Below are 57,259 nucleotides of genomic sequence, written 5' to 3'. Positions count from 1 at the left end.
CGCCGTCACGGCTGCCCCCTGGGCGGGTGACGAACTGCCGCCGGGGAGCGCACGGAACTGGGCGTGGGTGACGCCGCTGGGGCTGTCGAGCAGGTCGCGGGGGTAGTCCCGCAGTTCCTTGGAGACCGAACTGCTCGGGACGTCGGCGTCCTGGACCGTCGCCCCGTCGCCCCGGACGGTGATCTCGTTCCATCCGACCCGGCCCGGGTCGCTGCCGCCGGCGACGCGCACGGTGGTTCCGTCGGCCGGGAGGCGCAGTTCGGCGCGCAGCAGGCACTCCAGGCGGCTGGTGCGCAGCCCTGCGGAGCCCTCCTCGTACTGGAACCGCGCGGAGTCCGTTCGCCAGGTGAGCGCCGCGGTCGCCCGGTCGGTCGTCACCCGGAGGTCCCGTGCGCTCCGGTCGCACTGCTCGGACGCCCAGGCGGTGCGCTCGGCGTCGTCGACGGTGCCGTCGCCGTTGCGGTCGACCTTCGGTTGCTCCTGGAGGGTGGGAATCTCGGCGGCGTCGGTGACGGCGAGGACCTCGATGTCGTCGGCATGGACGGTGAGGCCGAGGTAGTGGTTGAGGGAGAAGTTCCCCAGTGGGTGGGCGCCGGCGGCGGGCGCCGCAAGGGTGAGCAGGCAGAGGGCGCCTGACACCGCCGCACCTGTCCGGGCGAGAAATCGTGGGACCGCCACGCTGGGCCTCCGGGGAAGGGGCCGGCTGCCGTGGCGAAGCCCGGCCCGGCAGGAAGAGAGGAAGAGGGAAGGGGCCGAGGGGGCCCACATCACCTTCGGGGCTGCCGGGCAGCTCGGAGTGGTCACCGTTCCGGGCCGTCCACGGGGACCACTCGCACGGAGCACCGCTCCCGGACACGGGTTCCCATCGCTCGAACATTCGATCCTCACCGCACAATTGCGGTGCAACCTGCGCCACGACTCCCTCTTGCATATGGCTTGCAACTACTGCCTGTTCGCACCAAAAGCGGCAGGTCAGGGGCGTCTGCACCTGCGCGAGTGACATCGCTGACCCATCGGGGTGAGGCGACCGAACCACGCCTGCACCGCTGACGAAGCCCTGACGGGATCCGGTCCACAGTGCCGAGTGCGGCTGTCCAGCCGAATCCCGCCGCTCCGCCGCCGCGTTCGGCCCGGAGCGGCCACCGCCCCCTCACGGAAGCGAGCACCCCACCCGCATGAACGTCACGCTCCGCCCTGCCCGTAGAAGCTCCGTCGCCCGCACCGCGGCGATCCTCACCGCCATGGGCCTCGCGCTCGCCGGCACCGCGGTCCTCGGGTCCGGCGCCGGTGTCAGCACCGCCTCCAGCCACCGCGAGGCGCCGCTGATCGCCGCCGACCCGCAGGTCGACAACACCGACGTCTACGCCTTCACCAGCCCCGACAAGCCGGACACCGTCACCCTGGTCGCCAACTGGCTGCCGTTCCAGGAGCCCAACGGCGGCCCCAACTTCTACCCCTGGGCCGACGGCGCGCACTACGACATCAACATCGACTCCCAGGGCACCGGCAAGCCCGACCTCACCTACCGCTGGACCTTCCACACCGAGGACCGGCGCGGCACCAACACCTTCCTCTACAACAACGGCGTGGTGAACAACCTCACCGACCCCACCCTGCTGTTCCGCCAGTACTACACGCTCCAGGAGCTGCGCCCCGGCTGCGACCCGGTCACCCTGGTCGAGCACGGCACCGCGGCGCCGTCCGACACCGGCCGCGCGTCGATGCCGAAGTACGGGCAGCTGCGGCAGCAGGCGACCGTCCAACTGCCGGGCGGCGGGCAGACGGTGGCCACCCAGGCGGCCGATCCGTTCTTCCTGGACCTGCGGGTCTTCGACCTCCTCTACGGCGCCAACCTCTCCGAGGTCGGCCAGAACACCCTCGCCGGGTACAACGTCAACTCCCTGTCCATCCAGGTGCCCAAGAGCCGCCTCGCCTTCAAGGGCGACTCCGGCCGCAACCCCGTCATCGGGGTGTGGTCCAGCACCGAGAAGCAGACCCTCAAGCTCAGCCCCGGGAAGGCCGAACCGACCGGCAAGTTCGTCCAGGTCTCCCGCCTCGGCAACCCGCTCGTCAACGAGGTCGTCCTGCCCGCCGGACTGAAGGACGCCTTCAACTCCCTGCCGCCGTCCGAGGACCACAACCAGCCCGCCGTGGTCGCCAAGGTCCTCAACCCCGAGGTGCCGCAGCTGATCCAGGCCATCTACGGCCTCCCGGCCCCGGCCACCCCGCGCACCGACCTCCAGGAGATCTTCCTGACCGGGATCGCCAAGGCCGCCAACGGCCCCCTCGCCGTCGACCTCAACTCCCAGCTGATGAACCAGGACATCGACCCGAAGAACTTCGTGCCCGCCGAAGAGCTGCGGCTGAACATGTCCACCCCGGTCACCGCCAAGCCCGACCGGCTCGGCGTCCTCAACGGCGACTTCCAGGGCTTCCCCAACGGCCGCCGCCTCACCGACGACGTCGTCGACATCGCCCTCCAGGTCATGGAGGGCGCCACCCCGGGCCACCTGATCGGCGCCCTCGCCGCCGGCGACAAGGTCAACACCGCCGACAAGCCCTTCGGCACCGCCTTCCCCTACATCGCGCTGCCGTACGACAAGGCCGTCAACCAGGCCCACTGACCCACCCCGCCGTGCGGGTGGCCGGCGCCACCGTCGGCCACCCGCACGGCCCCCACCCGCCGCACCGCCGAAGAACCCGCCGAAGAACCCGCCGAAGGGCCCCCATGCGCCGCCTGCCCCTGCTGCTCACCACCATCGCCCTGTGCGGCGGCCTGGCCGCGTTCGGGGCACTCGACCGCACCGGGCCCGGCGCCACCCGCCCGGCCGCGGACACCGCCGGGCCTCCGGACAGCCGTTCCGCCCACGACAGTTCACTGAGCCACGCGATCACCGCCGACCAGCAGCGCCTGCGGCAACTGCCCACCGACGCGGCCCTGTGGGCACGCCTGGGTGCCGAGTACGTCGAACAGGCCCGCCTCACCGCCGACCCGGCCTACTACCCCAAGGCCGACGAGGCGCTGCACCGCTCCCTCGCCCTGGCCCCGCAGGCGAACGCCGACGCCCTCACCGGCCTCGGCGCCCTCGCCAACGCCCGCCACCTCTTCGACCGGGCCCGCGAGTTCGCCGAGCAGGCCGTCACCGCCTCCCCCGCGCACTGGCCCGCCTACGCCGTCCTCGCCGACGCCCGCACCCAGCTCGGCGACGACACGGGCGCCACCGAGGCCGTCCAGCAACTCCTGGACCGCCGCCCGGGCACCGCCTCCTTCACCCGCGCCGCCTACGACCTCGAACAGCACGGCCGCACCGACGACGCCCGGGCCGCGCTCCGGCAGGCCCTCGACGGCGCCTACGACCCGGCCGGCAAGGCCTTCTGCCACTACCAGATCGCCGAACTCGACAGGAACTCCGGCCGCGCCGACGACGCCCTCACCGGCTACCGGCAGGCCCTGCGCACCGACCCCGACCACACCCCCGCCCTCGCCGGCCAGGCCCGCGCCGAAGCCGCCCTCGGCCGCACCGACGACGCCCTGCGCGACTACGCAGCGGCCGTCGCCCGCGTCCCGCTCTCCCAGTACCTCCTCGAACTCGGCGAGCTCCAGGAATCCCTCGGTCACCCCGAACAGGCCCAGGAGCAGTACCGGCTGCTGGCCGCCGAACAGCGGCTCGCCGCCGCCAACGGCGTCGTCGACGACCTCACCCTCGGCCAGTTCCAGGCCGACCACGGCGACCCGGCCGAAGCCGTCCGCCTGCTTCGGGCCGAATGGGACCGCCGGCAGAACGTCCTCGTCGCCGACGCCCTCGCCTGGGCCCTGCACCGAACCGGCGCCGACGCCGAGGCCCTCGACCTCGCCCGGCGGGCCCAGGCCCACGGCTGGCACAACGCCCTCTTCCTCTACCACCTCGGCACTATCGAACTCGCCCTCGGCCGCACCGACGACGCCCGCACCCACCTCAGCGAAGCCCTCACCACCGACCCCGCCTTCAATCCCCTCCAGGCACCGCTCGCCCGAACGGCACTCGCCGGCCTCCGCTGAGCGGGGCCGAGCCTCGCTGCTCGGACCCGGATGTCCGCAGCAAAGCCCTGCTGAGGCTGTCGCACCGGCGGTGACCCGGCCGACAGCAGGGGTGGAACCTCGTCCGTGCCCCGGCCTCGTGGAGCCGGGGCACGGGGACCGGGCGGTCACCCATGCCGGTGCGGGCCTCACGCACCGCGCGGCTCCCCTCGCGTCACGGCTCCAGGGGCGGCGGCACGCCGTGCCCGCTCCGGCCGTCGCCGGGCCACCGGGCCAGGAAGTCCTCGATCCGGGGAGCCAGGGGCCACGGCACGTCGGTCCACTCCAGTACGATCGACCGCACCTCTTGCCCGAGCCCGGGGATCCTGGGCCAGACCTCCGCACTCCTGCTGAGCACGGCGGCCAAGAGGTCCCCCTCGTACAGGTCACCCTCCGCAAGCGGGTTGCCCCGCAGGATGTCGACCGCCAGGGGCAGGAGGTGGACGAGGCCCTCGCCCTGGCCGATCAGCAGCCGCAGGTCCTCGGCAGTCAGGTCACCGACCGGCTTGCGCCGAAGCGCCGGCTCGGTCGCCACCAGCCGGGTCTCGTCACCCGACGGACGCGCCCGTTGGCCGAAACCTCCCCGCACTGTCGACCAGCCGAACGGGTGATTTCGGCGATGGCTCCGCGCTCCGCGGCCGCTCACCCTCGAGGCGTCCACGGTCGCCTCGGCCCCGGCCGGAGCGGCGGTACTCGAACGGGTTGTCGCCGCCCGGGTACTGGGCTCCGCCCCTGCCGGACGCTCTCCCCGGTCGCGTGGAGGAGGCCCCGGAGCCCGCGCCGGGGTGATCGAAAAGTCCCTGTTCGACCCGGGCTCGCCCGGCGGAAAACCGCTTGAACGTCAGAATCGAACAGCACCATCATCAGCCGCCAGCGACAACTCGAGGACATCCAACTTCACTACGTCAAAGCACACTTGCCGCGCACCACGCCGATGCCCGGCACGGTGCGCTCGAACACCACCCGTTGACGAAGGTCTTCGCCCGAACCCCACCGAGCCTCCTGACCGACCGACCCACCACGGCCACGGCCACGGCCGCCCGACACCGAGGAGCCCCTTCATTGATCGACTTCGAGGTACTCACCGAACTCGCCGCCGGCGAAGGCGTCGAACGCATCGACGTCGGCATCGTGGTCCGCGACGCATCGGACCGGATCCTGATGATCCGCCGGGCCCCGCACACCGTCCGACCGACCCTCTGGGAGTACCCGGGCGGCGGCCGGGAGGAGGGCGAGACGGTGCCTGCCGGCGCGGCCCGTGAGCTGGCCGAGGGGACCGGGCTCACCGGTTTGCCCCTGCAGTACGCCCGGCACCTGGACTTCACCGACCAGCACGGCTGTCGCGTCCGCCAGTTCGTCTTCACCGGCGTCGTGCCGGACGGCACCCCCATCACGCTCTCCCACGACCACGACGACCACCGGTGGGCGGCTGCCGACGCCCTGCCACCGACCGGCGACGGCCGACGAACGGTGATCGAGTGGCTCGGCCGGCAGCTGGGCGTCCCCGGCTGGCGGCCGATCGGCGCCCACCTCACCACCGTCGCCCGGCCCACCACCTACGGCAGCCTCCTGATCACCGATCCTCGGGGCCGCGTCCTCGCATTGCGCTCGACCACCGACCCGGCCGTGTGGGACCTCCCCGGCGGCGACGTCGAGAACGGCCGGACACCGTTCGCCACCGCGCTGATCGAGGCGGAGGAGCAGACCGGGCTCGATCTCGCCGCCGAGAATCCCGAGGTGATCGCCCGCCGGCGCCTGGTCGCCGTCATCCACGAGCAGGCCGGTACGCGGTACCCCGTGCCGGTCTGCGGATACGTCTTCGACGGCGGCGTCCTCACCCCCGACCAGCAGGCGCGGATCCGCCTCGACCCCGCCGAGCACACCGAGTTCCGGTTCGAGACGGCCCACGACTGGCGGTCGCACTTGGAGCCGGACCACTACCACCGGCTCCGGCAGGTGCTGCGCGCCCACCGCTCCGGCGTGCCGCTCCACCTCGAGCGACCAGCCCCCGAGGGCGACGACTTTGAGGGCGTCCTGGTCTTCGTCACCGACTCCGAGGGTCGACTGTTGATGCACCTGCGCGAGGACCGACCGGGCATGCCCTGGCCCGGCTACTGGACGCCGATCGGCGGCTGGCGCGAGGGCGACGAGAGCGCCCGGGAGAGCGCGGTGCGCGAGGTCCGCGAGGAGGCCGGCATCGAGATCACCGACCTGCGGCTCCTCCCCGACCCCCACCACGGCCTCGGCCTCCCGCTCACCCGCGTCCTGCACGCTGTCCGTACCGACCCCGGGACGGAACCGCGCCTCGGCGACGAGGGCCTGGCCGTGCGCATGGTCCCCCTCGACAAGGTGCCGCAGCTCAAAGTCCCGCCCTACCTGTGGCACTACCTGCCGCTCCTCGTCACCACTGCCGGCCCGACCTCCGGGAGGACCGTATGAACCCCGAGGACACCCGCCCCGCCACGCCCCCGGCTTCCGCATCGGATCCGCTCACACTGGTCGTCGGCGTCCACCTCGTGCTGACCGAGGCCGACCGCGTGCTGCTCGGCCGGCGCAGCAACACCCGGTACGCCGCCGGGATGTGGCACCTGCCGGCCGGGCACATGGAACGCGGCGAACCGGTGACCCGCTCCATGACCCGCGAGGCCGAGGAGGAACTCGGCATCACCGTCGCCGAGGAGGACCTCCTGCTCGTCCACACCCTGCACCTCCTCGATGCCGACGACGGCCGCAGCCGCCTCCAGCTGTTCTTCCGCCCCACCCGGTACGAAGGCCGGCTCCGGAACGCCGAGCCGCACAAGTGCAGCGAGCTCCGCTGGTGGCGGCTGGACGGACTGCCGGAGGACACTGTGCCCTACACCGCCCACGCGCTCGCCGGGATCGTCCGCGGCAGCACCCTGTCCACCGTCGGGTGGGCCGGATGAGCGCCCCCGAGGTCCCCGTCGACGTCGACTCACGTGAACACCCCTTTCCCCACTACCGGTTGGAGTCCCCCATGCAGTCCCTGCGGCAGGCCGTGTGCGTCATCGTCCACGACGAGGAGGCGGACAAGGTCGCCTGCATCCACTACGCCAACGACACCTGGTCCACGGTGCCCGCTTGGACGATCCCGGGCGGCAAGGTCGAGGAGGGCGAGCGGCTGGACGAAGCCGCCGCCCGCGAACTGCACGAGGAGACGGGCCTGGTCGTCGGCCGCGAGGAGCTGCGGCTGGTCCACACCGTCCAGGTCAGGGCCGGGTGGGACGGCAAGGGTCCCTTCCTGCTCTCCGTGTTCGCCACGACGTCCTGGAGCGGCGAACTGACGAACACCGAGCCCGACAAGCACCTCGCCGTCCTCTGGGTGGACGCCAAAACGCTGCCCACCCCGATGTTCCCCACCTCGCACGCCGCCCTCACCACCTACCTCGCCGGTGGCGGACGGGGGTTCTCCACCTACGGCTGGGACAGCCCGGCAGACCCGCGCGCCCTGGTCGGGGCCTGAGTTGCCCGGCCGCCACCTCCCGCCGACCACCCGCCTCGCACCGGAGAGGACCCGCCGATGAACCCCAGCACCGCCACCCGGCCCGCCGTCCCCGAGGACGCCGACGAACTGCTGCGCCTGCGCGTCGCCGTCCTGGACGGCGGCCCGCTCACCGACGAATGGCGCACCACCTTCCGCGACGACATGCGGGAGCGCCTGGGCACCGACCCGAACCTGCTCTGCTACGTCGTGCCCACCCCCGACGGCCTCGCCGCGTGCGCCATCGGCATCGTCTACCACGGCTACCTCGGCCCCGTGTTCCCCACCGGCCTGTGGGGCCGCATCCACACCGTGGCCACCGACCCCGCCCACCAGCGGCGCGAACACGGCCGTGCTGTCACCACCGCCCTCGTCGAAGCCCTCAAGGACCGCGGCTGCGGATCCGTCGAACTACGGGCCACCGCCGCCGGAGCACGCCTGTACCGCACCCTCGGCTTCGAGCCCCTCGACGGCTTCATGACGCTGCGCCCCGGCCCCGGCGGGTGGACGCGGTGACCGCCTTCGGCCTCGATGCGGAGGAAAGCCCGCCCACGCCACGCCCTCCGCCGACCGTCCGCCGAACCGCGGTGTCGGAGCCCGGTGGCATGCTCACCAGCCATGGACACCCAACGGTTCTGGAAGCTGATCGAGGAAGCCCGCTCACAGGTGCCCTCGCCGGACGACGGCGACGCCGTCGTCGAGCGGGCGACCGCACTGCTCGCACTGCGCCCGCCCCAGGAGATCGTCGCCGCTCAACAGATCCTCCAGGACCTGATGGCCGCCTCGTACCGAGCGCCCCTGTGGGGAGCCGCCTACGTGATCAACGACGGCTGCTCCGACGACGGCTTCGACTACTTCCGCGGCTGGCTGATCACCCAGGGCCGTGGGACGTTCGAGCGCGTCATCGCCGATCCCGACGCACTCGCCGAACTCCCCGCAGTCCGCACCTCCGCCGCGGAGGGACTCGACATCGAGTGCGAGACTGCCCTGAACGTGGCCTGGTACGCCCACCGGACAGCAACCGGAGCGGACCTCCCCGACGACTCGTTCACCTCCCACTGTCCGGAGCTGGACCCGGACTGGGACTTCGACTTCGGGGACGGCGAGGAGCTGAGCCGTCGGCTGCCCCGCTTGGCGGAGCTCTACGCGGAGCCGGACGAGGTCGAAGCGTCGGCCCGCCCCTGAACACCTTCGACGAACACCGTCGAGCGCGTCTCCCGAAGCGGCGGGACGAGAGCTTCGGAACGCCCGCACCACCCGGCCGGCTCCGTGGTGGTCTCCGTGGTCGGTACGGATGTGGGCCCGGCGCCGGTGCGCGAAGCTGTGGTCGTGGCCGACACCGGCCGCACCGATCATCAAGGAGTGTCCCGTGAAGTTCCACACCCTCGTCGAACCGCCCGAGCCCATGCGGGGACTGGAAGTCCCGCCCGAGGTGGTGGCAGCGCTCGGCGGCGGCGCGCGGCCGCCGGTGACGATCACCATCAACGGGCATTCCTGGCGGAGCCGGGTCGCCATCCTGCGCGGCCGCCATCTGCTCGGCCTCAGCAACGCCAACCGGCAGGCCGCCGAGGTCGAGATCGGCGAGGAGGTCGAGGTCGAGCTTGAGCTCGACACCGAGCCGCGCGTCGTCGTCGAGCCTGCGGACTTCGCCCAGGCCCTGGACGACGACCCGGCCGCGCGCGCCGCCTACGACCACCTCTCGTTCAACCGGAAGCGCGAGCACGTCCGCGCCGTCGAGAGCGCGAAGAAGCCGGAGACACGCCAACGGCGCATCGAGAAGGCCATCGCCTCCCTGCGCGGCTGATCCGAGACGGGACGTGTGCCGCTGTCAGTCCTGCTCCAGCCCCGGGTAGTAGCCGCGTTGGTACGTCGAGAGATGGAAGATCGCCAACTGGCCCGCACCCCGGCAGATGGGGCAGAACTTCCTCGCTGCGCATTCGCCGCACCGGCTCCTGCTCTCGGACGGACCGGGCGTCCGCAGTACCCACCCGCGGCCACCGCACCCCGGACAGCGCCCCGCGCCGTCGCACTCGTAGCACAGGACATAACCGGGCGTGAGGGTCTCCGGCGTTCGCTCCGGCTCCGGCTCTTGCAGCGGCTCCGGCGCAGTCGCCGACTGCCCGACCGGCTGCGGCGGGCGCAGCACCAGGGCCGGTGTCTGCCCCCGGAACACCACAGCGGGCGTGTCGTCGCTCGTCAGGACCCGGACGGTGCTGCCGTCGCGGTGGGCGAGCACCACCGTCCACAGCCTCCCGTCGTCGTCCTCCTGCGACACCGTGACCTCCCAACCCGCCGCGCGAAGAAGAGAGACCGCGCGGGAGGCCGTTCCGGCAGCGGTGGCGCTCGCCGGCCGGTTGCCCTGGTACATCGCCGAACAGTGGTAGCGGGACGGATCACTCCCGTCGGCGACCTTCGGCTCGCCGAAGGCCAGTCGGCGACGGTGGACACGAACGGTCAGATCGGTGATCAGCACGACCATCTGCTCGCGCAGCGACCGGCCCAGCCGGTCCAGTTCCTCACGCGCCGCACTCGACGTCCCGTCCATGTCGACCCCCTGTCCCGGAACGTAACACAGCGCCGGCCCTCGCAGCCGGGATCGGCTCCGACGGCCACCTGCCGACGGAGCCACCTCCACGATTCCCTCCCTCCCGGAGTAGTCGCGCTCGAAACCACACCGATGAAATGGGCGTCCGCTGACACGAGTTACTGGAGGGCATCCACGAGCCACAGGATCGGCTGTGGAACGATCTCCGCATGACGTTCGATCCTCAGCCGCCGACCGGTACCCACATACGTCTTCTGGCCGGGCACATCGGCTCCGGGCAGCCGGTGTTCGAGGTGCTGCCGGCCCGCCCTGTGCGGTCGGGCCTTGTCGAGTTGACCGGAAGTCCCGGTCTGGTCCTCGGATGCGCGGCCGGTGATGTGCTGCGGGTCGCCGACGACGGCCGGTTCGAGGTTGTCGGACAGGGCGAGAACTGCTGCATCCAGGTGGCGGGACTCGGGCGCTTGAACTCCGAGTCGTTCGCGGCGCTCAGAGACGCGGTCGTGGACCTCCCCGGCCTGGCCGAGGCGCCGCCGGATCTCCGCTTCGCCGTCGTCACTGTCGGCCGCGCGGTGGGCGTGCCCACGATCGAGCGGGTCATGGACATCTGGGCCGCAGGCATCAACGGGGCCGAGTGGTGGTTCGGCAACGCAGATCAGGCGGTCTCCTCCGCCTGAGCGGGTGCGCTCGGACGGACGGTCCAGCGGCGGCGAACGCCGGTCGGCGCCCGCCACCAGCACCGGCCGCGTAGCCCCGTTGCGGTCGTTCACGCGTTCACGGTCGGCGCGCGTCGTAGTACCTGCGCAGCTGCGGGGTACGGATGGCCGGCAGTCTGACCAGGGTGTCGTTGTAGGCGCGGTAGTGGGATGTCAGCGGGCTCCGGGGGCGCGGTGGCAGGGGGTAGTCGTCCCGCAGAACGCCCGGGGGAAGGACCCCGGTGGCGGGCATCGGTGAGGTCTCGCCCGGGTACGCGAGGTACGACCAGACTCCGCTGTCGAGCGGCACCACGACCGCTGCCTCGTCGTCGGGCGGGCGCCAGGGCTCGCCCGTGAGCGGGTGGCGCGGGACGAGAAGCACATCCGGGCGAGGCCGGATCTCACGGATTCCCGGACCCGCCAGCCCCACGGTGCGGGCATCGGGCCCGGCCCCGGCGCGGCGGTGGCCGCCGACGGCATGACCGAGCAGTTCCGCGACGGGGCCGGCCGGGAGAATCACCGGGCGGCCCTCGGCGGCGACCACGAGGTGGGCCAGCGCGACCCCGACCGCGGCCTCCCAGCGGCGGCTCCACGACCCGTCGGGTTCGACCGGTGGGACACGGTGCTCGGGGTGCTGCACGTCGTCCCAATCGGGTTTCGGACCGGCCGGGAGTCCCGAGGGACTGCGGACGACCGCTGCGGGCTCCAGCCACACCGTCTGCCACATTCCGCAGTCGTCCATCCGGGTTGCCACGGCCCGCCCGCACCCCTCGCACGCCAGATTGGGGCCGGCCCGGCCGTCCACGCCCCGGCAGTAACCCTCGCACTTGTCGAGTATCAGGGTCATCGACCGGGCGTCGCCTGGAGCGATGACGATCCTGTTCCGCGCGCCGAAGGACACGGAGTACACCGGCGCGTACACACCCTGCCGGGCGGCCTCTTCCGGTCCGACGTCCTCCCACAACCGCCAGGGTGGTCCGCCGGGCAGCGGGTCGACGGCGTACGTCGCGGGCGCCATCAGCGGAGGATGGAGTTCCTCCCAGGCCCCGTGGTGGGCGTGGACGGGGAGCGCGACCCGGGACACCGGCGCCGTCAACTCGATCCGGCACCCGGCACACACGAACACATCCAAACAGGCCCCTCCTCAGTGCGGTTCCGGGGATTGTGCCTCGCCCGCGGTGGAAGATCCACTGAATTCCGGAGCGGCTCCAGGGCTTCCGAGGGGGTGTTCCCGCATGCCGGACCACGCCCGCGAGGCCGACCGCCGAACGCGCCGCCGGGCACACCGCCGGGCACGACCGTCCTGCCGGTCGTGCCCGCGTTCCGAGGCCGTTCGGGTTCCGGCGGTCGGTTGCCGGTCGCGTCGTGGGCCGGGCGTGGGGCGTCGGCGTGGCTTCGGGGGCAGGCTGCTTCCGTCGCCGGGTCAGCACGGGCCCGGCACGATCGGAAGGACGAGTATGACGAGCATGCGGGGGCGCGTCGCCGCCCTTTTGGGCGCCGTGGCGGTGGTCGCCGGGAGCGCCCTGACCGGCCCTTCGACCGGGTCCGCCGCTGCGGCCGGTGCGGCCGGAGTCGGGGACGGGATCACCGGGCAGGCGCCCTGCCCGCAGGCTCCCGCGTTCATCTGCGGGACCCTCACCGTACCGTTCGACCACAGCGGCGCCACGCCCGGCACCCTCGGCCTCCGGGTGGCCGTCACCGGCAACACCAGGGCGCCCAGGGGCGATCTGGTGTTCCTCACCGGCGGGCCCGGCCAGCCCGGCGTCCCGATGATCGAGCGGATGGCGGGCAAACTGGAGCCCGTCCTCAAGGACTACCGCCTGGTGATGTTCGACCAGCGCGGTACCGGCCAAGGCGCGCTCCAGTGCCCCGGCCTCCAGGAGGACATGGGGTCCTCCGACCTCGCCGCGCCCCGTCGGCAGTCGATCGCCGACTGCGCTGCCGCCCTCGGCCCGGACGCCCGCCACTACAGCACGGCGGACACCGTCGCCGACATCGACCTGCTGCGCCGCGCCCTCGGCGCCCGGCGCCTGACCTTGGACGGGGTCTCGTACGGCAGCTTCGTCGCCGAGCGGTACGCGCTCGCGCACCCGACGCGGGTGGCGCGGCTGGTGCTCGACTCGGTGGTGCCGCGGCAGGGCTTCGACCCCCTCGACCTGGCCGCGCTGCCCGCCACCGCCCGGGTGCTGCGCGCCGCCTGCCGGGCCACCGGCTGCACCACCGACCCCGCCGCCGACCTCGCCGCCACCGTCCGGCGCTACGGCAACGGGGCGCGGATCCTCGCAGCCCTCACCGGCTACGAGTTCGTCGACCCGGACTACGGCGGGGTCCCGGAGATCCTGCACGAGGCCGCCGCCGGGCGGCCCGAAAAGCTCCTGGAATTCTTCGAATTCGTCCACCGGCAGGTCGACGCCGCCCCGGCCGAGGAACTCAGCCAGGGGCTGCACTCCGCCGCCCTGTGCGCCGACTCGCGCTTCCCCTGGGGCACCACCGACACCCCCGTCGCGGACCGCGCGGCGGCGTTGGAGCACACCCGCAGGCGGCTCACGGCCGAACAGACCTGGCCGTACGACCCCGAGACCGCGACCGGGCTCGGCAGCATGCTGGTCTGCCTCCGCTGGCCGCGCGAGCAGGTGCCGCCGGCCCCGCCCGAGCATCAACGACTGCCGGACGTTCCGGTGTTGCTGCTCGGCGGCGACCGGGACCTCGCCACGCCGTACGAATTGATGGACGAGCAGGCCGAGTTGGCGCACAACCCGCAGATCGTGATCGTCCCCGGCGCGGCCCACTCGGTGCAGAACCGGGCCGAGAACCCGGCCGGCCGGCAGGCGGTCCACGACTTCCTGCTGCGGTAGTGGGGGGCGGCCGGCGGACGCATCACCCTCATGACCGCCGTATCCCCCGCCTACCTCTACGCCGTCCGCCGCCCCGTCGTCCGGCTACAGGAGCGCGACCCGCACCCCTGCCTCGGTAAGGACGTCGAGGGTGGCGGCGAACAGGTCGCGGGGCTGCCCTGCGGGTCCGAGGGTGTGGGACAGATGTGTGCGGGCGACGTCGGCATTCCGCCAGAGGAGGGTCGCGGGGGTGGTACAGCCGAAGCCTCCGCGCAGGCAGTCGACGAGGGCGTCCAGGCACCCGCCGAAGTAGCCGCCCGGTCCGTTCACCGCCTCGCCGAGGGCCAGGTAGAGGCCGGGGCGGTCGGTGATGTGCCGGCCGTCGAGCTCGTAGGTGCGACCGGCCGGCCAGTCGCGGTGGGTGCGCCGGCAGGCCCGGTCGCGGGCGAGGCCGAGCCAGACGTCCCGGTGGCGGGTGTCGAGGCGGGCCCATCCTCCGGGGGCGTCCGGCGGTCCGGCGAGCCATTGTTCCCAGACGGGCCGTGCGTGGGCGGGGACGGGTGTGCCGAGGTCGCCGTCGAGTTCCAGGTCGATCAGGCCCGTGCCGCGGGAGGACGGGTGCCAGGCAGCGATCCTGGCCCTCATCGGCAGGTCGGTGAGCAGTTCTCCGCGAGCGTCCCGGATCTCCAGGACGGTGTGGTCCAGGTCCCGCGCGGATCGTGTGCCCTGGGCGAGGCGCGCGCGGAGCCCCTCGCTCGGTGCAAGCCCCCTGAGCACGAGCCGGTCCACCGGGTGCGGGGCCGGCAGGATCCGGGTGAATTCGCGGCAGGCCCCCAGCCATCGGCGCCCGTCGTGGAGGCGGACGCGGCCCCGGTGACCCTCGGGCGGGCCCTCGTGGTCGTCCAGGCCAGTGACCAGCAAGCCACCCGCGCCCGGGTCGTGGTCGAGCGTCCGGGCGTCGTCCAGCAGCCAGGGACCGAGTGCCTCGTCGTCCGGCACCAGCCACACGCTGCGGCCGGCCCAGCCGCGCGGCCCACTGCCCTCCGGAGTCCAGCCGAGCAGCTCGTACGTCCCGTGCCGCGGCTCGCCGAACAGGCCGTCCGCTTCGGCGCAGGCGCCCCAGGAACGGCCACCGCCGCTCTCGACCAAGGTGAACCGCGTCCGCCCCCGACACTCCTCTTCCTTCTGCACGGTGCGCATCATGCCCCGTCAGCGGCCGCCCCGACGACGGAGTTCTCCGGGCGGCTGTCGGCAGCGCACGACGACGGCCACGCCGTCCGCAGCGCCGCGTCGTCCGGGAGCCCGGGCCAGAAGGCAACTCCGGCCTGGGGTCCGGTCCTCCGACGTGCGGCTGTCAGTCGCGTGCGGTCGCCGGGATCCGGGCGAGGACGGCCGCCGACCGTACCGGGTCTTCGCGGAGCCAGGTGGCCAGGTGTTCCCGGACGGCCTCGGTGACGCAGGCGCGGACGGGCGGGTTGCCGAGTCGGTCGCGGAGGGCGCCCTCGAACTCGGGGCGGTCGAGCTTCACGGACACGACGGCCGTCAGGCCCGCGCCGAGCCGAGTGGGGGTGAGGTCGGGGTCCGAGGGGGTGAGCAGGTGCTGCTCCCGGCCGTAGGCGGTGAGGGCGGCGGCCAGGCCGTCCCGGAAGCCGAGTTCGTGGGTGCCGCCGCCGGGGGTGGGCCTGCTGTTGGCGTAGCTGGTGACCCGTTCCTCACCGGAGTCGCCCCAGCTCAGGGCGACCTCCACGGTGCCCTCCATCGCGGCGTACTCGCGCTCGAAGCCGATCACGTCCGGGTGGGGCGCGGCGCTGCGTTGCGCGATCCACTCCCTTGCTCCGCCCGGGAAGCCGAAGCGGACGGTCCTGGGCGCCCCGGGGTCGCGGTCGTCGGTCAGGGTGATGTGCAAGTCACGGTTCAGGAAGGCCAGTTCCCTGAAGTGATCGGCCAGTGTGTCGAACGAGAACGTCAGCGTCTCGAAGATCGCGGCGTCGGGCCAGAAGGTGATCACGGTCCCGTTGTCGTCGGCCGGGCCGGTGCGGGTGGGCACCGCTACCCGCACGCCCCGCTCGTACTCCAGCGTCCGGTGGGTTCCGTCGCGCCGAACCTCTGCCGTCAGACGGCTCGACAGGGCGTTGACGACGGCGATTCCCACGCCGGCGAAACCGCCGCCCAGCGAGCGCCGGTCGGCGCGCGGTACCCCGCACCCGAGCACCGTCAAGCGGTCGTCCAGCGTCGGGCTGTCCTCGCGGCCCGGGTGTCCGGCCGGGCGACGCCCGCCGTCGTCGGTGATGCGGACGCCGCCGTCGGCGGTGAGGGTGATCCCGACCCGGTCGGCGGTGCCGTCGAGGACCTTGTTCAAGGCCGACTCGGCCGCCTCGAACACCAGGTGGTGGAGCCCTCGTTCGCCGACCGATCCGATGTACATCCCGGGCCGTTTGCGGACGGCGTCCAGGCCCTCCAGAACCACGATCTTGCTGGCGTCGTACGGGTTCGATCCCTCGCTCATGATGTCCCCTCCGAGGTGTCCGACAGAGCTCCCACAGCCTAGGAGATTTCCAGGAAAACACCAGGTCAGAGGCGGTTCGGCGAGGCCGCGCACGGGCGCCTGACGGGCCTTCGGGAGCGGTCGGGCCAAACGGGTTCGGGCCGCTGCGGCAGGGCTGCCGCGACCCCTCGTGGGCCCCGCAAGGCACTGTTCCGGGCGGCCGCGGAGCCACGAATTCAAGGAGTTTCGACGAAACCCGGGGCCGGTTGCGACGATCACCGGAACCCGGTCCCAGGAGAGGGTCGGCGGCCGGGCCCGCCGCGACCGGGTGGCCCTCAGAAGGGGCTTTCGCTCCAGGCCTCGGCGACCCTCCGCGCCTGCGCGGCGAGCGCCTCGCACACGGTGTGCACGCAGTCGGAGCATGGCCGCGCTGATCCGCCGGGCCAGGGGCAGGCAGTCGCCGCAGCGGACGGCGATGCCGAGTTCGGACTCGTGACCGAGCCCAGCGGCATCACGCTCCGGGGGACGGCGAACGGGTGTACTCCTCCGGCATGAAGCAGCCGTGGTCCTGCAGTGGTTGCGGATCGTTCAGCACGATCCGCCTGCGCTCGCCCGCAGGAGTCCGGTGGAATACTGTGCTCGCGCCCCGGTCAGCCGCCCGCCCAGCGGTGGAGGGACCGCGGCCGGGCCTCACCACTCACGGAGAATAGCGTCCAGTGCCAGGACGTGCCCCGGTGGAGCGTGTCGAATTCGCTCACCTCGACCCACCCCGCCTTCCAACGCCCCTTCCCGTGGAACTTCGCCAGGCACGAGCACTGGCATTCCAGCCCGATCGCGTGCCGGCAGGAGCCGTTGCACCTCTCGTACGGATTGAACTCGCGACCCAGCATGATCGTCGGATGGAACCTCAACAGGTGCGACGCGAGCTCTCGGAAATGACGGGTAGGGACGCTCCAGCAGCCCCGCGCAGTGTTCCACCGCAGGCCGTGGGCACTGGGAAGGTAGCGTCCGATGTACCGCCGCTGGTCACCCCGAGTCATGTCCGGCAGCCATACGTCCGCCGGACCCGTTCCCGGCAGCATGACGGCCACGTACCAGCGGCCTTCGTACTTCGGCAGAACGGTCGGGGCCGGCACCGGATCGAGATCGCGCGGGTCCATCGCGAGCCGGGCGGCCTCGTACACCGCGCGCAGACGCTTGCGCCGCTGAGCACGGGTGGCAATCCGCAGTTCCTGCCTCTTGATGTCGGCGGGGGTCGGCCGACGGGCACGGCTCGCAGGGCCGTAGGAGGCAGGACACAGCGTGGGTGGCTCACTGTCGCGCCAATGGCGGACGAGGATGCCGTCGCGGAGCTCGACGTCCTCAAGGCAGCACCTGCAAATCAGCTGAATTCTCAGCGCAGTTGACCTTCCGTGAGTGGCTGGGGGCGGGTCGACCCCGTTCGCCCTACACGGATACCGACCAGAACCACCCCCGGTCTCAGAAGCAACCGAACCGAGACACAACGATTCGGCCGCAGCGGAGTCCGCCACCCGGCCTCCTGAGGTCTCCGTCGACCGGGAGCACGGGGTGGGCGAGGTCGACTCGTCTTCCTTGCCGAGCGCGACCATAGTGCGCCGCGAAGGGGCGGTGGCCGGTGGTCCGTCGCCGATCGGCACCCGCGATGCGAGCGCGCCGTGAACGAGCGCCCCGAGGTGGAGCGCGGCAGGGGGCCCGGATCAGTCGACGGTGGGACTGCGGCGTTCGAGCAGAACGATGTCGCGCCGGCACCCGCGGTGCCGGCCACTCCGAACCCGGCCCGCCGGTGGAGGGCGAGGATGGCGGTTTTCTCCGGGAAGATCCCTGACTGGATCGTCCGGATCCCCGCCCTGTTCGGTGGAAGCGATCAGCGCGTCCAGCAGCAGGGTGCCGACGCCCGGCCGTGGGCGTCGGGACGGACCTAGACGGAGTGTTCTATTACTCCGGCATACGCGCACCGGTCGGAGACCTGGCTGACGGTGGCCCAGCCGACCACCCGGTCAGCGCGGTCGACGGCAACCAGGCGGTGCTCGGCGAGGCGGGCGGCGTCGAAGGCCTCCCAGCTCGGGGCGGCTTCCTCGAACGTCGCGTCACCGCCGTCGATGCCGGAGCGGTAGATCTCCAGGACCTGATCGGCGTGTTCGGGCAGCATGTCCGTCGCCCGCACCGGCCCCCGTCGGCGGCGACAGTGACTGTGGCGGTGGTTACGCGGTGGCCCGGATGTCGAGGTCGGCGAGGAGGGCGCGGACGCGCTGCTCGATCCGGTCGCGGATCGGGCGCACGGCGTCGACGCCCTGGCCGGCCGGGTCGTCGAGCTTCCAGTCCAGATAGGTCTTGCCGGGGAAGAGCGGGCAGGCGTCGCCGCAGCCCATGGTGATCACCACGTCGGAGGACTGGACCGCCTCGACGGTGAGGATCTTCGGGATCTCGGCGGAGATGTCGATCCCGACCTCGCGCAGGGCCTCGACCACCGCCGGGTTCACGGCCTCGGCAGGGGCGGAGCCGGCCGAGCGGACCTGGACGCGGTCGCCGCCGAGGCGGGTGAGGAAGGCGGCGGCCATCTGGGACCGGCCCGCGTTGTGCACGCAGACGAACAGCACGGACGGGACGGCTGGAACGGACGGGACGGGACGGGCGGGACGGGCGGGACGGCGGGAGTGCTCACGACAGAGGGTCCTTGATTCTCGGGGCGGGAAGGGCGGGGAGGGCGGGAGAGAGTGCGGGGTCGGCGGCCGGCCGGGACCGGGCCCGGGACCCGGGGCCGCCGAACAGCAGCACCAGCAGGCCCGCGCCGACGGCCAGGCCGACGAGCTGCGCCGCGACGAACGGCAGCACCGAGGCGGGGGCGATGCCGGCGAAGGTGTCGGAGAAGGCCCGGCCGATCGTCACCGCGGGGTTGGCGAAGCTGGTCGAGGAGGTGAACCAGTAGGCGGCGCCGATGTACGAGGCGACCGCGGCCGGGGCGAGGTGGGCGCGGCCGACGCGGGCCAGGCCGAGGATCAGCAGGACCAGGCCGGCCGTCGCGACGACCTCGCCCAGCCACAGGTGCGGTGCCCAGCGGTCGTGCGTCGACCAGGCCACCGGCGGCTCGGCGAACATCGTGTCCGCGAGCACCGCCCCGCCGATCGCGCCGGAGATCTGGGCCGGGAGGTAGGCCGCGACCTCGCGCGGGCCGGGTCCTTCCCCACCGCGGCGCGCGGTCCACCAGGCGGCCAGGGTCACGACCGGGTTGAAGTGGGCGCCGGAGACCGGGCCGAGCAGCAGGATCAGCGTCCCGAGGCCGAACACCGTCGCCAGCGAGTTGGCCAGCAGCTGGACGCCGACGTCCTGGGAGAGCGTCGTGGCCTGGATGCCGGAGCCGACCACGACGGCCACCAGCGAGCCCGTCCCGACGAACTCCGCGGCCGCCCGGCGGCCGAGTGGGGCCATCGCGGTCATCTCGCGCCTCCGGCGGCGGCCGGGGCTTCCAGCAGAGCGGAGAGCCTGGCCAGGACGGCGGGCAGCACCCAGTAGTAGACCCAGGTCCCGCGGCGCTCGGAGCAGACCAGGCCCGCCTCGCGCAGCACCTTGAGGTGGTGGGAGATCGTCGGCTGGGACACGTCGAACGGCCCGGTCAGGTCGCAGACGCAGGCCTCGCCGCCCTCGTGCGAGGCGATCAGCGACAGCAGTCGCAGCCGCACCGGGTCGGAGAGGGCCTTGAACATCTTCGCCAGGTCGACGGCGGCGTCCTCGCCCAGGGGCTCGCGGACCATCGGCGAGCAGCAAGCGGCCGCGTCGTCCTGGCCGAGCACCGGCAGTTGTAGATTCGACATGCGTCTATATTGACATCTGTCTATGCGATGGCCAACAGGCACCCCCGACAGGCATCGCTCCCGACAGCTGTCGAATCAAGCGCACGAACCGTGCGCGAGCCGCCGGACCCCGCATGCGGCCCACCTCGGGCACTGCCCGTCCGACACGGTGACGGCAGGTCACCCGGAGTCGACGACGGCCCTTCCGTCGAGTGGCGCAACGGTTGTTTGTTGGTGCGCGAACCGACCAAGGATCACCGTACCCATCCCCCACACCAGGGAGCACGGCTCATGGATCCCGTCTACTCGCGTCCGATCCGGTTCGGGGCGCTCACCCTCAGGTTCACCGGCATCCCGCAGGGCGGGCTCCGGTCCGACGGACCGAACGGCGAAGGATGGCGCGCCCTGGGCAAGGAAGCCGGCACCTGGATCCTGGAGGTGCGCGACACCGACCCCCGCAACGACATGGTCCGCCCCGCCGCCGACTGGGAGAAGCTCGGTGAGCTGCCGACCGGGGACGTGGTGTGGCGGATGGTCCCGCCGGACGGCTACCGGGCCTTCAGCGACTTCCTCCTCGCGCCGGGGCAGGACCCCCGGCACGGGACGGACGAAGAGTTCGGCTGCGTGAAGGAGAGCCACGACGGGTTCACCTACGCGCATCCGGCCGACGTGGCCGCACCCGTGACCGCCGGCCTGTGGCCCGTCGTCGCCCCCGGCCACTGGTACGGGACGAACGGCATCAGGACGACCCCCTCCGACACCGGCGGGTTCTGCTGGTCCCCGGGCCGCGAACCGGTCGGCCGGCCGCCCATGCACGTACTCAACCTGCCCATCGGCACCCGGCGGGGCACCGGCTCGCGAAAGCCCGTGATGGACGGCTTCAGCAGGCCGGTCGACGTCACCAACTGGGCCAGGGAACAGGTCGTCACGGTCCCGTTCCCCGCCGTGAAGGACCGCGACAGGAGCCTGCTCCGGCAGGTCCGCAAGTCCCCGGTCTACACGATCCAGCGCGACGCGCAGTACAGGCTGGAGAAGTACATCGACAACGAGCACCGCGACACCGCGCAGAGCGTGGGCTACAGCATCACCAAGGGCGTCACCCGGGCCCAGAGCGACACCTGGCGCGCCGGGGTCGGCATCTCGGTGACGGCGAAGGGGGGCATCGGCATCGGGGCCGCCGGGGCCGGGCCGAGCGCGACAGTCTCCGTCGAACTCGGGTACTCGTCGGCCACCGGCGTGAGCGAGCTGGTCAGCCGCACCGACACCGGCGTCCTGAAGGTCCCCGGCCGCCACGCCGGCGCCGTGTACTCGGTGACCCACCGGCTCACCGCCTTCCGGGAGGACGGCACACCCGTCGGCGGCGCGGCCGGACACCTGACGTTCACTCCCGACCAGGACTACTGCTTCGTCCAGTACCCCGAGGCCGACAGCGACCGGAACAGCGTCGAGAAGCTCTCCCTCGGCGAGGGCGTTCCCGGGCACCGGCACGGTGATTTCCCGGATTCCTTGTGAAGGGAATGGAGGGAAACGGAGCGGACCGGTTTCGCGGTTCCGGGCGGCTTTTCGCGAAAGGTGGTGGGATTGTCGGCCATCGTCGACCGGACACTTGCGGCGAACTCTGCGGCCTTGCCACCATGAAGTGTTGTTCGTTCCGCCACTGATCCCGTCGTAGGAGGAACATCTTGAAGTACGTCAAGCTGGGCTCGACCGGCATGGACGTGTCGCGGATCTGCCTGGGCGCCCTGAGTTTCGGAACACCCGGCAAGGGTGTCCACGGCTGGACCCTGGACCTCGACCAGGCCCGGCCCATGATGCTGCACGCCCTGGAGTCCGGGGTGAACTTCGTGGACACCGCGAACGTCTACTCCGCCGGGAGCAGCGAGCGGATCGTCGGTCGGATTCTCCGCGAATACGGCCGCCGTGACGAGATCGTGCTGACCAGCAAGGTCAATGGACGGACCAGGCCCGGGCCGAACGGCGTGGGGCTGTCCCGCAAGGCGATCATGACCGAGATCGACAACAGCCTGCGCAGGCTCGGCACCGACTACGTCGACCTCTACCAGATCCACCGGTGGGACCCGGTGACGCCGATCGAGGTCACCATGGAAGCCCTGCACGACGTGGTGAAAGCGGGAAAGGCGCTGCACATCGGCGCGTCGTCGATGTGGGCCTGGCAGTTCGCCAAAGCCCAGTACACCGCCGAGCGGAACGGCTGGACGCGTTTCAGCACCATGCAGAACCACTACAACCTGATCTACCGCGAGGAGGAGCGGGAAATGCTCCCGCTGTGCGAGGACCAGGGTGTCGGCGTAATTCCCTGGAGTCCGCTGGCCAGGGGGCGGCTCGCGCGGAAATGGGACAGTGTCAGCGCCCGGAGCGAGACCGACGAGTTCGGCAAGATTCTCTACCGGGACAACGACCGCGAGATCGTCGACCGGCTCGGACAATTGGCCGCCAAACGTGAACTGCCGATGGCGCAGCTCGCGCTGGCCTGGCTGCTCTCGAAGCCGGCGGTCACCTCGCCCATTGTCGGCGCCACGAAAATGAGCCATCTCCAGGACGCCATCGACTCGCTGGACGTGGAACTCGACGCCGACGAGATCAATTTCCTCGAGGAGCCGTACCAGCCGCACGAGGTCTCCGGGCATCCCATCACGGAACTGCCCGGCCAGCACTGAGCGGCCGCCGGGACGGGGGCGGGTGGGCGGTGACGCCACACCCGCCCCCGTCGTCGCGTCGGGCTCAGTCCCGCGGCAGCACCGGTTCGTCCAGGGCTTCGGGGAACCGGTTCAGCAGGCCCGCGAGCCGGTCGGCCAAGTCCCGGGCGCCTTCGGCCCCGAGCTGGTCCCCGCGGTGGGACACCAGGCCGATCAGCCGGCCTTCCAGCTGCACCATGGTCACCGTCAAGCCGAACTTGGCGTAGTCGCTGCGCAGTTCGTCGATCAGCAGCGGCGTCAGCAGCGCCCCGTCCAGTACGGCGACGTGGTCGTCCAGCAGGTTCATGTTCAGCGTGACGTTCACAAAGGGGGTGTGGCCGAACCGCCGGGCGGGCTTCACGTGGTTGAGCACGTCGTCGAACTCCACGGCCTGGTGCTCCAGCGCGCCCAGCGCCTCGCCGCGCATCCGCAGCAGTACGTCCAGCACGGTGCTGTCCGCCGTCACCCCGGAGCGCAGCACGGCGGTGTTGAGGCTCGGGCCGAACAGTTCGGCGAAGCGGGGGTGGTTGCGGTTCGTCGTCGGGGATCCGAAGGTGACGTCGTCGAGGCCGGTCCACCGGTGCAGGGACACCGCCAGCGCGGTGGCGGCCACCATGAACCAGCTGACGCCGTGCTCCGACTGCACGGCGCGCAGCGAGTCCAGCAGCCTTGCGGGCAGGGGCAGTCGGAACGCTCCGTTCGGCTCCGGCCGCTCCGGCGCGGGCAGCGGTGTGTCCGCGGACGCCCCCTCCAGCGCCGACTCCCAGTACGCCAGATCGGTGCGCCAGGAGGCGCTGTCCCGCTGCTCCCTCTGATGGGCGGCGAATTCGCGGTACTGGACGACCTGGCGCGGCCGGTCCGGGGTCGCGCAGCAGCGGTCGAGTTCCGCGAGCAGCACGGGTATCGACTCCCCGTCGATCACCAGGTGGTGCACGCAGAGCAGCAGCAGCTGCCGGCCGTCGGCGAACTCGCCCAGGGCGGCGCGCAGCAGCTGACCGGACTCCAGGTCGAACGGCAGGCGCAGGGCGGCTTCCAGCCATTCCGTCACGCCGTCGGGGATGTCGGTGGCGTCAGCGGAGGCGTCGGCGGTGGTGTCGGCGGAGGTGTCGTCCGGGGCTTCGCCGAGGTCGAGCAGTTCCAGGGGCGGCAGCCAGGGCTCGCGCAACCGCACGGACCACCCGTCGTCCTCGTCGACGAACCGGGTGCGCAGGATCTCGTGCTCGGCCACCAGCCGTCCGAGTGCGACGCGCAGCCGGTCGGGGTCCAACCGGCCCGCCACCGACCAGGCGAGCGGTACGTGGTTGCGGACGCTCGGATCGATCTGCTCGGCCAGCCAGATCCGTCGCTGGAACGCCGTCATCTCCAGGGGGACGTCCGGGGGGACAGCGCCCGTGGAGACAGCGCCCGTGGAGACAGCGCCCGTGGAGACAGCGTCCGGCGGCGGCGCGGTGGTCGGCGCCGTGGGCAGCGCCAACCCCACGACGTGGTCGGTGAACTCGCCCAGCCGGGAGTATTCGAACAGCGACCGGATCGGGATCCGCACCCCGAACCGCTCCCCCGCCGCGCGCACCAGGGTGCCGGCCATCACGGACTGCCCGCCCAGGGTGAAGAACGAGTCGTCCGGCCCGATCCCGCCCTTCTTCAGCACCTGTTCCCACACGGCGGCCATCCGGCGCAGCTGGCCGGGCGGAGTGTTCGGCACGGAGTCCATGGGTGTGGCGTCCCCTCATCTCGCGGTGTGAGAGACCTGTGCGGGCGATCGATCCGTTCACCGGTAGGTCCGGCGACCGGTCCGGCGGCGCACGCGGCCCCGCACGGGGATCCCGGCCGCGGTGCGGAGGCGCGGGCCGGTGCAGTGGTACGGGCCGGTGCGGCGGTGCGGGGCGTCTGCCCGTCCTCCGGCCAGGCTACCGTCCTGACCGGGACGCGACAGCGGCTGAGCGATACCTGGCCGGCAGTCGACCACCCCTGACGTTCGACAGGATGACGCGGCCCCGGAGCCGTGATCGGATCGGACCTCTGTGAGCGACCCGACCGCGGGGGGACGAGGATGTCGGACCACGACCTGTTGCACACCCGGGTTCTCGAAGGCGCGCCACCGGCGGCCACGGCCTGGCTCGACAGTGCCGGACGGCCGCTGAGCCACCGGGAGTTGGCCGAGCAGTCCGGTCGGCTCGCGAGGCGCCTGGTCGACGCCGGAGCCGGACCCGGCACGCGGGTCGCGTTGTTCCTGGAGCGCGGGGCCGACATGGCGGTCGCCGTACTCGGTGTCCTGCGCGCGGGTGCGGCGTTCGTACCGCTCGGTCTGCAGGAACCGGCTCCTCGGCTGGCACGGATCCTCGCGGGCTGCGCACCGGCCGCGGTGCTGGTGCACGACGCGACCGCGGCCCGGTTCGGGGACAGCAGCGGCATCCGCACGCTCGGCGTCGACACGGAGGGCGATGGGTTACGGGAGGCCGGGCCGACGACCGTCGTCGCCCCCGACGATCCCGCCTACGTCCTCTACACCTCCGGATCGTCCGGCACTCCCAAGGGCGTTGTGGTCGAGCACCGCAACCTCGCCCCGCACCTGGAGTGGCTCGCCGAGCGGCTGCCGCTCGGAGTCGGCGACCGGGTGTTGCAGGTGGCGCCCTACACCTTCGACGCCTCGCTCACCGACTTCTTCTGGCCGCTCGCTGCGGGCGCCACGGTGGTCTCGCTCGCCGAGGGCGACCACCAGGACCCGCTCGCCATCGCCACCGCCCTCGTCGAGCACGGGATCACCGCGGTCCGACTCCCCCCGGCGATGCTGTCGTTGCTGCTCGACGAGCCGGAGTTCCGGAAGGCGACCGGCCTGCGCTACCTGATCAGCGGCGGGGACCGGCTGCCGACCCCCGTGGCACGCCGTATCGTCGAACTGCTGCCCGACGTGAGGCTGTTCAACCGGTACGGGCCCACCGAGGCGGCCGTGGCGGTCAGTTACCACGAGTTCGACGCCGGGACCGACACCGGGCCGGACGTACCGATCGGCCAGGGCGTCACCGGGGCGGAGCTGCATGTCTCGCCCGACGGGGAGCTGCTGATCGGCGGCGCCTGCGTGGCGCGCGGCTACCTCGGCGACACCGTGCTCACGGAGCAGCGTTTCGTCCAATTGCCCGGCCTCGGCCGGGTGTTCCGCTCCGGCGACCGGGTCCGGACGACGGCCGCGGGCGCGCTGGAGTTCCTCGGCCGGGACGACGACCAGGTGCAGGTCAACGGACACCGGGTAGAGATCGGGGAGGTGGCGTCCGCCCTGCGCGCGCATCCCGACGTCCAGGACTGCGCGGTCCTGCCCCAGGGCCACGCGCTCGCCGGGTTCGTGGTGGCCGCGCCGGACCGGCGCTCGGCGGACGGGATCCACGCCCACCTGCGGGGCCGGCTGCCCGGCCACATGGTCCCGAACGTGATCGTGTTCGTGGACCGGCTGCCGGTGACCGAGCGGGGGAAGGTGGATCTCGCGGCCCTGCGCGCCCTGCACGCCGCGCACGGCGCCGAAGCGGCGGACGGCGCGGAGAGCGCGGACGGCCCCGCACCCGCCGAGGACGGCGACCCGGTGCGGGAGGTGGTCCGACGTGTGTGGTCCCAACTCCTCGGCGGGATCGAACTGCGGGAGGACGACGACTTCTTCGAGCGCGGCGGGCACTCGCTGCTCGCGGTCCAGGCGGTCGGCCGGATCCGCAAGGAGCTCGGCCACCGCGTGCCCCCGCGGATCATGTTCGAGAAGACGACCCTGGGTGACTTCACTGAGGAGGTCACGAGGATCGTCGCCGCCGCCGGGGGCCGGTGAGCCGGGCCGGTGAGCGATCAGGGCCGCACCGTCAGACGTGGAGCGCCGGACGGCCACCCTCCGCGAAGCGTCCCGGAACCCGCGCCGGCACCCGCCCGGGAATGAGGCCGAGATGTTCCGGGCGCACCAGGTCGAACTTCAGCGCCAGCGTCACCACCGTGTCCCGCTTCCACGCCCGGGTCATCCCGCGCGGGGCCGTGGTCCCGAGCTTCTTGACCAGGTAGTCGATGTGGTAGTTGACCGCCGAGCGGCCGAGCGGCGCACCGGCGGCGGACAGCCGGGCCGATACCTGTGCCGGGGTCGGCACCGCCGCCGCGCCGCAGTCCCGCAGTCTCGGTTCGCACAGGCAGACCAGCACCTGGAAGTACCGGCTCTCCTCGTCCAGCAGCGGGAGCGCGCCGCCGTCCGGCTCGACGGCGGTCCGGTGTTCCGCGGCTTCCGGGGCTTCCGGGGCGTAGACCGTGAAGCTGTTGCTCCCGGCGCCCACGGTCAGCGTCACCCGGCTGAGCTCGAAGGGGATCGGCACCCCGGCCCGGCCGGCCCGCACCTTCACGTACTCCCCCGCCCCCTCCAGGTTCTCCACGCAGTAGGTGCCCGCCGCACCGCAGTTCGACATCAGCCAGTAGTCGCCGAACGCGTCGATCCGGCCGGCGGTCAGCGCCCGGTCGGTGCCGAGGGTGATCTCCCCGGCCCGCCAGCCGAAGCACACGCTGTCGCCGTCGGGCAGTTCCACGGCCGGTGACCGCCCGTCGAGGCTGATCAGCACCGAGCGGGCGGCGGGTTCAGCCCGCGACACGGCCGACCTCCGTGAAGGACGCGCCGAGCGCCTCGGCGATCGCGGTGGCGTCGGCGCCGGGGACGATCAGCGGATCGTGGTCGATGCGCAGCGACAGCTCCGTCCCTTCGTGGACGGCGGTCACGATCACCGGGTCCTCCATCCGGTGGCCCGGCGGGTACCTGAACCGGCCGGGCACGCCGTCCAGCACCGGTGCCGGACGGCGGGTGAGGTCGACGAGGGTCAGTACGAGGTCGAGGTGGCCGGTCCACGGCGCGCGGCTCGCCCTGGCGGCCCGGACGACCTCGTCGAACGGGGTGTCGACGAATTCGAGGTCCTCCCACCAAGCCTCGCGGACGCCATCGCCCTGCGGGTTGGCCAGCACCGTGTTGATGAAGCAGCCGACCACACCCGCCCCGTCGGGGCTTCCCCAGGTGTAGGCGACCGGCGCGGTGCCCGGTGTCCGGGTCAGCGCCGTGTGGCAGGCGGCCAGCAGCGCCGGGAAGGGCCGGTCCGTGGCCGCCCCCGGCAGTGCGACGCGCTGCCAGGCCGTGGCCTGCCCGCCGCGTTCGCCCGGCTCCCGGCCCCAGCGGCCGGGCCCGGCGTCGCGCACCCGGGAGGTCCAGTGCGCCAGCGCCTCCGGCCCGCTGGCCTCGTGCTCGCGCTCCAACTGCCGCTCCACCGCCTCCCGGTAGCGGGACAGTTCGGCGGCGGCCGCGGACTCCGGCACCTCCTCCCCGCTCCGGTAGGCGGACATCAGCTCCTCCAGCACCAGGCCGGTGGACTCGCCGTCGCAGACCAGGTGGTCGAACCCGATGGCGAGCAGGTCCCGCCGCTCGTCCCTGGCCAGGACCACCCGGAACGGGCCCTGCCCGGCGGACCGGTCGTCCAGCGCCGCCCACGCGGCGGCGTCGGCGTCGGGGGCCGCGGTCTCCCGCACGAGCGGCCCCTCGGGGACCGGGCCGATCCGCAGCAGCGGCACCCCGTCGACCATGTCCGCCGCCCCGCGCAGGGCCGGGTGCCGCCGCAGGACCGACCGGGCGGCCCGCTCCAGCCGCCCGGTGTCCAGCAGGCCGGGCGGGAACTCCAGGAAGACCGGCAGGATCCGCACCCGTTCGTGCGGATCGGCGGACCTGGTGTGGTGGAACCTCCGCTGCGCGCCGGTCAGCGGCATCAGCCCGGCGGCTCCCCGGTGGACGTTCGCGTAGTGCTTGAGGTAGGTCCTGGTGATGCTCCGGTGCACGGCTCTGCCTCCATGGTGTCGTCCCACATCCGAATTCCTGTCGACAAGCCGCGCGGGGCCGCGCCGCTCTCACCTGGCCGTGCTCCGCTCGGTCCGGATCAGGTCGGCGCGCACCGTGTCGCCGAGCAGCCGGCCGAGGCCGTCGAGGTCGTCCCGGGTGTGGAAGTGACCTCCCGCGCGCTCGTGCGAGGCGAAGGCTCCGTCGGTGAGGTCCCGCCAGCCCGCCGTCCACTGCTGGCCCTTCGGCTCCTCCGCGCCGGCGAGCGCGGTGACGGGGCACCGCAGCCGGGGGCCGGGCACGTGCTCGTAGGTCTCCAGCACCTGGAGGTCCGCGCGGTAGCAGGCCAGCGCGGCGGCGAGCAGGTCCCGGTCGGCCCCGGTGGCCGCGGGCAGCGGGCCCCAGCGCCGTTCGATCTCGGCGTGCAGCCCGGCATCGTCCAACAGGTGCAGCGGCGGATCCGACACGGACAACGGCGGCGCCGGACAGGACGAGACGAAGAGCCGGGCCGGGCTCGTGCCGAGAGCTCGGGCCACCTCGAACGCGACGAGCGCGCCGAGGCTGTGGCCGAACAGGGCGAACGGCGGGGTGAACCGCACCTTCGCGAGGATCTCCCGCACCAGCTCCGGCATCGCGGTGAACGCCTCCGCGCCGAGGTTGTGCGCCCGGCCCGGCGGCTGGACGGCCACCAGCCGCAGGCCGGGCGTGTAGGCCGCCCAGCGCGCGTACTCCCCCGCCGCGCCGCCCGCGTGCGGGAAGCAGTACAGGGTGGCGACGGCGGTGGCCGGCGCGGGTCGCTCGATCACCCGGACCTCAGTCATGGCGCACCGCCGCGTCGCGCAGCTGCTCCTCGACCAGGGCGGTGAACTCCCGTACCGACGGCGCGTCGTACATCGCCCGCACCTCCAGCCGCACCGGCAGCAGCTGTTCGAGCCTGCCCATCAGCTCGTTCGCGACCAGCGAGTCCCCGCCGAGGTCGAAGAAGCTGTCCTCCGGGTCGACCTCCGGCAGTCCGAGCATCTCGGTGAACAGCATCGACACCGTCCGCTCGGTGTTCGGCCCGGCCTCGGGGGCGGACGGGGACGGCTGCACGACGGGCCCCGCCTCCAGCAGGTAGGGCTGCCGCTGGAACGGATAGCCGGGCAGGGGAACCCTTCGCGCCGGCTCCGTGCGGGCCGCGGCCCAGTCGATCGGCAGCCCGGCGAGCCACAGTTCACCGAGTGCCGCCAAGGGGTCGGTGACCGGGACGACGAGGTGCTCAGGCGTCCACCGCGGGTGCTCCCTCAGCCTTGCGGCCGTCCCCGGGTCGCCGAGGTCGAGGAACACCCGGCCGGGGGTGTCGAGTGCGGAGCCGATCGCGGCCTCGTCGCTGTCCGGGCCCAGTGTGAGGTCCGGGGCCGGGCCGAGGGCCTGCCAGTGCCGCACCCGCTCGGCGTCGGCCGTCCGCGGCAGCACCAGTGCCACGGCCCGTCCGTCCCTGGCGTGGTCACCGTCGACCAGCCGCTCCGGGGCGCCCCCGCCGAGCACCCGCAGGGCGTCCTGCCGGTCGCGCACCACCGCGAACCGGCGGTACCCGTGCAGCCGCCTGCCGACCTGCAGGGTCCAGGCCACGTCCCGCAGTTCGAGGTCCGGACGGTCGGCCAGCCGGCCGGCCACCCGGGCCGTCAGCTCGTCCAGCGCGGCCGGGGTGTGCGCGGACAGCACCAGCAGCTGGTGGTCATCGGCCCCGGCACGCGGCAGCGGTGCGGGCGGCTGCTCCAGCACGATGTGCGCGTTGTTGCCGCCCAGCCCGCGGGCGGTGAGACCGGCCCGGCGCGGCTGCCCGACGGGCGCCCACGGTGTGGGCTCGGTGACCACGACGAACGGGCCCGCCGCGAAGTCGATGTCCGGGTTCGGCACGGAGTAGTGCAGGCTCGGCGGGACGGTGCCGCGTTCCACGGCGAGCACCGTCTTGATGAACCCGGCGATGCCGGCGGCGGCGTCGAGGTGCCCGATGTTGCCCTTCACCGAGCCGAGCAGGCACGGCTCCTCGCGGGGCTGCCCGTCGTCGAACGCCTGGTTCAGCCCGGCGACCTCGATCGGGTCCCCGACCCGGGTGCCGGTGCCGTGCGCCTCGAGGTAGGTGATGGACGAGGGCGTGACGCCCGCGGCGCGCTGAGCCGCCCTGACCACCTCGACCTGGCCCCGGACTCCCGGCGCGGTGAACCCCGCACGGTCCCTGCCGTCGTTGTTCACCGCGGAGCCGCGCAGCACCGCATGGATGTGGTCGCCGTCGGCGATCGCCTCGGACAGCCGCTTCAGTACGGTGATCCCGCACCCCTGGCCGCCGACCACCCCGTCCGCGGATGTGTCGAACGGGCTGCAGACGCCGGACGGCGAAGTGATCCCGCCCACCCGGTAGTTGTCCAGCTCGGCCGGCAGCCGCACCGAACTGCCGCCCGCCAGCGCGAGATCGCACTCCCCGGCGAGCAGGGCACGCGCGGCAAAGTGCACCGCGTACAGCGAAGTGGCACACGCCGCTTGGACGTTGGCGGTCGGCCCGCGCAGCCCCAGCTTGTAGGCGATGCGACTGGCCAGGTAGTCGCTGGTGGTGCCCATCAGGATGTCCCAGGTGGTGATCGACTGGTCCTCCCGCTGCCTGGCGCGGAGGGTCTCCGTGTAGGAGGACAGGCTGCACCCGGCGTAGATGCCGATCAGGCCCGGGAACCGGTCCGGGTCGTAGCCGGCGCCCTCGATCGCCTCCACCGCGCACTCCAGCAGGACCCGGTGCTGGGGGTCGGTGAGCAGGGCCTCGCGCGGGGTGTAGCCGAAGTAGCCCGCGTCGAACCACTCCGGCTCCCGCAGCAGGCCACGCGCGGGCACGTACTCGCGCTTGCCTCCGCCGGGGCCGGGGATGCTCTTCGGGGGGAACCGGCTGATGCTGTCCACGCCGGACACCAGGTTGTCCCAGAACTGGTCGGCGTCGACCGCGTCCGGGAAGCGGCAGGCGAGGCCGATGACGGCGATGTCCGTGTCACGGACCTCCCCCCGGACCGTATCGCGGTCCGAACTGCCTTCTGCCACGAGGCCGTTGTCCTGCCGGCTGGTCGTACTGGCGGCTGCCGTGCCAACCTTCGCCGTGCCGCCCGGGGCCGATCCGTCGAGGAAAGCGGCGCACGACCGGATCGTGGAGTGGATGAACAGTTCGGGCAAGGTCGGACGGACACCCGTGCGTTCCGCGATCTGCGCCCGCACCAGCTGCATGAGCATCGAGTAACCGCCGACTTCGAAGAAGTTGTCGAGTACGCCGACCTCGTCGAGTTCGAGCACATCGCACCAGATCTCGGCGAGTATCCGCTCGGTCCGGGTGACCGGGGGCTGGTGGATGCTCATCGCCTCACACTCCGGCCGTACCCGTTTTCATGATCAGTGAATATCGCCCAGCGCGAAGAAGTCATCACACCACCCGGTCCGATAAATCCCGTAAACCCTGGAAGCTTTCCCGATGCACTCCGTGGTGATCCACCATAACCGCGAGTATAAGCACGTCGACTCCGGCCGGAACAAGCTCCATCACCGTTTGTCCGCCGTCCCATCACGTATTTGACAATGTCTCATGTGGTGCCTCCGACTGTAACTCTGCGGTGGATCGGAGCAGCGGCGGGGAGGATTCGGCCGGCCACTCTGTATTTCCTGCCGGGCGGTGGGCGGCGGAGGGCCGGGCACCACGTGAGACACCGTGCTCCGGACGCGGACCTCCCGGACGGAAGGACCGAGCTGGGCGAACGCCGGGCCGGACGGCGCGGGGGGCGGTTCGTCGACACTCCAACAAGTGGTGATCCCAGGTGAACACACGGACGGGAGCCGAGGTTTGCGGGGGGCCGGGTGATGGGTAGCCCGAGTGCCGGCGGCGCCGAACCGGCAGTCCGTTCGGCGAACCCCCGACCGGGCGCCGCGGACCGACAGCTGCCGTCGAATACCGGCCACCGGCACCTGCGGATCGTGGTCGGTGGAGCCGTCCGTGGGTTACGCTGCCGGGCGGCACCGGGACTTGGTTATCAGGAAACTTCGTGAATGACGAAGAAGGATGAGGGCCCATGAGTGCACAACCGACGGTTCTCGCCTGCCTGCCTTTCGCGGGCAGTGGCGCCGGTTTCTTCCGGGAATGGGAAAAGCTGGGAATACCGGATGTGACGCTGCTCCCGGTCCAGTTGCCGGGGCGCGAGGAACGATTCCTGGACGACCCGTTCACCGGGGTCGCCGACGCCGTCGCCGAGCTGACACCGAGGATCCTGGCCGACGCCGGGGACCGGGCGGACCTCGCCCTGTTCGGGCACAGCCTCGGCGCGGTGCTCGCCTACGAGATCGCCAGGGAACTCGAGCGGATCGGCCACCCCGGACTGCGCCACCTGTTCGTCAGTGGATCGCCGGGCCCGCACGACGGGCGGACCGAGCGGGCCACCGGCCTGGCCGACGAGGAGTTCATCGCCGGGGTGCAGAGGTTCGCCGGCTACCGGCACGCGGCCTTCGACGACCCCGAACTCGTCGAGGTCCTGCTCCCGATCCTCCGCGCCGACGTCGAACTGCACGAGAACTACCGGCCGATCGGCACCGAGGCGCTCTCCGTACCGGTCACCGCCCTGCGCGGCGAGCGGGACGAACTCGTCTCCCGTGCCCAGGCCGAACAGTGGGCCGGGACGACGAGCGGCCCGTTCTCCTACCGCGAACTCCCCGGCGGCCACATGTACTTGGTCGACGATCCGGAACGGCTGCTGCTTCTGACGGTCGCGAGCACGAGGTGAGGCTGACCGGCAAGGCCGTGATCGTCACCGGCGCGGCCCGCGGCCTCGGCCGTGCCTGCGCGCTCAGGTTCGCCGAGGAGGGAGCCGACCTGCTGCTGCTGGACATCGCCCGGGACCTCCCCGACGTGCCCTATCCGCTCGGCTCGTCCGGCCAGTTGGAGCACACGGCCGCCCTGTGCGAACGCGCCGGCGCCGCGACCGTGACCGCCGCCGTCGACGTCCGGGACTCCCGGCAGTGCGCGCTGGCGGTCGACCGGGCACTCGACCGGTTCGGCACGGTGGACGTGCTGGTCAACAACGCCGGAATCGCCTCGCCGTCCGGGAAGATCGCCCACGACATCACCGAGCGCGAGTGGTCGCTCATGCTCGACGTGGACCTCTCCGGCGCCTGGCGGATGATGAAGGCGGTCGCACCGGTGATGGTCGACCGCCGGGCCGGCAGCATCATCAACGTCTCCTCGACCGCGGGCACCGTCGGGTACCGGCACTTCGCGAGCTACGTCGCGGCCAAGCACGGGCTGATCGGACTGACCAGGGCCGCGGCGCTCGACTACGCCCCGATGCGGGTCCGGGTGAACGCGCTCTGCCCCGGGTCGGTCCGGGACGATCCGGTGCTGGAGGGCCGGATGCTCGCCGAGATCGCCCGGTCCCTGGAGGTCCCGGTCACCGAGCACGAGCAGATCTTCGTCCGGGACCAGCCCATGAACGCGCTGATCGAGCCGTCCGACATCGCGGGCGCGGCCCTGTGGCTCGCGGCGGACGATTCCCGCCAGGTCACCGGCAGCGTGCTGACCGTGGACGGCGGCTTCACGTCCCGGTGACGCCCGACGGCGCCCGACGGCGCCCGACGACTCCTGATTCCTCCCGATGACCGCGACGACTCCCGACGACTCCCGATGACCAGGAGGCCCCCGTGACGACATCCACGACCGACGCGCCCGCCGCCGGGTGTCACAGCCTGGTGCTGCGGCTCCCCGACGGCGCGGACCCGCAGCACCTGCTGTCCGGAGCGACGCCCGATCCGGTCCGGATCGGGCAGACCTCGGTACCGGCGGGCGCCGACGAACCGACGGCCGAGGCGCGCAGACACGCCGAGTCCTCGCGACCGATCCACCGGGACGGCCCTCCGCTGCGGGCGGTGGTCCTGCGGTACACCGACGGGACGGCGGACCTGGTCCTGGTGGCCGTCCGGGCGGCGGTCCCGCCGGCCGCACTACGGCGGATCGCCCGGCGGGCGCTGGGCAGGGCGGCCGAGGAGGGTGGCGTGCTGCCCGGTGTGCTGCCCCGGCCCACCGTCGGCGGAGGGCCGGTCCCCGCGCAGCGCAGCGGGCCCGAATGGGGCTTGGGCGAGCCGGAGTTGCGCGGGGTCGTCGGCAGCGTGCGGATCGATCTCGGCGGCCTGGGCGAACACGCCGAACGGCTCTTCCTGCCTGCGATCGCCCTGGCCCTGAGCCGGTACGCCGGCGGGGACCGCGCCGAACTCGGCGTACTGGACCTGCGCGACGGCACCGGCACCGGCGAAGTCGTCCGTGTGCACGTGGTGGAGGAGCATCCGGACTGCTCCGGCGCGGAGTTCCTCCGCCGGTTCGACCGGGAGCCGGTCACACCGGGGGCGCCGGTCACGCCGCTCCCACCAGCCGCAGCACAGGAACCGCCCGCGGTCGGGGTCGTCCTGAGCCCGGCCTTCGAGGAGGGCGGCTACACCGCCGCCCTCGCCCCGGTCTTCCCCCTCACCGTCCAGCTGGACGAGGGCGCCTCCCACGCGACCTGCCGGTTCGACCGGGGCAGCGTGGACGCCTCCGTCGCGCACCGGTTCTGCGCCCACGTGGCCCATCTGGCAAGCCAGTTGGCGCACGGTCCCGGGGCACGGCCCCTGGCCGAACTGGAGCTGGTGCCGCCCGCCGAACGCGAGGAGATCCTGCGCACGGGCGGGGCCGACGGGGCGGGTGACAGGGCGCCCGTGCGGGGCCGGATCGACCGGGCCTTCGAGCGGGTGGCCGCCGCACAGCCGGACGCCGTGGCACTGCTGGCCGACGGCGACCGGCTGACCTACCGGCAGCTGAACGACCGGGCGGACGCGGTGGCGGCGGGCCTGTCCGCGCTGGACGTCGCACCGGGCAGCCTGGTCGGTGTCTGCCTGGAACGGGACGCCGAGCTGGTGGTCACCCTGCTCGGCGTGCTCAAGGCGGGCTGCGCGTACGTGCCGATGGATCCGCGCTACCCGGCGCAGCGCCTGCGCTTCACCACGCAGAACGCGGAGGTGCCCGTCGTGGTCACGTCCGCGGCGGAGTTCCCGCAGGTCCCGGAGGTCCGGCTGCTGAGCCCGGCCGCGCTGGCGGAGCTCGGGGCGGACCGGGCGAGCACCGGCGCGCACCGCTCCGACCAGGGTGACGACGAAGGCGACGGCCCCGCCTACGTGATCTACACCTCCGGCTCCACCGGCACGCCCAAGGGCGTGGTCGTGCCGCACCGCAACGTGCTGGCGCTGCTGCGCGCGACCGCCGAGGACTTCGCGATCGGCCCGGACGACACCTGGACGCTGTTCCACTCCGGCGCCTTCGACTTCTCCGTGTGGGAGATCTGGGGCTGCCTGCTCACCGGCGGCCGCCTCGTCGTCGTGCCCTACTGGACCACCCGCGACACCGAGGAGTTCTACGACCTGCTGGCCGAGCAGGGCGTCACGGTGCTGAACCAGACCCCGTCGGCGTTCGCGCAGCTCGTCCGCACCGATCAACGCGTCCGGCGGGGGCTGGCCCTGCGGCTGGTCGTCTTCGGCGGCGAGCCGCTGGACGTGCGCATGCTGGCCCCCTGGTTCGCCCGGCACCCGGCCTCCGACTGCCGGGTGGTCAACATGTTCGGCATCACCGAGACCACCGTGCACGTGACCGCCCAGACGGTGACCCCGCGGGACGTGGTGGCGGGGTCGCGGTCGGTCGGCCGTCCGCTGCCGGGGTGGTCGCTGTCCGTCCGGGACGAGCGGGGCCGGGTCCTGCCTCCCGGCGTCCCGGGTGAGATCTACGTCGGCGGCGCGGGCGTGGCCGACCGGTACCTCGGCCTGCCCGAGCTGACCGCGCAGCGGTTCGTCCTCGACGGGGCGACCGGCGAACGGGTCTACCGCAGCGGCGACAAGGGACGGCTGCGCCCCGACGGCCGCCTCGACCACCTCGGCCGGCTGGACAACCAGGTCAAGGTGCGCGGGCACCGCATCGAACTGGACGAGATCCGTACGGTACTGCTGGGCGCGCCCCGGGTGACCGCCGCGGCCGTCGTGGTCAACCGGGACGACCCGGACGATCCGGCGAGCAGCCGGATCGACGCCTACGTCGTCCTGGACGCAGCCGCGGACGGGGCGACGGACCCGGCGGAGGTGCTCGCGCACGCCAAGGCGAAGCTCCCCGACTACATGATGCCCACGACGATCACCGCGGTCGCCGGGATCCCGCTCACGATCAACGGGAAGCCGGACGTCTCCGGCCTGCCCGATCCGCGCAACAGCTCCGCAGCCACGCCGGCCGAGGCCCAGGAGCGTCCCGAGACCCACGAGTCGCCCGCCGCCGGTGGAATCACCGACGACATCCTGAGCATCTGGAGCAAGTTCCTCAACACCCCGGTGGGCCCGCAGGACAACTTCTTCACCCTGGGCGGGAACTCCCTGCTGGTCGTCCGGGTCCTCGCCGAGATGCGGGAACGCAAGCTGCCGAGGGTGGCGCCCAAGCAGCTCTACGAGCACTCGACGGCGGCGCAGTTCGTCGAGTACGTCCGACGGCTCGCCGAGGCCACCTCGGTGCCCCAGTGACCGGGGCCGCCTGACCCGACGCGCACCGACCCCGCCGGCTCCGGTCCGGTACCGCCCCGGCACCGACCGGGCACCCGTCCCGGAGCCGGCGGGGTCAGTCGATCCGGGCCACCCTGGCCGCGGCCACGGCCACCACCAGGCCCAGGCCGACACAGGCCGCGCAGACGAGGAACATCGTCCGGTACCCGGCGGCCCCGGCGACCAGTCCGAGGGAGCCGCTGCCGGCGGCGAGGCCGACGGTGAAGCAGGCGCCGAAGGTCGACAGCGCAGTGGCGCGACGGCGTTCGCTGACCGAGCGCACCACGAACAGGCCCAGCATCGGGTAGATCTGCCACATGCCCACACCGATGAGCACACCGCCGACCACGCCCAGGCCGAGGCCGTCCGCCACCCCGAGGAGCGCCACCCCCAGGGCCTCGACCAGGAAGAGGCCCGCGAGCTCCACCGGTCGCGTGGCCTCCCAGCGGATCCAGCTGCCCGCCACCCGCAGCAGCACCACGGTCAGCGAGTAGGCGGTGACCACGACCGCTCCCCCGGCGATGCCGAGCGCGTCGAACTTGGCGACCGCGAAGCTGGAGACGGCCGCGAAGCCGAACGCGGTGAAGATCAGCGCGACGCTGGGCAGCACCACGCCGAGCAGCGCGGCCCGGCCCTGGTCCGCGTCGGCCCGCTCCGAGGTCGAGGAGAGCCTCACCTCGGGTACGTACAGGGCGATGGGGATGACGAGCAGGGCGATCAGTCCCGAGATCACGAAGGTGCTCGCCGTGCCCACCAGGTGTTCGATCAACGAACCCAGCGGCGCGCCCAGGCCGATGGCCACGTAGTTCACGGTACCGCCCAGCCCCAGCGCCCAGCCCTGCCGGTCCTTGGCGACGAGCTGCACCGGCCAGACCCCGACCGCGGCCAGCATCACGCCCATGCCGACGCCCAGCAGCATGCGCAGGCCGATGAGTTCGGTGATCGACCCGGCGAGCGGGTAGCAGACCGTGGCGAGCGCGGTCAGCACCGTTCCGCCGATGGTCAGCGCCCGGGTGCCGAGGCGGTTCATCAGCACGCCCGACACCGGGCGGGCCAGCAACGCGGTCAGCGCGTAGCCGCTGATGACCGCGCCGACCTCGGCCGGGCCGCCGTGCAGGCGGCCGGTGACGTGGCCGGGCAGGATCGGGATGGTCAGGGCGAACGGCAGATAGCCGATCCCGTTCGCCAGCGCGATCAGCAGCGCGTGCCGGACGGCTCGCTTGTCGGTGGTCTCGATCTCGGGTGCTAACTCGGTTCGCACAGGTTCACTCCCTCATGTCCGGGAATGAGCCTAGGCGGGAAAACGTGCACGGAGCTTGTGATCGCCCCAAGTACTTGTCGCTGTTCAGAACTTGGCCGGTCGTGGTCGAAGGACGGCCCCGGGCGGGTGAGCGCGGCGGGTGGCGGGGCGGATCGGAGCCTCGCCCCGGCAGCGCCCACCCGAAGGGTCGAACTCGGTTACGGCGCTTGGGTGGTGACGTCCGACCGCGCGCGCGGGCGGTCGTAGGCTGGACCGCAGTCGGTCCCAAGGTCCCGAGGAGGACATCGGTGTTTCCGGAACAGCGCCCGCGACGGCTTCGGCGTACCCCCGCCCTGCGACGGCTGGTCGCCGAGACCACGCTGGAGCCTCGCCACCTGGTACTGCCCATGTTCGTCAAGGAGGGCGCCACCGAACCGGTACCGATCGGTTCGATGCCCGGTGTCGTCCAGCACACGCGCGATTCCCTGCGCAAGGCGGTCGTCGAGGCCGTGGAGGCCGGAGTCGGCGGCGTGATCCTCTTCGGCATCCCGCTGGAGTACGACGCGGACGGCACCCGCGGCCTCGACCCGGACGGTGTGCTCAACGCGGCACTGCGCGATGTGCGGGCCGAGGTGGGCGACGGGACGGTGATCATCGGCGACGTCTGCATCGACGAGTTCACCGAGCACGGCCACTGCGGGGTGCTCGACGAGCACGGCCTGGTGGACAACGACCGCACGCTGCGGATCTACGCCGAGATGGCCGTGGCACAGGTCGAGGCCGGGGCCCACGTCGTCGCGCCGAGCGGCATGATGGACGGCCAGGTGGCCGCGATCCGGGCCGCGCTGGACGGAGCGGGCCACTCCGGGGCGGCCGTGCTCGCCTACGCGGTCAAGTACGCCTCCGCGCTCTACGGGCCGTTCCGGGAGGCGGTCGACTCGCAACTCGTCGGCGACCGCAGGACCTACCAGCAGGATCCGGCCAATGCGCGGGAGGGCCTGCGGGAGGCCCGGCTGGACCTGGCCGAGGGCGCCGACATGATCATGGTGAAGCCGGCCACCGCGTACCTGGACGTCCTCCGGGCGGTCAAGGACGTCTCGGAGGTGCCGGTGGCCGCCTACCAGGTCTCCGGCGAGTACGCGATGATCGAGGCCGCGGCGGCGAACGGCTGGATCGACCGGGACCGCGCGGTGCTGGAGTCGCTCACCGGGATCCGCCGCGCGGGCGCCGACATCGTGCTCACCTACTGGGCGACGGAGGCGGCCGGGTGGCTGAACCACCACTGAGCCACCGCTGAGCCACCGCTGAGCCGCCACTGAGCTGCCGCTGAACCGGTGCCGGACCGGCGTCGGACCGGCCCTGAGCGGGGGCGATCACACGGCCGATACTCGTAACGTTCATGACAATAATCACGTGGGATCGTGGCGGGCCGCGGGCATGATGGATCCGTGGGCGCTGATCTGTCGCAGCGGCTGGTCCCCGACGGCCTGTGGGACCAGGTCGCGCCGTTGTTGCCGTCGTTCGCGACGCGTCGCCAGGGCGGTGGCACCGCGCCGCTGGACGAGCGGGCCGTGTTCGCCGCGGTGGTGTACGTCCTGACCAGCGGATGCGCGTGGCGGCACCTGCCACCGACGTTCGGGGTCTCGCCGGCCACCGCGCACCGGCGCTTCTCCGCCTGGACCAGGGCCGGGCTCTGGTGTCGGCTGCACCGGGCCGTACCGACCGGGCCGGGTGCTTGCGGTGAGCCGGACTGGACCTCGGCGATCGTCGACGCCGCCTCGGTACGGGTGCGGCGGGCCGGCACCGACCGGCCCGGTCCGGGCCCCGGACGCGGTCGGCCGTAGGGGATCCGCCGTCCGGGGCCCGGAACCGCGCCGGGTCCCGCGGAGCGATCCGCGGGACCCGGCGCGGTCGGTACCGGGTCAGGACCCCAACGTCCTGCTCGCCAGCACCTTCCCCTCCACGTCGTACGCGGCGAACCGGACGCCGCCGGGCGGGTACTCGCTCGGGGTGCCGGAGTCCTTGAGGGCCGGCCCCCAGAAGAAGCCGCTGGCGAAGCCCGGACTCCCGGGGAGCTGGGCGACGGTGACCCAGTGCGCCTGGCCGTCCACCTCGATGGCCATCGAGGCCACCCGCCCGGGCCCCGTGTACACCAGGTTGTAGAAACCCTCCTGCCGCTGCGGCGGCAGTCCGTAGTACTGCATGGTGATCTCCGTCGCGCCCCCCGCCCAGGAGTGCCCGGCACAGCCCGGACCGGTCTTGTACGCGGGCTCGTCGTGGATGCAGACCTCCTGGTCGTTCAGCCGCATCCACCAGTTCTCGCGGCCCAGCGGCAACTGCTGGCCGGGCTCCACGGCCACGGCCTCGGGCGCGGGCCCGGCCGGCGGCGCCAAGGGCTGCGACGCCGCCGCCACGGCCCGGACCCCGTCCCGCGCCGACAGGGCGACGCCCGTACCGCCCACCACCACGAGCACGGCCGCCACGGCGGAGACGCCCAAGGCCACACGGCGGCCCCGCCGCTGCCGGCGCACATGGACCTGCACGGCCCCGGCGGACCAGTCCCCCACGGCGAGCCCGTCCGCCTCCGACCGCAGCGCGCCCCGCACCATGTCCTCGGTGTCCATCACCTGTTGCCTCCGTTCGTGCCCTCGCTCGTCGAACCGGACCCCACCGCGTACGAGGCCAGCGCCGGATGGCCGCGCAGCTTCGCCAGCCCACGGCTGGCCTGGCTCTTCACATTGCCCGCCGAGCAGCCGAGCACCTCGGCGACCTGCTGCTCGCTCATGTCCTCCCAGTAGCGCAGGACGACGACGGCCCGCTGGCGCGGCGGCAGTTCCGCCAACGCCTGCAGCAGCACCGAGCGCTCCTCGACATCGCGGTGGCCGGCGCCCGAACTGTGCGCCCGCTCGGGGAGGACGGGCACCAGCAGCTGCCTGACCCGGCGCCGCCGGTGACGGCTCAGGTTGTTGTTCACCAGGGCCCGGTGCACATAGGCGTCCGGCTCGTCCAGCCGACTGATCCGGGCCCAGCTCCGGAACACCTTCGCCAGCGTCGCCTGCACCACGTCCTCGGCCTCGTGGTAGTCACCCGTCAGCAGGTAGGCGGTACGCACCAGCCGCCGCCACCGCGTGGCGGCGAACCCCTCGAAGCCCAGCTCCCGCACATCGGAGCCCTCCCCGGCAGCCGCCCGGGAAGGCGGTCCGGCAGCCGATTCCACGACCGACCGGGCCCGCTCCTCCACCGGTACGGGTATTGCACTCGCGGTCATCCCATTCCTCTCCGCGATCCGCGCGACGGCCCCACCGGACCGCCACTCCGCCCTACTCACCCCCGCACGGCCGCAAAGGTTGCACGTCGGTGATCATCGACCCGCCGTGCTGCCGGACCACCGCTCGACGGCGGGCGTGACGGGCGTGACGGAAACCGGACCGGCGGCGGACAGCACCTCGGGCCCGGACCCGGCTCCGGTCGGCATATTGTCGGTGGCATGGACGAGGATCTGCGCCATGACGGTAACCGCTGCTGACTACCTGTGGTTCGAGGACGGATTCCCCGACATCGCCGAGGCGTACTGCTTCACGCTGGTGAAGGACCTCGCGCCCGCCGAGCTGCTGCAACGCCTCGACGGGGAAGCGGGCCCCTCGCTGACCGGAGTGACAGCACTCGTCGAGGCCGCCGACGACCTGGGCGACACGCAGCAGACCTGGTGTTCGGCGAGGTCGACCTGCCCTCCCCCGGCGACGACTGGCACCGGGCCATGCGGCAGCGGGCGCTCTCCATGCGTCTCGCGCTGTCCCGCCACCGCTGGGCGATCGGGGTGATGGAGTCCCGCTCCACCCCCGGACCGGCCACCCTGCGCCACCACGACGCCGTCCTCGGCTGCCTGCTCCGGAGCGGCTTCTCCCTCCAGCTGACCGCCCACGCCGTCTCGGGCCTGGACAGCTACATCTACGGATTCGCGCTGCAGGAGAAGACGCTCCCCTTCGACTCCCCCCAGCAGACCGCCGAACTCGCGCACAGCATCCTCGACGGCCTCCGCCGGGCGGCCGGCTGAGCCTGCGGGAAAGGCTCGCCCGGCGGGGGCAGGTCCTCGCGTCTACCTGCCGCCCTCCTCGCGCTCCTCCCCCTCCTCACCGTCGGCCGGCAGGCCGACCTCCTCACGGTCCTCCTTCGTCAGCTCCTCCAACTCCGCCTCGTCGGGGCGCTTCGGCAGCCCGCGACTGTGGCCGGTGTCAGGATCGCCCTCGACGTCCTTGTTCGACTTGTGGTGGGACATGGCTCCTCCTCGCCCGGACGGCCCGTGGCCGGGCCCGGTACGCCTTCCCTCCCATCACCTCCCCGCGACCGGGGAACCGCAAGTCGGCCGCTGCGACCGACAGCCGACGGGACCCGCCCGGCCCCGCGCGGCCGTCCACCACCGGGGCCCGACCGGGCAGGGCCGACCGGGCGGGGCCGACCGGGCGGGGCCGACCGGGCGGGGCCGACCGGGCGGGGCCGACCGGGCGGGGCCGACCGGACCGGCGTCGTGCCGGTCCGGTCAGCACGAGGTGATCGGGGTGGACGATCAGGGCTCGCGGCGGCTGGCCAGGTCGGCCGGGGCGGCGGGGAGCCGCAGGTCGGCGATGTCCTGCTGGGCGGCAGGGGTGAGGGGGACGCCCCAGGCCCGGTAGAAGGCGGTGAGGTCCTGGCCCGCCACCTTGCTGGTGAGCAGGGTCAGGTTCGCCCAGCGGTCGGCGCCCTGCGGGCGGGCCGCGCGCACCCGGCTGTGCACGGTCGGCCAGAACTTCTCGCCGTACTGGAGCGTGAGCTGCTCGAACATGACGAGCCGCTCGAAGGCGTCGAAGGAGTCGGCGTAGGAGACACCGCTCCCGCCGACCTTGGGCAGGGCCTTGTCGTAGACCTTCTCGGCGACCAGGCGCGAGGTCCGGCCGAGGGCCTTAGCCACCGCGAGGGAGTAGACGTTGTTCGAGACCTCGACCACCTCGGAGGGCTCGATGGAGCTCTGCTGGCGGTGGTGGCCCTGTTCGTGCCAGATGCCCCAACCGGCGGCGGCGCCGTCGACGATCCAGTTGGCGGACTCCTGCTGGAAACCCATGTAGCCGGCCGTGGCGAAGGCCGCGCCGGCCCGGCGTTCCACCTCGGCGTAGTGGAACGGGAAGACGCCCGGGGAGTCGGGCCCGGGAGCGGTCGCCGCGTCGGCGCCGGTGGGGGCGGCGAAGCCGGCGACCGCGTCCTCGATGCCCCGGGCGCACTCCAGGTGCCGCAGCACCGTCTCCGGGGAGCTGTACGAGTAGCGGGCCGCCGTGTCGCGCGTGAGCGTGACGACAGTCCGCCCGGCCACCAGTTCGGCGTAGCGGGCGGGACGTTCGGCGAGCTGGGCGCGCCAGTCGGCCGCGGTGGTACGGCCGAGCACGAACACCGGGGCGACCTGGACGTCGCCGCTCAGAGTGACGGTCGCGCGGTCGGCCGCGGTGCCGTCGAAGGCCAGGTACACCATGCCGCCGCGGTGGTCCTGGACCTGGGTGCTCCCGGACGCGGCGGCGGGATAGGGGCGCGCGCCCGTGAGACCGGAGCCGACCGGCGGGCCGACCACGACCCGCAGACTGCCGCCGCCGACGCTGCCGGTGACGGCGGCGGTGAGCCGCGCCCCGGGCGGCAGGTACAGACCGGTCGGTCGCAGGTCGGAGGGCGCGAGGGCGAGGTCCTGGCGCCGCCGCTCGTTCTCCGCCGACGGGAGCCCGGCGAGGGTGACGGTGTAGGGCCGGCCCGGCTCGGGCGGGACGAACGGGGCCAGGCCGTCGGGGCCGGTCGCCCGGGGGCAGGCCGGGGCGGTGAGCACGGCCTCGGCTCCGGGGTCGGATTCGGCGCCGTCGGCCGAGAGCGCGGTGACGCGGTAGCGGTGCACCCCACCGGGGCCGAGCCCGCCGTCGCGGTACTCGCGGTCGGTGGTGACAGCGATCCGGCCGCCGTCGCGGTGGACGGCGTACCCGACGGGCGCGGGCCCGGCGGGGGCGCTCCACCGGACGGTCGCGTCGGTCGGTGAGTCGGCGGTCGCCGAGGCCGCGCCGGGAGCCGCCTGGGTCCGGGCGGTTCCCGGCCGGTCGGCGGCCGGGAACCGGGTCCAGGTCTGGTTCCCGCCGCCGTTCACCGGATACAGCCCGGCGAAGCCGGTGGCGCGGTTGTGGTCGAGGGCAAGGGCCGGGTCGGCCGCCCAGCGCAGGACGCCCTTGGCCGTGTCGTACTGCCAGCGGGACCGGTCGCCGCCGTTGGCGACCGGCCGGGCGACGACGCGTGCGTTCCACCAGCCGTCGCCCTTGACGTCCAGGACCGGGTAGGGCGCGGCGGAACTCTGCACCTGGCCCTGCTCGGTGACGGTCCACCGCTGGGTCGGCGGTGTCGGCCGCCCGGCGACGGACGCGCACGGCTCCACCGAGACGGAGCGGTCGGGGGTGGCGATCGCGGCGAGCGTCAGGCACCGGCCTGCGTTGCGGAGTTCACCATCGCTGCCGGCCGGGGCCGCGACGGCGGTGTAGCCGGGAGCGAACGTCCACTTCTGGTTGTCGCCGCCTCCCGGTGAGTACAGCGTGGCCGAGTCGCCGTTGACGTTGAAGTCCAGGACGTACCGGCCGGCCGTCCAGCCGAGTCGGCCGGTGGCCGCGTCGTACGACCAGGAACCGGCCGCGTCGGCGGGGACCAGGGCGGTGGGCGTGCCGTTGGCCGCGGTGCTGCCGGGTCGCAGGCCCAGCGCCAGACCGGTCACGCCGTTCAGGAGGACGCCTCGGGAGTCCAGCCGCCATTGCTGCCCGGTCGGCGTGGGTTCGCCGAGCTCCGAGGTGCAGGTGCGGAGCCGGATCGGGCCGGACTGCTCGGCGGTCAGGCACTGGCCGAGGACCCGCAGCTCGGACCACTGGTCGGCCGCGCGCGGCTGGGCCAGGGCGGCCGGGCACGGTGCGAGGAGGGGCAGCAGGACCAGGGAGACGGCGGCGGCGGTCAGGCCTGGCGGTCTACGACGGGGTTCGGTCATCGGGTGGGACCACCTTCACGGTCGGGGAACCGGAAGCGTGGGCGCGCCCCCGGACGGACCCAGGATGCGCGGAGCACCGAGGCCGCCCCGCGATCACCACGGGGCGACGACCGGCAAGTTCACCCCGTCGGCCCGGAACCCCGGAATAGGGGGTGGCGGCTTCGTCGTTGCCGACACTCGACAGCGACACCGCGGACCGTGCGTTGTCGGACCCGTGCTGCACACTGAGGCCGAACACTCGGCAGACCGAAGGACGATTCCCATGACCGACCGGCCCCTGACGCTGATGGCCGTGCACGCCCACCCCGACGACGAAGCCACCGGTACGGGGGGTGTGCTCGCCCGCTACGCGGCCGAGGGCATCCGGACGGTGCTCGTCACCTGTACCGACGGCGCGTGCGGAGACGGCCCGGGAGGTGTCAAGCCCGGGGAGGAAGGACACGACCCGGCGGCCGTCGCCGCGATGCGCCGTCAGGAGCTCGAGGCCAGCTGCGAGGTCCTCAAGGTCGACCACCTCGAAATGCTCGACTACGCGGACTCCGGGATGATGGGCTGGGCCGCCAACGACGCGCCCGGCTCGTTCTGGACCACGCCGGTGGACGAGGCGGCCGCCCGTCTCGCCGAGCTGATGCGGACGTACCGGCCCGACGTGGTCGTGACCTACGACGAGAACGGCTTCTACGGCCACCCCGACCACATCCAGGCCAACCGCATCACGTCGCGGGCGCTGGAGCTGACCGGCGCGACGCCGAAGGTGTACTGGACGACGGCCCCGCGCTCGATGATGGCGCGGTTCGGCGAGGTCATGCGCGAGCTCGGCGGCGACTGGGACGAGCCGGGCACCGAGGAGTCGGAGCTGCCCGAGATCGGCCTGCCCGACGAGGAGATCACCACCTGGGTGGACACCACCGGGTTCGGCGGCCAGAAGTTCGACGCGCTGGCCGCACACGCCAGCCAGGGCGAGAACATCTTCTTCCTGAAGATGGGCAAGGAGAAGTTCACCGAGCTGATGGGTGTGGAGACCTTCGTCCGGGTCCAGGACACCACCGACGCCCCGCTTCCGGAGAACGACCTCTTCGCCGGCCTGCGCTGAGCGGTCGACGTCCTCGCCACTCAGGCGGTGCGGGTGCGGCCGAGTTGCAGCGCCAGGACCGGCTGGGTGGTGGGGTGGTCGGATCCTCCGGCGGGCTCCTCGGTGACACCGACGGCGTGGGCCCCGTCGAGGGGTGCGGTGAGGAGGAGCGCGCCGTCGCCGTCCGGCAGCAGGCCGGCCGGTGCGAGGGTCCCCGCGCGGTCGAGCCAGAGTTCGTAGACGCGGCCCGGGCCCGGGGTGGGGAGTCCGGCAGCGAGGAAACCGGCCTGGTTGCGGCTGGCCGACCACACGACGGTACCGGTCCCGTGACCGCCGGGCCCGGCGGTGGTGGTCACCCGGGCGTCGGGCGCGGTCAGCAGTTCGCCGAAGGCCGCCTGCCGGTCGCGCAGTTGCTCCGCGGTGGCGCGCTCGTGCTGCGCCTGCTCGTGCTGCTGGACGGTGAGGGCGCCGAGCGTGGTGGCCGCGGTGAGGGAGGCGGCCAGGGCGAGGCGGGGCCACCGCCGCGAGGGGGTCCGGCGGCGGGTCGGCGCCGGCGGGGCAGCGGCCCGCCGCGACGGGGACGGGGGCGGCGCGGGGGGCGCCTGGTGCTCGTACGGCAGTCGGGCCAGGATCCGGGCGCGCAGTTCGGGCGGGGGCGGGAGGGTCCCGGTGGCGCCGAGGCGGGCGAGGGCAGCGCCGAAGCCGGCCGTCTCCTCCTCGCAGGTGCGACAGCCGGTCAGATGGGCCTCGAAGGCCGCGTGTTCGTCCGGGTCGTCGACGGCTTCCAGTACGTAGGCGCCGGTGAGGAGGTGCAGGTTGTCGTCGGCCGGGGTGTTCATGATCCGACTCCCAGACAGTCGCGCAACCGGATCAGGGCGTCCCGCATCCGGGTCTTGACGGTGCCCAACGGGGCGTGCAGCCGTTCGGCGACCTCCCGGTAGCTGAGGCCCTGGTAGTACGCCAGCAGCACGGACTCGCGCTGGAGGTCGGTGAGACCGCGCAGGCAGTGCCGCACCTGCTGGTGGTCGAGATGGGTCTCGGCACGCTCGGCGACGTCGTCGAACGGTGTTTCCTGTGTGCCGGCGACCGCGGCGCGGTCACGGTCGGCGGCCGCGCGGCAGTACCGGACCCGGTCCACGGCACGGCGGTGGGCGATGGTCATCACCCACGGCATGACGTCACCGCGGCCGGGGTCGTAGTGCGCCGCGCCGCGCCACACCTGGAGCATCACGTCCTGCATCACTTCCTCCGACTGGGCCTCGTCGCGCAGGACCCGGCGCACCAGGCCGAAGACCGGCCCCGCGACCGCGTCGTAGAGATCGGCGAACGCCTGGTGGTCGCCCTGCGAGACGCGGGCCATCACCGGCTTGAGATCGGGCGGCGGCTCGGGCCTGCCGTGCAGGAACACCACGGAACTCACTGTCGCCGCCTCCGGTGCCCGCAGCACCTGCGGACGGGTGGACGGACGTGCCGTGGGAACGCGCCGGCCGGACGGTCGGATGCGGCCCGCATGTCGGCCTCCCGGGTACTGGTAGGAACGGTGTCGAAGCCGTTCGTCGTCGAAGTCGTTCTTCGGTCGCGCGTTCATCGCTCGCACGTTCTTCGCTCGCGCGTTGTGCGCTCGCACGTTATTCGTCGCCGACGGCCCAACGGATTGCGCTCGGCGGTATCCCACCGGCTCTTCCACCCGATCGGGTGGATCCGGACGGCTCACCCATCCGCCGCGGCCGTTCCGCCGAATGCCGGACGTGACCAACGATGTGACCACTCTCCGTGACCGGGCCCGCGTCGCGGCCGCAGCGCTGCCGGTCCGGATGGCGTGCGGGATCGCCGCCGTCTGCGCCGGCGTCGCGGCGGGCGAGGTCGCCGCGGCGCTCGTTCGCCCGCAGGCGGCCCCGGTGGTCGCGATCGGCTCGGCCGCGATCGACCTCGCGCCCACCCCGGTCAAGGAGTGGGCGGTGCGCTCCTTCGGCACCTGGGACAAGACGGTCCTCCTCACCGGGATCCACACCACCATGGGCATGACCGCCGCCCTCCTGGGACCGGTGGCGGCCGTCCGCCGTGCCGCAGGTGTCCTGCTGTCCGCCGCGTTCGGTGGCCTCGGGGTGTGGGCGGCGCTGGCCCGCCCGGACGCGCGGCCCTGGGACGCCCTGCCCTCGGCCGCGGCCGCCCTGGTCTGCGCCGCCGTGCTGTTCCTCCTCACGGCGCCGCGAACGGCACTGCGAACGGCACTGCGAACGGCACTGCGAACGGCGCGGCGAACAGCACCGCCAACAGCCCGAACGGACGCCCGACCCGGCGGGCCCGGGCCCCGACAGCACGCCGGCGCCGAGGACACCGTGACGGCGGGCGACGGCCCGGCGGGGGCCGCCGGCGACCCGGCCCCCGTGCCGCCCGTTCACCCCGGACGTCGAAGCGCCCTGACCGCGGGCGCCGTCGTCCTCCTGTCCGCCGGCCTCGGCTCCGCCGGGCGCCACCTGGCCGACCGCCGCAACGACGTCTCCGCCGCCCGCGCCTCGCTCACGCTCCCGCCGCCGGCCCGGCCGCTTCCGCCTCCCCCGCCCCGGGCCGCCCTGGCGATCCCCGGACTCACCCCGTTCCGTACGTCCGTCGACGAGTTCTACCGGGTCGACACCGCGCTCACGCTGCCCCGCATCGACCCGCGCGACTGGACGCTGCGGATCCACGGCATGGTCGACCACCCCGTCGAGCTGTCCTTCGCCGACCTGCTCGCCCAACCGCTGGAGGAGCTGGACCACACGCTGTCCTGCGTCTCCGGCGAGGTCGGCGGGCCCTACGCGGGCACCACCCGCTGGCTGGGTGCGCCACTGCCCGCGCTGCTGCGCCGCGCCGGGATCCGCGCGGGCGCCGACCAGCTGCTCGGCCGCTCGAAGGACGGGATGACGATCGGCACGCCGCTGGAGTGCGTCCTCGACGGCCGTGCCGCGCTGCTCGCGGTGGCCATGGACGGTGCGCCCCTGCCCGTGGCGCACGGCTTCCCCTGCCGCAGCGTGGTCCCCGGCCTCTACGGGTACACCTCCGCCACCAAGTGGCTGGTCGACCTGGAGGTGACCACCTTCGCCGCCCGCGACCCCTACTGGGTGCGGCGCGGCTGGGACCGGACCGGCGAGGTGCGCACCGCCTCCCGCATCGACGTACCGGCCGCCTTCGCCCGCGTCCCGGCCGGGGAGGTCACGGTCGCGGGCACGGCCTGGGCCACCCACCGCGGCATCGCCGCCGTGGAGGTCCGCGTCGACGGCGGGCCCTGGCAGCAAGCCCGACTGACGGCCGACACGGGGCCCGACGTGTGGCGCCAGTGGCACCACACCTGGACGGCGGCCGCCCCGGGCACCCACCGCCTGGAGGTCCGCGCCACCGACGCCACCGGCGCCGTGCAGGAGGAGACCCGCAGACCGCCCTTCCCCTCCGGGGCGACCGGCTGGCACAGCACGGTCGTCACGGTCCACTGACTGACCCCGAAGCGCGGCGGGCCCTCTGCCGCGTGCGACACGACACCACCGTCCGGCACGACATCACCGTTCGACACGACACCACCGTCCGTCACAACACCGCTGTCCGTCACAACACCGCTGTCCGAGAAGAGAAGAAACCGATGACCGCCATCCAGCACCGCAAGCCCTTCACCGCCCTGCTCGTCGGAGGCATCCTCGCCGCCTCCCTCACCGCCTGCGGCGGGGACGACGGAGGCAAGGCGTCCGACACCGCCGCCGGTGCGGCCACCACGGCCGCGGCCACCGCCCCCGCTGCGGCCCCCATGGCGGACCCCGCAGCCGACCGGGCGACGGCCGGGCAGCCGTTCGGCACCGCCTGCGCCGCCGTGCCCAAGGACGGCGCGGGTTCCTTCGCCGGCATGGCCGCCGACCCGGTCGCCACCGCGGCCTCGCACAACCCCCTGCTCTCCACCCTGGTCGCCGCCGTCACCAAGGCCGGACTCGTGGACACCCTCAACTCGGCGAAGGACATCACCGTCTTCGCCCCCACCGACGACGCCTTCGCCAAGCTGCCGAAGAAGGACCTCGACGCCGTCCTCGCCGACAAGGACAAGCTCACCAGGATCCTCACCTACCACGTGGTGCCCCAGCGCCTCTCCCCCACCACGCTGACGGGTGCTCACAAGACCCTGGAGGCCCACGAGGTCACCGCCACCGGCAGCACTCCCGACTTCACCGTCAACGGCTCCGCCAAGGTGCTGTGCGGGAACGTGCAGACGGCCAACGCCACCGTCTACATCGTCGACACCGTTCTGATGCCCGCCTCCTGACCCGCCCCGAACCGCTGTCCCCGGTCCTCCCCGTGGCCGGGGACAGCACCGTTTCCCCCTTCCCCGGCGGCTTCCCCACGCCCCGACAGCTACCCCGTGCCCCGACGGCCTCCTCACGCCCGGGCCCGGGGCCGGGGCGCACCCGGTATCCGGAACCGGCCAATCCGCCCCGGCCGTCGCGGCGAATCAAGGGCAGGAAGGTCCCCCGGCCCCGGAAGCCCCGTCGGCCGGCCCCCTCACCTCACATCCACGTCTCAGGAAGGAGGTGTACAACCATGCACGCAACGCGAATCCGGCGCCCGCTGGCCGTCGCCATGGCCGGCGCCCTGCTGGCCGGCGGCGCCGCCCTGACGACCGCCACCTCGGCCTCCGCGGCCCCGACGGTCGCCACGTCCACCGTCCAGACGCATCAGCACGGCCATGGCACGTGCACCTGGCACCCCGGCTGGTGGGAGAACAAGCTCGTCCCCGGGCACTGGTCGAAGGCCTGGCACTCCGGCTCGTGGCAGAACCAGTGGCAGCCCGGCTGGTGGGACGGCCACCACCAGTGGCACCAGGGCTACTGGCACCAGGTCTGGCACGAGGCCGGCTGGAAGAACCTCTGGCAGTCCGCCCACTGGGAGAAGGTCTGGCACGACGGCTACTGGAACTGCTGGCACTGACACCCCGTCGTCGGCCGGGTCGGCAGTCCGCTGCCCCGGCCGGCCCGCCTCACCGGCCCCCGATCGCGGCACCGCCCCTCGGGGGCCGCGCCCCGCACAACACCACCGCCGCCCGCCCCGTCCGACGGACGGGACACGAAGGACCGGCCGACCATGAACACCGCGACCCAGACCCCGCCGATCCACCCGAACAGGACCCGCCCTTCCACGGACAGCGTCTGTCTGTCCTTCCCCAACGACGCCCGGTGCGCGGCCCGACTCCGCTCGACCACCCGCGCCTTCCTGCGCCGCACCCGCCCGGGCGACCGTTCCCTGCTCGCCGACGCCCTGCTCGTCGTCACCGAGCTGGCCGCGAACGTCGTCCAGCACACCGACGGCCCCGGGCGCCTCACCCTGACCTCGCACCGGCACGCCATCGGCATCGACGTCAGCGACACCAGCCGGACCCCGCCCGCGGTCGTCCCCCTGTCCTCGGAGAACGTCCACGGCCGAGGGCTCCTCCTGGTCGCCGCCCTCACCGACAGCCTCACCCTGACGCTCGACCCCGGCAGCGGCAAGACCGTTCACGCCCTGCTGCCCGACCGGTCCGCGGCACCGCTCCCGCGCCCGTCGGCGCGACCGTGCCGCACCTGGTGACGGGCAGTCCCGGCCCGGCGGCCGGGACCGGGGCGGTACGAAGAAGTGGACGCGGTGTGCCCTCACGGTGGGGGGGTGGTGGTCGGCGCTTCCGGAACGCTCGTCATAATTACTCCGCCTGCGATCCACGCGGGCCGTTCCGCCCCCGTCGGGCCCGGGCCCGACGGGTCGGGCTCCCGCTCCCCCTCGGAGGACCGCACCGTGCGACCCACTCGCGCCAAGGGCCTGCTCGCCGCAGGCCTCGTCACCGTGCTCGGTGGCCTGCCCGCCGCCACGGCTTCCGCCGCCACCGGCCCGGTCGGCTCGAGCGGCGAGGAATCCGGGGTGCTGCGGGTCGACGCCGGGGACCCGACGTGCTCGGACACCGCGACGGGCACGGCGACGAAGCCGTTCTGCTCCGTCGACGCGGCCGCCGCGGCGGCGCTGCCGGGCCAGACCGTCCAGGTGGTCCGGTCCTCGTACGGCGCCGGGACCGTGATCACCAAGTCCGGCGAGCCCGGTCGGCCCCTCACCATCAAGGGCTCGGTGGACGGCGACATACGGCTGTCCGGTGTGCACGATGTCGTCCTGCGGTCGATGAACGCGCGGGAGATCCAGGTCACCGGTTCGAACCGGGTCACCGTGGTCCGCGCCGACGCCTTCGGGATCAAGGTCACCGACTCCCCCGGGACGACTCTTACCAACAACACGGTCGCCGACGGCTGCACCGCAGGCATCGAGCTGGCCGGCGACTCCTCCGGCTCCAGCGTCTTCAACAACCTGGTGCGCAACCACTTCTCGCCCGCCGCGCCGTACAACTGCCCGAACCCTTCGGGCGCGGAGATCGTGGTCTCCGCCCTGTCGGCCAAGGACACCCGGGCCGGCTCCAACACCGTCGCGCCGTACTGGACGAACTTCGGCAGCGGAACGCCGTACCTCTGGGCCGGCGCCGCGCACTCCACGCCCGAGTCCCTCGCCGCCGCAACGGACGGCCGGGCCGGCACCCACGACCACGTGCTGCCGCGCTGGCAGGACGGCAACGCCGCGAACAGCGAGGTCGTCGACTCCGCCGACGAGAACGCGCCGGGCTTCGTGCCGGCCGCGCACCCGGCCGACGACCCGTCCCGCCCGAACCTGGGCACCGGCCTCGGCTACCACGACCGCGGCGCGAGCGAGCGCCAGGAGCCCATCACCACCGCCCAGTTGGCGGCCGACCACCGGCAGGCCCCGTACGGCACCGAGATCACGCTGACGGCGACCACCGGCCCGGAGACGGCGCACTGGCCGACCTCCGTGATGACCTACCGCTACGACTTCGGCGACGGCACCCCCTCGGTCACCTCCGACTCCCCGTCCGTCAAGCACGTCTACACCAAGGCGGGCACCTTCTACGCGAACGTCACCGTGGACACCGGCGGCGGGCAGCCGTTCACCGGTCGGTACGCGGTGCAGGTGAAGAGCACGGTCCCCGGGCCGCTGACCGCCCGCGCCACCGTCCAGCAGGTCGTTCCGGACCAGTTCGACACCTCCGACGCGCCGCCGCTGGGCGTGCGGCTCGACCCCTCGGCGACCTCCTCGCCGTGGCCGGTCGCCAAGCTCGTGGTGGACTACGGCGACGGCTCCCCCGCCGTCACCCGCAACGCCCTCGACCCGGTCGTCCACGGGTACGCCTCGCCGGGCGACTACACGGTCACCGTGACGGTCACCGACACCGCCGGCCGCACCAGCACCGCCGCCCACCCCTTCCGGGCCGCGTACGCCCCGACCGGGTTCCTGCGCACCCAGCCGTACCGGCTGGCCGACACCCGCGAGGACGCGAACCTGGACCTCACGGGCGGCCGCGAGGTGCCCTTCACCCTGCCGACCGGTACCGCGCCCGGGGCGAACGGCGTGCCGGGCAATGTCTCCACGGTCGTCCTGAACGTGACCGTCACCGAGGCCACCGAGGACACCCACCTCACCGTCTGGCCGACCGGCCAGCCGCGCCCGACCACTTCCAACGTGAACGTGGCCGCCGGCCGCACCTCGTCCAACCTCGTCACCGTGCCGATCGGCGACGCCAAGCGGATCAGCACCATGCTGAACGCCGGCCGCGCCGAGGTGATCGTCGACGTCGTCGGCTTCTACCGCCCCAACGGCGGCGACCTGTTCACCCCGCTGTCGCCGAACCGGCTGGTGGACACCCGTGACAGCGCCAAGCTCGGCTGGGGCGAGACCCGCGCGGTGAAGGTCGCCGGCGTCGGCGGTGTCCCGACGGACGCCACCTCCGTGGTGCTCAACCTGACCAGCACCGAGACCGCCGTCGACACCCACCTCAAGGTGTACCCGGGCGGCGGGAGCAAGCCGGTCAGCTCCAACCTGAACCCGGAGCCCGGCAAGGACAAGTCCAACCAGGTCGTCGTCCCGGTCGGTCCGGACGGCACCGTCAACGTGTACAACAACGCCGGTTCGACGCACGTCGTCCTCGACGTCTTCGGGTACTACGCCCCGAACGGCAAGGCCAGGTTCACGCCGACCGTGCCCGTGCGCCTCACCGACACCCGCGACACGCCGTTCGCCAAGCCCGGCCCGGACAGCACCACCGTCGTCGGCGGCATCCCGGCCGGCGCCCGGGCCGCCGTCCTTAACGTGACGTCCACCAACACCACCGACGACAGCTACCTCACCGTGCACGCCCACGGCGCCCCGCGCCCCGGCACCAGCAACCTCAACCTGCTGGCCGGCCAGACGGTGCCCAACCACGTCACCACCCCGGTCGGCGCGGACGGCAAGGTCGACGTCTACAACCACGTCGGCAGCACCGACATCATCGCCGACCTGTTCGGCTACTTCACCGACGCCTGGCCGACCCAGGGCTGACGGCACGCGGCCTGGTCGGCGGCGGGGCGGCAACCGGAAGGCTGCCGCCCCGCCGCAGTGCTCCGTCCCGGGCAGTTCTACCGGTCGGAAGCGGTCCGGGCCCCGTCCTCCACTCCGAGCGCGAAGATCTTCACGGGGTCGTCCGGCCCCCGGTACGCGCGGGCGAGGAAGTCCTCGACGATGTCGTGCGGTCGGTCGAGGAAGAGCAGGGGCGCCCGGAACGGGATGTCCTCGCGTCCGCCGGAGACGAACGACATGCGCAGCTGCGCCGCCTGGTCGTCGTGCCACAGGTACACGGTCCCGGGCCGTCCCGTTCCGTCCGACGCGGCGTCCCGGACCCAGGCCCGCACCGCCTCCACCAGGGCGGCCGCCAGTTCGAGCGGGTCGATGCCGTCGGGCCCGTCAGTCCCGTCAGTCCCGTCGGGCTCGTGGCTCGGCGGGGCCGGGAAGTACTCGATGTTCTCCAGGGCTTCCTCGACGAGGTTCCCTTCCCCGCGCCAGACACCGGCGCCGGCCGCCTCCCGTACGAGGTCCAGCAGCGTCGAGGAGTTCATTCCCGGATTCCTTTCCCGTGTCGGCCCGGCCCGGCGCGGCACGGCTCAGGCTGCGCCCTCGCGTCCGCTCGGCAGCGGCTGCTCCTGCTCCTCCGCGGCGACCTCGGCCTGCACGCCCCGGCGGAGGCCGACGATCGCCACCAGCGCCGCCACGGCCATGATGACAGCCATCCAGTGGAAGACCGTCTGGGTGGCGTGGGCGAAGTCCTCCCGGAAGAACTGCGGGACGGCCGCGGCGCTCCCGCTCCCGCCGCTCTGCGTCTGGACCTGGGAGAGGTGGGCGGCCGTGGCTTCCGCCTGGTCCTGCGGCAGGCCCTGGGCGACCAGGGAGTCGGTCAGCCGGGTCCGCAGGTCGGTGACCAGGACGGTGCCCAGCACCGCCAGCCCCAGACTGGCGGCGTAGTTGCGGACCGTCTGGGTGATGCCGGTCGCCTCGCCGTAGGACAGCCGCGAGGCCCGGTTGACCGCGTCCGTGCTGGCGGGCGAGAGCATGAAGCCCATGCCGGCGCCCGCCAGCACGACGTCCCACTGCTGCTCACTGAAGCTCAGCGAGGTCACGTCGCCCGCCCACAGGTGGAACCCGATCGCGGCCAGCACGCACCCCAGCACCACCGGGCGTTTGGCCCCGCCCCGGTCGAGCATCCGGCCGCCGATCTGCGAGGCGATCACGAAGCCGATGAAGAACCAGAGCAGGAAGACGCCGGCCTCCGAGGAGGAGTCGCCCAGCGCGATCTGCGCGTACTCGCTGGAGAAGAAGAACACCGGGACGAAGACCAGCATCGAGATACCGAGTACCAGGTTCTGCACCGAGAACGCGCGGATGCGGAAGATGTCCACCTTGATCAGCGGCGAGGCGGTGCGCTTCTCGACGAACGCGAAGACGACCAGCAGCGCGACTCCGGCCGCGATGCAGAGCCCGATCGCCGGGTTGGACCAGCCCCAGACCTGCGACTGCTGGAACCCGAAGACGCTCAGCGCGACACCGCCGGCGATCAGGGCCAGGCCCCGGTAGTCCATCGGCGCCGGGCGACTCTCCGTCACCGGCTTGGAGATCGCGACCAGCGCCAGCGCGACGGCCGCCACCGGCAGGTTCACCCAGAAGATGGCACGCCAGGTCCACTCGGTCAGGTAGCCGCCCAGGACCGGTCCGATCGCGGTCAGACCGCCCGCGATACCGAAGAACAGGGCCAGCGCCCGCCCCCGCTCGCGCAGTGCGAAGCTCTGCACCACGATCGCCAGCGCCGCCGGGAACATGATGGCGCCGCCGAAGCCCTGGACGGCACGGAAGGTGATCAGCCACGCCTCCGCCAGGCTCCCGGTGGGGGTGAGGCCGCAGCAGGCCGAGGCGCCCGCGAAGACCACCACCCCGAGCACCACCATCCTGCGGTGGCCGACGGTGTCGGCGAGCCGGCCGCCGAAGGCGAAGAACGCCGCCAGGGTGAGCAGGTAGGCGTTGACCGCCCACTGCACGCCCGTACTGGTCAGCTTCAGCTCGTACTGGATGTTCGGCACGGCGATCGACACGATGGTCTGGTCGATGAAGGTCATCGCGACGGCGAAGATCATCGCCGCCAGCACCAGGTAGCGCGAGGATCCGCCGGCGGGAGCAGCGGCCATCACTGTGCCTCCGGGGGCGCGTCCGCACGTCGACTGCCGGCGGACCACCTGTGGGGCGGGCCGTTCGTCGCCGAACGGACCCGGGTTCCTGCCGTTGGTTCGGCGACTCCCATGCTAACGACCGGCCCGGGGCGATGCCTGCCGGACCGGCGGCGGGGCGCGGACGTGCGCCGACGTGCGCTGCGGCGACGTGCGGGCCGGTGGGATGCTCCTATAGACGTCAAGCCGCAGGAGCGAGGTCGGTTTGAGCGATTTGTTCGGCTGGTGCTGCAGTCAGCGCGCGGTAGATCTCGCGGGCGAC

Annotated in this window: 51 protein-coding genes and 1 pseudogene (1 of these 52 cut by a window edge); 26 read left to right on the top strand and 26 right to left on the bottom strand. The window is 72.9% G+C overall.

The window, feature by feature from the left end; genetic code table 11:
* Positions 1–639, bottom strand: partial view of a nickel/cobalt transporter gene (locus IF01_RS0122535; RefSeq protein ID WP_051755942.1) — the 5' end (the start) only. 1,071 nt of this gene lie to the left of the window's left edge; the window shows 639 of its 1,710 coding nt (coding positions 1–639); its start codon is at positions 637–639; its stop codon lies beyond the left edge, outside the window.
* 536 nt (positions 640–1,175) lie between these two features.
* On the opposite strand from IF01_RS0122535, the gene IF01_RS0122530 reads away from it, so the two are divergent.
* Positions 1,176–2,624, top strand: a complete 1,449-nt coding sequence (locus IF01_RS0122530) for a DUF4331 domain-containing protein (protein ID WP_030395307.1) — start codon at positions 1,176–1,178, stop codon at positions 2,622–2,624.
* Between the two features lie 104 nt (positions 2,625–2,728).
* Positions 2,729–4,039: a tetratricopeptide repeat protein gene (locus IF01_RS0122525; protein ID WP_030395306.1), complete on the top strand. Its 1,311-nt coding sequence runs from the start codon at positions 2,729–2,731 to the stop codon at positions 4,037–4,039.
* Between the two features lie 193 nt (positions 4,040–4,232).
* Here IF01_RS0122525 and IF01_RS0122520 read toward each other — a convergent pair whose 3' ends face one another.
* A complete protein-coding gene (locus tag IF01_RS0122520) occupies positions 4,233–4,646 on the bottom strand; it encodes a contact-dependent growth inhibition system immunity protein (protein ID WP_051755940.1) in 414 nt (137 codons plus the stop codon).
* Between the two features lie 473 nt (positions 4,647–5,119).
* Here IF01_RS0122520 and IF01_RS44190 point away from each other — a divergent pair, with 473 nt between their 5' ends.
* The 6 genes from IF01_RS44190 to IF01_RS0122490 all read left to right on the top strand — a co-directional run bounded on the left by IF01_RS44190 (position 5,120) and on the right by IF01_RS0122490 (position 9,360).
* On the top strand, positions 5,120–6,496 hold the full coding sequence (locus tag IF01_RS44190) for an NUDIX domain-containing protein (RefSeq protein WP_051755937.1): 1,377 nt from the start codon (positions 5,120–5,122) through the stop codon (positions 6,494–6,496).
* Positions 6,493–6,981: an NUDIX hydrolase gene (locus tag IF01_RS0122510; RefSeq protein ID WP_078880199.1), complete on the top strand. Its 489-nt coding sequence runs from the start codon at positions 6,493–6,495 to the stop codon at positions 6,979–6,981. Before IF01_RS44190 ends, IF01_RS0122510 begins: the two co-directional genes overlap by 4 nt.
* Entirely contained in the window at positions 6,978–7,538 is a 561-nt protein-coding gene (locus tag IF01_RS0122505; protein WP_078880213.1) for an NUDIX domain-containing protein, read from the top strand. Before IF01_RS0122510 ends, IF01_RS0122505 begins: the two co-directional genes overlap by 4 nt.
* Before the next feature lie 57 nt (positions 7,539–7,595).
* Complete coding sequence (locus IF01_RS0122500) at positions 7,596–8,072, top strand: GNAT family N-acetyltransferase (protein WP_051755935.1); 477 nt, start codon at positions 7,596–7,598, stop codon at positions 8,070–8,072.
* Between the two features lie 102 nt (positions 8,073–8,174).
* Positions 8,175–8,741, top strand: a complete 567-nt coding sequence (locus IF01_RS0122495) for a DUF4240 domain-containing protein (RefSeq protein ID WP_030395300.1) — start codon at positions 8,175–8,177, stop codon at positions 8,739–8,741.
* A 184-nt stretch (positions 8,742–8,925) separates the two neighbouring features.
* Entirely contained in the window at positions 8,926–9,360 is a 435-nt protein-coding gene (locus tag IF01_RS0122490; RefSeq protein WP_030395299.1) for a YdeI/OmpD-associated family protein, read from the top strand.
* Positions 9,361–9,384: 24 nt separating this feature from the next.
* Here IF01_RS0122490 and IF01_RS44185 read toward each other — a convergent pair whose 3' ends face one another.
* Positions 9,385–10,101 carry a hypothetical protein gene (locus IF01_RS44185; protein ID WP_051755933.1) on the bottom strand — a complete coding sequence of 239 codons (717 nt, stop codon included), beginning with the start codon at positions 10,099–10,101 and terminating at the stop codon, positions 9,385–9,387.
* A 209-nt stretch (positions 10,102–10,310) separates the two neighbouring features.
* Between IF01_RS44185 and IF01_RS44180 the strand changes: the two genes are divergently transcribed.
* Positions 10,311–10,775: a DUF4265 domain-containing protein gene (locus IF01_RS44180; protein WP_051755930.1), complete on the top strand. Its 465-nt coding sequence runs from the start codon at positions 10,311–10,313 to the stop codon at positions 10,773–10,775.
* 97 nt (positions 10,776–10,872) lie between these two features.
* Here IF01_RS44180 and IF01_RS0122475 read toward each other — a convergent pair whose 3' ends face one another.
* Positions 10,873–11,811 carry a hypothetical protein gene (locus IF01_RS0122475; protein WP_375340993.1) on the bottom strand — a complete coding sequence of 313 codons (939 nt, stop codon included), beginning with the start codon at positions 11,809–11,811 and terminating at the stop codon, positions 10,873–10,875.
* 439 nt (positions 11,812–12,250) lie between these two features.
* On the opposite strand from IF01_RS0122475, the gene IF01_RS0122470 reads away from it, so the two are divergent.
* Positions 12,251–13,648: an alpha/beta fold hydrolase gene (locus tag IF01_RS0122470; RefSeq protein ID WP_208624344.1), complete on the top strand. Its 1,398-nt coding sequence runs from the start codon at positions 12,251–12,253 to the stop codon at positions 13,646–13,648.
* Between the two features lie 84 nt (positions 13,649–13,732).
* Here the strand turns inward: IF01_RS0122470 and IF01_RS0122465 are convergent, their stop codons facing one another.
* From IF01_RS0122465 to IF01_RS0122435, 7 genes and pseudogenes are all read right to left on the bottom strand, one after another.
* Complete coding sequence (locus IF01_RS0122465) at positions 13,733–14,830, bottom strand: barstar family protein (RefSeq protein ID WP_030395294.1); 1,098 nt, start codon at positions 14,828–14,830, stop codon at positions 13,733–13,735.
* A 151-nt stretch (positions 14,831–14,981) separates the two neighbouring features.
* Positions 14,982–16,133: a DNA topoisomerase subunit B gene (locus IF01_RS0122460; RefSeq protein WP_037780737.1), complete on the bottom strand. Its 1,152-nt coding sequence runs from the start codon at positions 16,131–16,133 to the stop codon at positions 14,982–14,984.
* Between the two features lie 629 nt (positions 16,134–16,762).
* The gene (locus IF01_RS49025; protein ID WP_167349766.1) at positions 16,763–17,296 is read right to left on the bottom strand and encodes a hypothetical protein; all 534 of its coding nucleotides are present in this window, start codon (positions 17,294–17,296) and stop codon (positions 16,763–16,765) included.
* A gap of 534 nt (positions 17,297–17,830) precedes the next feature.
* A pseudogene (locus tag IF01_RS42175) lies at positions 17,831–18,282 on the bottom strand (GNAT family N-acetyltransferase).
* A 52-nt stretch (positions 18,283–18,334) separates the two neighbouring features.
* Complete coding sequence (locus IF01_RS0122445; RefSeq protein WP_030395291.1) at positions 18,335–18,730, bottom strand: arsenate reductase ArsC; 396 nt, start codon at positions 18,728–18,730, stop codon at positions 18,335–18,337.
* A gap of 61 nt (positions 18,731–18,791) precedes the next feature.
* Positions 18,792–19,568: an aquaporin gene (locus IF01_RS0122440; protein ID WP_051755925.1), complete on the bottom strand. Its 777-nt coding sequence runs from the start codon at positions 19,566–19,568 to the stop codon at positions 18,792–18,794.
* Positions 19,565–19,942 carry an ArsR/SmtB family transcription factor gene (locus IF01_RS0122435; protein WP_030395289.1) on the bottom strand — a complete coding sequence of 126 codons (378 nt, stop codon included), beginning with the start codon at positions 19,940–19,942 and terminating at the stop codon, positions 19,565–19,567. The genes IF01_RS0122440 and IF01_RS0122435 overlap by 4 nt, the downstream gene beginning before the upstream one ends.
* Positions 19,943–20,212: 270 nt before the next feature.
* Between IF01_RS0122435 and IF01_RS0122430 the strand changes: the two genes are divergently transcribed.
* Both IF01_RS0122430 and IF01_RS0122425 read left to right on the top strand, forming a co-directional pair.
* Positions 20,213–21,433, top strand: coding sequence for a hypothetical protein (locus IF01_RS0122430; protein WP_030395288.1), 1,221 nt, complete (start codon positions 20,213–20,215; stop codon positions 21,431–21,433).
* A 170-nt stretch (positions 21,434–21,603) separates the two neighbouring features.
* The gene (locus tag IF01_RS0122425) at positions 21,604–22,599 is read left to right on the top strand and encodes an aldo/keto reductase (RefSeq protein WP_030395287.1); all 996 of its coding nucleotides are present in this window, start codon (positions 21,604–21,606) and stop codon (positions 22,597–22,599) included.
* Positions 22,600–22,663: 64 nt separating this feature from the next.
* On the opposite strand, the gene IF01_RS0122420 is transcribed toward IF01_RS0122425, so the two are convergent.
* Positions 22,664–24,328, bottom strand: coding sequence for a condensation domain-containing protein (locus tag IF01_RS0122420; RefSeq protein ID WP_030395286.1), 1,665 nt, complete (start codon positions 24,326–24,328; stop codon positions 22,664–22,666).
* 339 nt (positions 24,329–24,667) lie between these two features.
* On the opposite strand from IF01_RS0122420, the gene IF01_RS0122415 reads away from it, so the two are divergent.
* Complete coding sequence (locus IF01_RS0122415; RefSeq protein ID WP_030395285.1) at positions 24,668–26,422, top strand: non-ribosomal peptide synthetase; 1,755 nt, start codon at positions 24,668–24,670, stop codon at positions 26,420–26,422.
* Between the two features lie 31 nt (positions 26,423–26,453).
* Here the strand turns inward: IF01_RS0122415 and IF01_RS0122410 are convergent, their stop codons facing one another.
* From IF01_RS0122410 to IF01_RS44170, 4 genes are all read right to left on the bottom strand, one after another.
* Positions 26,454–27,218 (bottom strand): hypothetical protein, encoded by a 765-nt coding sequence (locus IF01_RS0122410; protein ID WP_051755922.1) that lies wholly within the window; start codon positions 27,216–27,218, stop codon positions 26,454–26,456.
* Positions 27,205–28,440, bottom strand: a complete 1,236-nt coding sequence (locus IF01_RS0122405) for a condensation domain-containing protein (protein ID WP_051755920.1) — start codon at positions 28,438–28,440, stop codon at positions 27,205–27,207. The genes IF01_RS0122410 and IF01_RS0122405 overlap by 14 nt, the downstream gene beginning before the upstream one ends.
* 69 nt (positions 28,441–28,509) lie before the next feature.
* A complete protein-coding gene (locus tag IF01_RS0122400; RefSeq protein ID WP_051755917.1) occupies positions 28,510–29,259 on the bottom strand; it encodes a thioesterase II family protein in 750 nt (249 codons plus the stop codon).
* Positions 29,252–31,810 (bottom strand): type I polyketide synthase, encoded by a 2,559-nt coding sequence (locus IF01_RS44170; RefSeq protein ID WP_051755912.1) that lies wholly within the window; start codon positions 31,808–31,810, stop codon positions 29,252–29,254. The genes IF01_RS0122400 and IF01_RS44170 overlap by 8 nt, the downstream gene beginning before the upstream one ends.
* A gap of 704 nt (positions 31,811–32,514) precedes the next feature.
* Between IF01_RS44170 and IF01_RS0122390 the strand changes: the two genes are divergently transcribed.
* From IF01_RS0122390 to IF01_RS0122380, 3 genes are all read left to right on the top strand, one after another.
* Positions 32,515–33,219: a thioesterase II family protein gene (locus IF01_RS0122390; RefSeq protein ID WP_030395280.1), complete on the top strand. Its 705-nt coding sequence runs from the start codon at positions 32,515–32,517 to the stop codon at positions 33,217–33,219.
* The gene (locus IF01_RS0122385) at positions 33,216–34,040 is read left to right on the top strand and encodes an SDR family oxidoreductase (protein WP_030395279.1); all 825 of its coding nucleotides are present in this window, start codon (positions 33,216–33,218) and stop codon (positions 34,038–34,040) included. Before IF01_RS0122390 ends, IF01_RS0122385 begins: the two co-directional genes overlap by 4 nt.
* A gap of 92 nt (positions 34,041–34,132) precedes the next feature.
* On the top strand, positions 34,133–37,015 hold the full coding sequence (locus tag IF01_RS0122380) for an amino acid adenylation domain-containing protein (protein WP_037780732.1): 2,883 nt from the start codon (positions 34,133–34,135) through the stop codon (positions 37,013–37,015).
* Positions 37,016–37,109: 94 nt separating this feature from the next.
* On the opposite strand, the gene IF01_RS0122375 is transcribed toward IF01_RS0122380, so the two are convergent.
* Entirely contained in the window at positions 37,110–38,294 is a 1,185-nt protein-coding gene (locus IF01_RS0122375; protein WP_030395277.1) for an MFS transporter, read from the bottom strand.
* Positions 38,295–38,581: 287 nt separating this feature from the next.
* Here IF01_RS0122375 and hemB point away from each other — a divergent pair, with 287 nt between their 5' ends.
* On the top strand, positions 38,582–39,559 hold the full coding sequence (hemB, locus tag IF01_RS0122370; protein ID WP_078880197.1) for a porphobilinogen synthase: 978 nt from the start codon (positions 38,582–38,584) through the stop codon (positions 39,557–39,559).
* 162 nt (positions 39,560–39,721) lie between these two features.
* On the top strand, positions 39,722–40,117 hold the full coding sequence (locus IF01_RS0122365; protein WP_030395275.1) for a transposase: 396 nt from the start codon (positions 39,722–39,724) through the stop codon (positions 40,115–40,117).
* Positions 40,118–40,195: 78 nt separating this feature from the next.
* Here IF01_RS0122365 and IF01_RS0122360 read toward each other — a convergent pair whose 3' ends face one another.
* The 3 genes from IF01_RS0122360 to IF01_RS48410 form a co-directional block, all read right to left on the bottom strand.
* Entirely contained in the window at positions 40,196–40,900 is a 705-nt protein-coding gene (locus tag IF01_RS0122360) for a hypothetical protein (RefSeq protein WP_157855311.1), read from the bottom strand.
* Positions 40,897–41,541 (bottom strand): SigE family RNA polymerase sigma factor, encoded by a 645-nt coding sequence (locus IF01_RS0122355; RefSeq protein WP_078880195.1) that lies wholly within the window; start codon positions 41,539–41,541, stop codon positions 40,897–40,899. Before IF01_RS0122355 ends, IF01_RS0122360 begins: the two co-directional genes overlap by 4 nt.
* Before the next feature lie 93 nt (positions 41,542–41,634).
* The gene (locus IF01_RS48410) at positions 41,635–41,781 is read right to left on the bottom strand and encodes a hypothetical protein (protein WP_157855310.1); all 147 of its coding nucleotides are present in this window, start codon (positions 41,779–41,781) and stop codon (positions 41,635–41,637) included.
* Between IF01_RS48410 and IF01_RS50185 the strand changes: the two genes are divergently transcribed.
* Both IF01_RS50185 and IF01_RS49325 read left to right on the top strand, forming a co-directional pair.
* Positions 41,780–42,094 (top strand): DUF6461 domain-containing protein, encoded by a 315-nt coding sequence (locus IF01_RS50185; protein WP_244215591.1) that lies wholly within the window; start codon positions 41,780–41,782, stop codon positions 42,092–42,094. The two genes, IF01_RS48410 and IF01_RS50185, sit on opposite strands and share 2 nt — an antisense overlap.
* Entirely contained in the window at positions 41,980–42,327 is a 348-nt protein-coding gene (locus IF01_RS49325; RefSeq protein ID WP_051755910.1) for a TetR/AcrR family transcriptional regulator C-terminal domain-containing protein, read from the top strand. The genes IF01_RS50185 and IF01_RS49325 overlap by 115 nt, the downstream gene beginning before the upstream one ends.
* A gap of 42 nt (positions 42,328–42,369) precedes the next feature.
* Here the strand turns inward: IF01_RS49325 and IF01_RS0122345 are convergent, their stop codons facing one another.
* Together IF01_RS0122345 and IF01_RS0122340 are read right to left on the bottom strand one after the other, a co-directional pair.
* Positions 42,370–42,549 (bottom strand): hypothetical protein, encoded by a 180-nt coding sequence (locus tag IF01_RS0122345; RefSeq protein ID WP_030395271.1) that lies wholly within the window; start codon positions 42,547–42,549, stop codon positions 42,370–42,372.
* A 288-nt stretch (positions 42,550–42,837) separates the two neighbouring features.
* Positions 42,838–45,297 (bottom strand): M60 family metallopeptidase, encoded by a 2,460-nt coding sequence (locus tag IF01_RS0122340; protein WP_030395270.1) that lies wholly within the window; start codon positions 45,295–45,297, stop codon positions 42,838–42,840.
* Between the two features lie 262 nt (positions 45,298–45,559).
* Between IF01_RS0122340 and IF01_RS0122335 the strand changes: the two genes are divergently transcribed.
* Complete coding sequence (locus IF01_RS0122335) at positions 45,560–46,390, top strand: PIG-L family deacetylase (protein ID WP_030395269.1); 831 nt, start codon at positions 45,560–45,562, stop codon at positions 46,388–46,390.
* Positions 46,391–46,410: 20 nt separating this feature from the next.
* On the opposite strand, the gene IF01_RS0122330 is transcribed toward IF01_RS0122335, so the two are convergent.
* Entirely contained in the window at positions 46,411–47,208 is a 798-nt protein-coding gene (locus IF01_RS0122330) for an anti-sigma factor (protein WP_030395268.1), read from the bottom strand.
* Positions 47,205–47,789: an ECF RNA polymerase sigma factor SigK gene (gene sigK, locus IF01_RS0122325; RefSeq protein ID WP_082558268.1), complete on the bottom strand. Its 585-nt coding sequence runs from the start codon at positions 47,787–47,789 to the stop codon at positions 47,205–47,207. Before sigK ends, IF01_RS0122330 begins: the two co-directional genes overlap by 4 nt.
* A gap of 328 nt (positions 47,790–48,117) precedes the next feature.
* Here sigK and IF01_RS0122320 point away from each other — a divergent pair, with 328 nt between their 5' ends.
* The 5 genes from IF01_RS0122320 (at position 48,118) to IF01_RS0122300 (ending at position 54,787) form a co-directional block, all read left to right on the top strand.
* The gene (locus tag IF01_RS0122320) at positions 48,118–49,839 is read left to right on the top strand and encodes a molybdopterin-dependent oxidoreductase (protein ID WP_167349765.1); all 1,722 of its coding nucleotides are present in this window, start codon (positions 48,118–48,120) and stop codon (positions 49,837–49,839) included.
* 143 nt (positions 49,840–49,982) lie between these two features.
* Positions 49,983–50,651 (top strand): fasciclin domain-containing protein, encoded by a 669-nt coding sequence (locus tag IF01_RS0122315; RefSeq protein ID WP_030395265.1) that lies wholly within the window; start codon positions 49,983–49,985, stop codon positions 50,649–50,651.
* 275 nt (positions 50,652–50,926) lie between these two features.
* The gene (locus IF01_RS0122310) at positions 50,927–51,313 is read left to right on the top strand and encodes a hypothetical protein (protein WP_030395264.1); all 387 of its coding nucleotides are present in this window, start codon (positions 50,927–50,929) and stop codon (positions 51,311–51,313) included.
* 153 nt (positions 51,314–51,466) lie between these two features.
* Positions 51,467–51,949 (top strand): ATP-binding protein, encoded by a 483-nt coding sequence (locus IF01_RS44165; RefSeq protein WP_051755895.1) that lies wholly within the window; start codon positions 51,467–51,469, stop codon positions 51,947–51,949.
* A gap of 201 nt (positions 51,950–52,150) precedes the next feature.
* The gene (locus tag IF01_RS0122300) at positions 52,151–54,787 is read left to right on the top strand and encodes a PKD domain-containing protein (RefSeq protein ID WP_030395262.1); all 2,637 of its coding nucleotides are present in this window, start codon (positions 52,151–52,153) and stop codon (positions 54,785–54,787) included.
* A 77-nt stretch (positions 54,788–54,864) separates the two neighbouring features.
* Here IF01_RS0122300 and IF01_RS0122295 read toward each other — a convergent pair whose 3' ends face one another.
* On the bottom strand, positions 54,865–55,341 hold the full coding sequence (locus IF01_RS0122295) for a hypothetical protein (protein WP_030395261.1): 477 nt from the start codon (positions 55,339–55,341) through the stop codon (positions 54,865–54,867).
* A gap of 45 nt (positions 55,342–55,386) precedes the next feature.
* Positions 55,387–56,958, bottom strand: a complete 1,572-nt coding sequence (locus tag IF01_RS0122290; RefSeq protein ID WP_037780728.1) for an MFS transporter — start codon at positions 56,956–56,958, stop codon at positions 55,387–55,389.
* Positions 56,959–57,259: the final 301 nt, after the last annotated feature.

This window comes from Kitasatospora purpeofusca (genome assembly GCF_000718025.1).
Taxonomy (GTDB): domain Bacteria; phylum Actinomycetota; class Actinomycetes; order Streptomycetales; family Streptomycetaceae; genus Kitasatospora; species Kitasatospora purpeofusca.
Note: the sequence above shows the minus strand (reverse complement) of the source record. Positions and strands in the feature narration are given on the sequence as shown.

What these genes read in the sequence shown, in the direction of transcription:
- IF01_RS0122530 (WP_030395307.1), top strand. Translation starts at nt 1,176, where the DNA reads ATGAACGTCACGCTCCGCCCTGCCCGTAGAAGCTCCGTCGCCCGCACC.
- IF01_RS0122525 (WP_030395306.1), top strand. Translation starts at nt 2,729, where the DNA reads ATGCGCCGCCTGCCCCTGCTGCTCACCACCATCGCCCTGTGCGGCGGC.
- IF01_RS0122510 (WP_078880199.1), top strand. Translation starts at nt 6,493, where the DNA reads ATGAACCCCGAGGACACCCGCCCCGCCACGCCCCCGGCTTCCGCATCG.
- IF01_RS0122505 (WP_078880213.1), top strand. Translation starts at nt 6,978, where the DNA reads ATGAGCGCCCCCGAGGTCCCCGTCGACGTCGACTCACGTGAACACCCC.
- IF01_RS0122500 (WP_051755935.1), top strand. Translation starts at nt 7,596, where the DNA reads ATGAACCCCAGCACCGCCACCCGGCCCGCCGTCCCCGAGGACGCCGAC.
- IF01_RS0122495 (WP_030395300.1), top strand. Translation starts at nt 8,175, where the DNA reads ATGGACACCCAACGGTTCTGGAAGCTGATCGAGGAAGCCCGCTCACAG.
- IF01_RS44185 (WP_051755933.1), bottom strand. Translation starts at nt 10,101, where the DNA reads ATGGACGGGACGTCGAGTGCGGCGCGTGAGGAACTGGACCGGCTGGGC.
- IF01_RS44180 (WP_051755930.1), top strand. Translation starts at nt 10,311, where the DNA reads ATGACGTTCGATCCTCAGCCGCCGACCGGTACCCACATACGTCTTCTG.
- IF01_RS0122475 (WP_375340993.1), bottom strand. Translation starts at nt 11,811, where the DNA reads ATGGCGCCCGCGACGTACGCCGTCGACCCGCTGCCCGGCGGACCACCC.
- IF01_RS0122470 (WP_208624344.1), top strand. Translation starts at nt 12,251, where the DNA reads ATGACGAGCATGCGGGGGCGCGTCGCCGCCCTTTTGGGCGCCGTGGCG.
- IF01_RS0122465 (WP_030395294.1), bottom strand. Translation starts at nt 14,830, where the DNA reads ATGATGCGCACCGTGCAGAAGGAAGAGGAGTGTCGGGGGCGGACGCGG.
- IF01_RS0122460 (WP_037780737.1), bottom strand. Translation starts at nt 16,133, where the DNA reads ATGAGCGAGGGATCGAACCCGTACGACGCCAGCAAGATCGTGGTTCTG.
- IF01_RS0122440 (WP_051755925.1), bottom strand. Translation starts at nt 19,568, where the DNA reads ATGACCGCGATGGCCCCACTCGGCCGCCGGGCGGCCGCGGAGTTCGTC.
- IF01_RS0122435 (WP_030395289.1), bottom strand. Translation starts at nt 19,942, where the DNA reads ATGTCGAATCTACAACTGCCGGTGCTCGGCCAGGACGACGCGGCCGCT.
- IF01_RS0122430 (WP_030395288.1), top strand. Translation starts at nt 20,213, where the DNA reads ATGGATCCCGTCTACTCGCGTCCGATCCGGTTCGGGGCGCTCACCCTC.
- IF01_RS0122420 (WP_030395286.1), bottom strand. Translation starts at nt 24,328, where the DNA reads ATGGACTCCGTGCCGAACACTCCGCCCGGCCAGCTGCGCCGGATGGCC.
- IF01_RS0122415 (WP_030395285.1), top strand. Translation starts at nt 24,668, where the DNA reads ATGTCGGACCACGACCTGTTGCACACCCGGGTTCTCGAAGGCGCGCCA.
- IF01_RS0122400 (WP_051755917.1), bottom strand. Translation starts at nt 29,259, where the DNA reads ATGACTGAGGTCCGGGTGATCGAGCGACCCGCGCCGGCCACCGCCGTC.
- IF01_RS44170 (WP_051755912.1), bottom strand. Translation starts at nt 31,810, where the DNA reads ATGAGCATCCACCAGCCCCCGGTCACCCGGACCGAGCGGATACTCGCC.
- IF01_RS0122390 (WP_030395280.1), top strand. Translation starts at nt 32,515, where the DNA reads ATGAGTGCACAACCGACGGTTCTCGCCTGCCTGCCTTTCGCGGGCAGT.
- IF01_RS0122355 (WP_078880195.1), bottom strand. Translation starts at nt 41,541, where the DNA reads ATGACCGCGAGTGCAATACCCGTACCGGTGGAGGAGCGGGCCCGGTCG.
- IF01_RS50185 (WP_244215591.1), top strand. Translation starts at nt 41,780, where the DNA reads ATGACGGTAACCGCTGCTGACTACCTGTGGTTCGAGGACGGATTCCCC.
- IF01_RS48410 (WP_157855310.1), bottom strand. Translation starts at nt 41,781, where the DNA reads ATGGCGCAGATCCTCGTCCATGCCACCGACAATATGCCGACCGGAGCC.
- IF01_RS0122345 (WP_030395271.1), bottom strand. Translation starts at nt 42,549, where the DNA reads ATGTCCCACCACAAGTCGAACAAGGACGTCGAGGGCGATCCTGACACC.
- IF01_RS0122340 (WP_030395270.1), bottom strand. Translation starts at nt 45,297, where the DNA reads ATGACCGAACCCCGTCGTAGACCGCCAGGCCTGACCGCCGCCGCCGTC.
- IF01_RS0122335 (WP_030395269.1), top strand. Translation starts at nt 45,560, where the DNA reads ATGACCGACCGGCCCCTGACGCTGATGGCCGTGCACGCCCACCCCGAC.
- IF01_RS0122330 (WP_030395268.1), bottom strand. Translation starts at nt 47,208, where the DNA reads ATGAACACCCCGGCCGACGACAACCTGCACCTCCTCACCGGCGCCTAC.
- IF01_RS0122315 (WP_030395265.1), top strand. Translation starts at nt 49,983, where the DNA reads ATGACCGCCATCCAGCACCGCAAGCCCTTCACCGCCCTGCTCGTCGGA.
- IF01_RS0122310 (WP_030395264.1), top strand. Translation starts at nt 50,927, where the DNA reads ATGCACGCAACGCGAATCCGGCGCCCGCTGGCCGTCGCCATGGCCGGC.
- IF01_RS44165 (WP_051755895.1), top strand. Translation starts at nt 51,467, where the DNA reads ATGAACACCGCGACCCAGACCCCGCCGATCCACCCGAACAGGACCCGC.
- IF01_RS0122295 (WP_030395261.1), bottom strand. Translation starts at nt 55,341, where the DNA reads ATGAACTCCTCGACGCTGCTGGACCTCGTACGGGAGGCGGCCGGCGCC.
- IF01_RS0122290 (WP_037780728.1), bottom strand. Translation starts at nt 56,958, where the DNA reads ATGGCCGCTGCTCCCGCCGGCGGATCCTCGCGCTACCTGGTGCTGGCG.